The organism is Streptomyces flavofungini (assembly GCF_014650815.1).
Lineage (GTDB): Bacteria > Actinomycetota > Actinomycetes > Streptomycetales > Streptomycetaceae > Streptomyces > Streptomyces flavofungini.
Genome location: NZ_BMVR01000004.1, coordinates 631,040 through 688,710, shown reverse-complemented (window position 1 = coordinate 688,710; position 57,671 = coordinate 631,040). Strand labels below are relative to the sequence as shown.

The window sequence follows — 57,671 nt, the reverse complement described above, 5'->3', positions numbered from 1 at the left end:
ATGGGCCATGCCGCCCTCGCCGCCCGCGAGCGCGAAGGTGAGCATGGGGCCCATGAACGCCCAGCGCAGGCCGGGGCCTTCGGTGATGGAGTCGTCGATCTCCTGGACGGTGGCCTCGCCGTTGGCGACCATGTGCAGCGCCTCGCGCCACAGGGCTTCCTGGAGGCGGTTGGCGATGAAGCCGGGCACCTCGCTCTTCATGGTGATGACGGACTTGCCCGCGACCTCGTAGAAGCGCGACGCCCAGGCCACGGCTTCGTCGGTGGTCCGCTCGCCGCCGACGACCTCGACGAGCGGGATCAGGTACGGCGGGTTGAAGGGGTGCCCGACGACGAGGCGGCCGGGGTCGGCGGCCGTGGTCTGCATGTCGGTCATGGGATAGCCGGAGGTCGACGAGGCGATGACGGCCCCGGCCGGCGCGGCGGCATCGAGCCGCGCGAGCAGATCGCGCTTCAGCTCCAGCTTCTCGGGCGCGCTCTCCTGCACGAACTGCGCGTCGGCGACGGCCTCTTCGAGCGTCGCGGCAACGGTCAGCCGGTCCCGGGACGCGCCCTCGGCGAGCCCGAGCCGGGTGAGCGCGGGCCAGGCGGCATCGACGAGCCGCCGCAGCCGCTGCTCGGCGTCGGGCGCGGGATCCCAGGCGGTGACGTCATAGCCACGGGCCAGGAAGTGGGCTACCCAGCCGCCGCCGATGACTCCGGCACCGACGCAGGCGACACGGCGGACTTCTTCAGGGGTGGTCACGGTCATGGTGCGGTCCTCCGTGGAGATCAGGTGCGGGGCTTGAGGCCGAGCTTCGTGCGGGCCTCGTCCGGGGTGGCGACGCGCGACCCGAGGTTCTCGGTGATCTGGACGGCGCGCTCGACGAGCTCCGCGTTGGTGGCCTTGTTGCCCTTGCCCAGGTACAAGTTGTCCTCAAGACCCACGCGGACCTGGCCACCGAGCAGGATGGACTGCGCGACCCACGGCATCTGCATGCGGCCGAGCGCGAAGCTGGCCCACTGGGCGCCTTCGGGGAGCATGTTGACCATGGACTGGAGGACGCCCGGGTCGGCGGGGGCGCCCCACGGGATGCCCATGCAGAGCTGGAAGACGGTGGGGTTGTCGAGGAGGCCCTCCGCGAGGAGCTGCTTGGCGAACCACAGCTGCCCGGTGTCGAAGATCTCCAACTCGGGCCGTACGCCCAGCTCCTGGATGCGCTTGGCGCCCTGGCGGAGCATGTCGGGCGTGGAGATGTAGAGGTTGTCGCCGAAGTTGAGGGAGCCGCAGTCGAGGGTGCAGATGTCGGGCAGCAGGTCCTCGACGTGCGGGAGGCGGTCGAGGCCGCCGACGAGGTCGGTGCCGGGCAGTTCGCCGAGCTCCGTCAGCGGCTGGTCCGGGTCGATCACCAGGTCCCCGCCCATGCCCGCCGTCAAGTTGATGACGACGTCGGTGCCGGTCTCCTTCACGCGCTCGACGACCTCGCGGTAGAGCCGGGGGTCGCGGGACGGGGCGCCGGTCCCGGGGTCGCGGACGTGGATGTGCACGACGGCGGCCCCGGCCTCGGCGGCCCGGACGGCGTCCCGGGCTATCTGCTCGGGTGTGACGGGCACGTGCGGGCTCTTGCGGACGGTGTCGCCGGCGCCGGTGAGGGCACAGGTGATGATGACGTTGTCGTTCACGGGCATGCCGGACTCCCTTTCGGAGGCGGGGGGGGTGCGGTCGTGCGGAGTGCGTACGGGGACGCGTACCGGAGGTATCGGGCTTACGGGGCCGGGGCTCAGCGCGCGGCGAGCGCGACGTCCACGTGGGCGAGCAGGGCCGCGTGCATGTCGTCGGGCCGGGTGCCGGGGCCGTCCGGGGCACCGGCGAGGACCTGGGTGGCGAGGCCGTCGATCAGGGCGGTCAGGTGCAGCGCGGCCGCCTCGGGGTCGACGGGCCGGAACGCGCCCTGGGCGACGCCGCGCCGGACGACGTCGGCGACGGTGGCACGCCACTGCCGGTAGTACTCGGTGTGCAGGCGGCCGACGGCGGTGGAGCGGGCCGCCTCGGCCCACAGGTCGAGCCAGACGCTCCACTGGTCGCGCTGCTGGGCGGTGCGCGGGGTCTGGAGCTCGATGAGCTGGCGCAGTTCGTCGGCGGCGTCGGCCGCGTCGGCGATGCGTGCGGCCCTGCGGGCGGTGTCCTCGTCCATGCACCAGCGCGCGGCCGCCTCCAGGAGGTCGTCACGGCCCGGGAAGTGGTAGTGGATGGCGGCCGTGCTGGTCTCGCAGGCCTTGGCGATGTCCTGGACGCGGACGGCGTGGAAGCCGTGGTCGGCGATGAGGCGGACGGTCTCGCGGATGATCTGCAACGGGCGGCCCTCCGGCGGCGTCGCGGCCCGGCGTCCGCGCGGGGCCGCGGGCCGGACGGCCGCCGGGTCCGCGCCGCCGCGGGTGCCGAGCAGCCAGGCCGCGTCGACGTCGGTGGTGTCGGCGATCCGGGCCAGCTCGGCCGCCGTGAAGCGCCGGGTGCCGCCCAGGGAGCGCGACAGCTTCGACGGATCCATGACGATCCGCCGCGCGAACTCGCGCTGGGTCACGCCCGCCGCGGCGATGACCGCACGGACACGGGTGGGGACGTCGGGGTCTTGCTCCATGCCGGTCACCGTACCCGCGCATTGAGTTCAGCACAACGCAAGCTTCAAGGTCCCTCCGGATGCACTCACAGTTTCACGCCATTGCGATGCTGACTGATGCATCAGTCACCTCGGCTCACCTCAACTCACCTCAGCTCCGACGCAGCCCTCGCCGCACCACCACCGGCACCGACGCCGCCCCCAGCACCGCCACCAGCGCGCACACGCCCGCCCAGCCCCAGGTCGCGTACGCCAGCGCCCCGAGCGACGAGCCCGCCGCGCCGCCGATGAAGGCGCACGTCATATAGGCCGTGTTGAGGCGGCTGCGCGCCTCGCTGCTCAGGGCGAAGATCCGCACCTGGTTGGCGACCATCCCGGACTGCATGGCCACGTCCAGGAGCAGCGTGCCGAGGGCCAGGGCCACGAGCCCGGGCGCGCCGCCGAGCCCACCGAGGGCGAGGGCTCCCGCCGGGGCGACGACCGCGAACGAGCACCGGCGGCGCGGGCTCCCTCGGCTCCCTGGCCGGGCGGCGGCCACCGCAGGAGGTGCGGGCTCGGCCCCGGCGTGGCCGAGCAGCGCATCGACCTGATCGACGCGGAGATCACCCGCCTGACGGAGCTGCGGCAGCGGCTCGCGCTGCGCGTCGCGGCGATCCGCGCGGTGGCCGGGATCGACGACCGGCTCGACGCGTCGTCCCGTACGGGTGTTTGACGCGGGGGCCGATTTCGGCGAGGCGTATCACGCGATGGTGTGACTGGAGGGGGCGCACGGCTTCGGGTGGCGCGGCACGGGTAGTGCTCGGCTGCCCGTACGCCGTCCGCGAGGAGAGACACCCGTATGCCGCAGTCGTCACGCCCCTTCGAACTGCCGAGTTTCTACATGGTGCATCCGGCACGCCTCAACCCCCATACGGAGGAGGCGCGTTCGCACACCCGGGAGTGGGCGCGGACCATGGGGATGCTGGAGGGCTCCGGGGTCTGGGACACGGCCGACCTGGAGGCGCACGACTACGCCCTGCTGTGCGCGTACACGCACCCGGACTGCGACAGCGCGGCCCTGTCCCTGGTCACCGACTGGTACGTGTGGGTGTTCTTCTTCGACGACCACTTCCTGGAGCTCTTCAAGCGCACCCAGGACCGGGTGGGCGGCAAGGCCTACCTGGACCGGCTGCCCGCGTTCATGCCGATGGACCTCGCGACGCCGATGCCCGAGCCCACCAACCCGGTGGAGGCGGGCCTCGCCGACCTGTGGAGGCGCACGGTGCCCAGCATGTCCCTGGAGTGGCGGGCCCGCTTCGCCGAGAGCACCCGCAACCTCCTCAACGAGTCGCTGTGGGAGCTGTCCAACATCAACGCGCACCGCGTCGCGAACCCCGTCGAGTACATCGAGATGCGCCGCAAGGTGGGCGGCGCCCCCTGGTCGGCGGGGCTCGTGGAGTACGCGACGGGCGCGGAGGTCCCGGCGGCGGTGGCGCGGTCCCGGCCGCTACGGGTCCTGCGGGACACGTTCGCCGACGCCGTGCACCTGCGCAACGACCTGTTCTCCTACCAGCGGGAGGTCGAGGAGGAGGGCGAGCTGAGCAACGGCGTCCTGGTCCTGGAGACCTTCCTCGGCTGCTCCACGCAGGAGGCCGCGGACGCCGTCAACGATCTCCTCACGGCCCGGATGCAGCAGTTCGAGGACACGACGTTCACGGAACTCGGCCCGCTGTGCGCCGAGATGGCACTCCCGCCCGGGCAGTGCGCGGACGTCCTCGCGTACGTCAAGGGGCTCCAGGACTGGCAGTCAGGCGGCCACGAGTGGCACATGCGCTCCAGCCGGTACATGAACGAGGGCGCCACCGATCGCCCGTCGCCGCTCGCGGGCCCCACCGGCATGGGCACGTCGGCCAGCGGCATCAAGGCCCTCATGGCCGCGACCGGCGCCCAGCGCGTGCGCCGCTTCACGCACGTCCCGTACCAGCGGGTCGGCCCCTCCCGGATCCCCGACTTCGACCTGCCGTACACGACCACCCTCAGCCCCCACCTCGACCACTCGCGGCGCGAGACCGTCGACTGGGCCGCCCGCATGGGCATGCTCCAGCCGCAGCCGGGCGTGCCCGCCTCGCACATCTGGGACGCCCACAAGCTCGCCGGGTACGACTTCCCGCTGTGCGCCGCGGGCCTGCACCCGGACGCCACCCCGGAGCAGCTCGACATCGGCTCGTGCTGGCTGACCTGGGGGACGTACGGGGACGACTACTACCCCGTGGTGTTCGGCAGGCCCCGTGACCTGCTCGGCGCCAAGGTGTGCACCGACCGGCTGCTGCTCTTCATGCCCCTGGACTGCTCCCCCACTCCCCCGCCCGCCAACGCCCTGGAGCGCGGCCTCGCCGACCTGTGGGCCCGCACGGCGGGCCCCATGAACGCGGAGGGGCGCGCCGCGCTGCACAAGACCCTGGTGGACATGACGGACAGCTGGCTGTGGGAGCTGGGCAACCAGGCGCAGCACCGCATCCCGGAGCCCGTCGACTACATGGAGATGCGCCGCCACACCTTCGGCGCCCACTTCACGATGAGCCTCAGCCGCTTCGGGCACGGCAAGCGGGTGCCCGAGGAGATCTACGCGACCGCGCCGTTGCAGAACCTGGAGAACGCCGCCGCCGACTACTCGATGCTCATGAACGACGTCTTCTCTTACCAGAAGGAGATCGAGTACGAGGGCGAGGTGCACAACGCGATCCTCGTCGTGCAGAACTTCTTCGACTGCGACTATCCGGCGGCGCTCGGCATCGTCGACGACCTCATGAGGTCCCGCATGAGCCAGTTCCAGCACGTCGTCGCACATGAACTGCCCGTCTTGTACGACGAGTTCGACCTCGGCCAGGAGGCACGGGACACCCTCGACGACTATGTCGAGGAACTGAAGCACTGGATGGCCGGGATCTACATCTGGCACCGCGACTGCCGCCGCTACCGCCAGCAGGACCTCTCGCACGGGCCGCTGCCCGCACCGTCCGGGCTCGGCATGGACGTGGTGCGGCCCGGCTGGCTGCGGGAGCTGGCCGCGCCCTGACCTCGCGGTGACCCGGCCGTCGGCCGGCCGCGCCCCGGACGGGGGCGGGTAAGGTCGGCGGTCGGGCCGATCACCGGGGTCGGCCCGGGGCCGGCGCGGTCCGGCCCCGGGAACGTGGGGAGGGCGCGCGCCGTGCGGGAGCCGAACCACGTCCACCCGGCCGCCCCCGGCGCCCCCGCCCGCTGGCTCACCGTCGCCCCCGAGCGGACCGTGCTCGGCGTCATCCACAACGTCACCTCGGCGACCCGGCTGCTCGACCTGCTCACCGTCTTCGACGGCGACCGGCGGGTGCAGACCGTGTTCACCCGCACCGGCTCCTCCCCGTTCGCGGACGGCATCGCGGAATTCGCCGCCGCCCGCGAACTCCCGTTCCTCCCCTGGGACGAGGCGGTCAAGTCGGAGTTCGACCTGGCGGTCAGCACCAGCCGCGGCGGCGACCTGCACAGCATCTCCGCACCGCTCATAGGTGCCCCGCACGGCGCCGGATACAATAAAAGGCTCAGCAGCCGGGAGCCGGGAGCCGGGAGCCGGGAGCCGGGAGCCTTCGGCCTGACGGCTGAATGGCTGGTGCACGACGGTGAGTTGATACCGTCCGCCGTCGTCCTCTCCCACGAGGAACAGCTCGCCCGCCTCCGAGACGGTTGCCCCGAGGCCCTGCCCGCGGCGCACGTCGTCGGTGATCCCTGCATGGACCGGCTGCGCGCCTCCCTCCCCTTCCGTGCGGAGTACCGCGCCGCGCTCGGCGTCCGCCCCGACCAGCGCCTGCTCGTCCTCAGCTCGACCTGGGGCCGCCACTCCCTCCTCGGCGCCGCGGGCGACCTCGTCCTCCGCGCCCTCGCCGAACTGCCCTCCGACTCCTATCGCGTCCTTGCCGCCGTGCACCCCAACGCCTGGTACGGGCACGGGGGTTGGCAGGTGCGCTCCTGGCTGCGACCCCACCTGGACGCCGGGCTGCTGCTTCCGCCGCCCGCAGGCGACACCTGGCGGGCGGCGCTGTGCGCGGCGGACGCGTTCATCGGCGACCACGGCTCGGTCACGCTGTACGCGGCGGGGCTCGGCCTGCCCGGACTGCTCGGGGCGTTCGACACGGAGGCCGTGGCGGCGGGCTCCCCCATGGCGGCGCTCGGCGCGGCGCTGCCCCGCGTCTCGCCCACGCGGCCGCTCGCGGCGCAGTTGGAGCTCGCCGCGCGGGATCAGCCGACGGACCCCCGGCTCGGCGCGGCCACCTCGCAGATCACCTCCCACCCGGGCGAAGCCTCGGCCCGCCTGCGCCGCCTCTGCTATCGCGTCCTGGCCCTGGACGAGCCCGCCGCGCCGATCGCGCCGTGGCCCGTCGGCGTACCGCAGGATCTGCCGCCGACGCCGCGCTCACCGGTGGAGCGTCCGCTGTTCGTCGAGGTTCGGGTGACGTCGGGCGGCGGGGCCGGTGAGCCCGACGGGGGCGTTGGGGGCGTGGGAGCCACCGGGCCGAACCGGCCGACTGATCCGACCGCGCCGACCGAGCTCCTGATCCGGCGCCACCCCGCCCCCGCCCGCGCCGCCGCCACGCCGTGCCCGGCGCTCACCGACGCCCACGTCGCCGTCACCGCAGGCGAGCCTGAGGCGCGTTGGGCCCTCGCGGCGGACGTGGTCACGGCCCGTGCCCCGGCGGCCGGACCCCATGTGGCCGCGCTGACGGCCGAGTTGTTCACCGCCCACCCGGGCTGCGCGCTGGTCGCCGTACCGCAGGAGGACGGCGGCTGTCACCTCCACACCCGCAGTGGAACGTTCTATCTAGCCAGTTGGGATTCACCCCGCGCCTGGACCGCCCCCTCGCTCACCGCGTCCGTGATGTACGCCTGCCTGCTCCAGCACGGGGACGACTGGGAGGGCGACGTACTGGTGCGGCTGACTCCGGACGGCGCACCGGCGCGGCTGCGGGTGCGGCGCCTCGGCGCGGACCCCGTGCCGTACAGCAACTGACGCTCACGCGTCGGGCCGCTCCCCCAGCCGCTCCCGCGCCCCCGCCGCCCCCACACTCCCCAACTCCCGGTAGGTCGCCAGCGCCGCCCGCCAGTCCTCCCGTGCCCGCGCCTCATCACCGTGCGCCGCCCACGCGTCGCCCCGGGTGAGGCGGGCGTCGGCCTCCTCCTTGGGGGCGCCGCGCTCCTGGAGGAGGGCGATCGCCTCGTCCAGCGGGGTGACGGCCTCGTCGGCGCGGTCGGCGGCGAGACGGGCCTGGGCGTAACGGGTCAGGGCGCGGGCCTCGTTGTAGCGGTCGGGCGTGGGCAGGGCGGCGAAGAGTCGGCGGGCGCCGAGCAGGGACGCGGCAGCCTCCTCGTGGAGGTGCGCGGCGCTCGCCGCGCGGCCCATGTGGTAGTCGAGCAGCGCCCGGCCGCGTGGGTGCGCGAGATCGCCGAGCGCGCGCAGCGCCTGCCGGAAGCAGTCCAGGGCGTCCTGCGGGCGGCCCTGTTCCATGGCCACCTGGCCGAGGCCCTCCAGCGCGGAGGACTCGGTGCGGGCATGCCCGGCCGCGCGGGCCTGGGACAGGGCGAGCCCGTAGTGGTGACCGGCCCGCTCGACGCTGTCCGGGCCGCTCTGGTCGAAGAGGGCGAACGCCAGCTCGTAGTGGCAGCGGGCCAGCACGAGGGCGGCGTTGTCGGGCGCTTCGGCATCTCCGGCGGCTTCGGCGCCCTCGGCGGTGTCCGCACCTGCGGCGGCCGGGCCCGGCCGCGCGCCCGCCGCACCCGCCACATTCGCCGCGCCCGCCACGCCCGCCGCCCGCGCCGCCACCATCCGCTCAGCCGCCCGCACCCCCCGCTCAGCCACCTCCACCCACAACGTGTGGTGCTTCCGCCGGAAGAAGAAGCCGCGCAGCGCCTCCGCCAGGTCGCACACGAGGAGGTCATGGCCACGCGTGAACTCCAGGCCGGTGAGGGCGGCGGCGTTCTCGCGGTCCGGTTCGAGGGCGTCCAAGGCCTCGCTGTCGCTGCCGAACACGCCGTCCAGAAGAGCGGGTCGGCCGAAGATCTCGGCGCGGCGCCAGCGCGTGGACACCAGGTGCTCGGCCGCCGCGGCCCGCCGCAGGTACCAGTCGGTGATGCGCGCGGCCACCGCCCCGGTCTCGGCGGCGTCCGTGCGGGCGAGGGCGGCCGCGTACTCGTGGAGCAGGCCGTTCATGCGGCAGCGGCCGGGGGCGGGGCGGTCGAGGAGGTTGCTGTTGAGGAGGGTGCGCCGCACCCGCGCGCCGGCGTCGGGGCCGCCCGCGAGCTCGTCGACGAGGGCGTCGGCGAACTCGGGCGTCGGGTTCAGGCCGAGCCCGCGGAACACGGTGGCCGTCGCGGGATCGAGGGCCGCGTAGGAGTCCGCGAAGACGGACCGCAGGGAGTACGTGTGCGGGTCGTCGGGCACGGTCAGCGCCTCCTGGAAGGTGGGCAGGGCCAGGAGCCTGCGGACGAACTCCTCGACACCGCCCTCCAACGGGTCGGCGGCGCGCGCCCCGGCGAGCCGGGCGGCGGCGGGCAGGCCCGCGAAGGCCGGGATGACGGTCCGCAGTAACTCCTGCCCCCGGTCGGTGAGTTCGGCGGTCATGGCACGGCCCGCCGTGTCCAGGAACAGCTCCCGGCAGGACTCGTCGTCGAGCCCGGCGAGGCGGACGTACTCGGGGTCGGACCCCGGCAGGACGGAGCGCAGACCGTTCAGGAGCAGGCGGCTGGTGAGAACGACCATGCTCCCGGGGTGTCCCGGCAGGAGCGAGGGGACCTGACCGGCCGTCACCACGTCGTCGAGCAGCACCAGACAGGGTTCGTGCGCGGTGAGGTGGCGGTAGTACGCGGCCAGCGGAGCCATGTCGGCGGGCATCTCGGCGCGCGGGGTGCCGAGCGCCGACACGAACGACTCCAGGACGGAGCGGGTGTCCGCCGGTTCGAGCGCGCCGCGCGGGCTCATGTCGGCGTACAGGACACCGCCGGGGAAGCCGTCGCGCCGCAGCGCCGACCAGTGCAGGACGGCGCCGCTCTTGCCGATGCCCGGCGGCCCCGTCACCACGACGACCTCGGCGGCGGCACGCTCGCCCCGGGCGTCGGCGACGCGGTCGAGGACGGCGCGCACCGGCAGCCGGTCCACGAGCCGGCCGGGCGCGGCGGGCGCCATGAACGGCACGCGCGGGGCCCGTACTTCACCGCTCACGCACTGCCGGACCGTGACGTGCTGCGCCTGGATGACGTCGCGGAAGTTCCCGCCCGAGATGTTGTTGGCCACCGAATCCACCCGGGCAGTCTTCCAGGGCCGCCCGCCGGACGGAACGCCACCTCGCGCCCCGCCGACGCCGCCGGGCCGGTGCGCCTCAGTGGTGCCCGTCGCCGCTGTGGAGCTGCCGGTACTCCTCCGCCGTGGCCTTCGGCACCTGCGCGCCCGGGCCGTACATCGCCCGGGACAGGCGGGCCCGCAGCCGCTCGGAGCGGGGCACCTTGCGGATCACGCCGTTGGCGTCGACCAGGGGCCCCACTTCGTACGGCTGCGGCTGCTCGTGCGCGGTGAGGCGGTACCGCTCGGCCTGGCTGAGGGGCTTGTGGACCTCGACGTACTCGCCGTGCGGGAGGCGTTTGATGATGCCGCTCTCCCGCCCGTGCAGGGCGTTGTCGCGGTCGCGGCGCTGCAGCCCCAGACAGATCCGGTGGGTGACGACGAAGGCGAGCGGCGGCGCGACGAAGAAGGCGACGCGCACGAACCAGGTGATGGCGTTGATGGAGAGGTGGAAGTGCGTGGCCCACAGGTCGTTGCCGCCGCCGACCATCAGGACGCCGTACAGCGTCAGCCAGGCCACGCCGAGGCCCGTGCGGACGGGGGCGTTGCGCGGCCGGTCGGCGATGTGGTGCTCGCGTTTGTCCTTGGTGACCCAGGACTCGATGAACGGGTACACCCCGATCGCCGCCATGATCAGCGGGAACAGCGCGAAGGGGATGAAGACGCCCAACTGCAGGGTGTGGCCCCAGGCGTTGATCTCCCAGCTGGGCATCACCCGGATCAGCCCCTCGGAGAAGCCGAGGTACCAGTCGGGCTGGGCGCCGGTGCCGACGAGATCGGGCCGGTAGGGCCCGAGAGCCCATACGGGGTTGATCGTCGCGATCGCGCCCATCAGGGCGAGGACGCCGAAGACGAGGAAGAAGAAGCCGCCTGCCTTGGCGACGTAGATGGGCAGGAAGGGTGCGCCCACCACGTTCTTCTCGGTGCGTCCCGGCCCGGCGAACTGGGTGTGCTTGTGGTAGAAGACCAGGATCAGATGGGCGACGACCAGGCCCAGCATGATGCCCGGCAGCAGCAGGACGTGCACGGCGAAGAGTCTCGGGATGATGTCCTGGCCCGGGAACTCCCCTCCGAAGAGGAAGAAGGAGAGGTACGTGCCCACGACCGGCACCGACAGGATGGCGCCCTGCGCGAAGCGGATGCCGGTGCCGGACAGCAGGTCGTCGGGGAGCGAGTAGCCGGTCAGGCCGGTGATGAGGCCGAGCATCAACAGGGTCCAGCCGAACACCCAGTTGATCTCGCGCGGCTTGCGGAACGCGCCGGTGAAGAACACCCGCATCATGTGCACGAGCATCCCGGCGACGAACACGAGCGCCGCCCAGTGGTGGATCTGCCGGATGAGCAGCCCGCCGCGCACCTCCATGCTGATGTCGACGGTCGACTCGTAGGCGCGCGTCATCAGCACGCCCTTGAGCGGTTCGTAACTGCCGTTGTACTCGACCTCGATGCCGCTCGGCTCGAAGAACAGGGTGAGCCAGACGCCGGTGAGGATGAGGATCAGGAAGCTGTAGAGGCAGATCTCGCCGAACATGAAGGACCAGTGGTCCGGGAACACCTTGCGCATCTGGGTCTTGGCGAGGGTGTGCACGCCGAGGCGGCCGTCCGCCCAGTCGGCGACACGTTCCCCCTTGCCGGGGCCGGTGTCACGCTTGCCGGGGCCGGTGTTGCGGGCGCGTTCGCTCATGCGGCTCCCCCCTCGGGCGGCTACCAGGGTAGGTGCGCCGCCCGTCGGTCAACAGGCCTCCGCCCCAGGGGATTTCACCGCCCCGGCGGCCTCACCACTCCGCGAACGACCCGTCCGGGTGCCGCCACACGGGGTTCCGCCAGGCGTGCCCGCCCCGGTCGGCCGCCCGCACCGCCGCCTCGTCGACCTCGACGCCGAGGCCGGGCAGGGACGTGCGGCGGGCGTGGCCGTCGGCGAAGCGGAACGGCTCGGTGTTCACGACGTACGAGAGGAGGTCGGCGCGCTTGTTGTAGTGGATGCCGCGGCTCTGCTCCTGGATGAGGAAGTTCGGGGTGGTGAAGGCGAGTTGGAGGCTGGCGGCGAGCGCGATCGGGCCGAGCGGGCAGTGCGGGGCCAGGAGGGCGCCGTACGTCTCCGCGAGTGCGGCGATGCGCTGCACCTCGGTGATGCCGCCCGCGTGCGACAGGTCGGGCTGGGCGACGGCGATGCCCGCGGTGAGGGCGGGCAGGAACTCGGCGCGGCTGTAGAGGCGTTCGCCGGTGGCGATGGGGACGGGGCTGGCCGCGACCAGGGCGGGCAGCAGGTGGCTCTGGTCGGGCAGGAGCGGCTCCTCGGCGAACAGGGGGTGCAGCGGGGCGAGTTCGGTGAGGACGCGGCGGGCGCTCGCGGGAGTGAAGCGGCCGTGGAAGTCGACGGCCACGTCCCGGTCCGGGCCGAGGGCCTCGCGGGCGATGGCGACGCGGTCGACGACGACGGCGGTCTCGGCGTGCGTGGTGAGCGGCGAGGTCGCTCCGGCCGCGTTCATCTTCACGGCGGTGAAGCCCGCCTCGACCTGCTCGGCGATGTGCTCGGCGAGCACGGCGGGCTCGTCGCCGCCCACCCAGGCGTACACCCGCGCCCGGTCCCGCACCGGACCGCCGAGCAGGGCGTGCACGGGTGCGCCGTACGTCTTGCCCGCGATGTCCCACAGCGCCTGGTCGAGGCCCGCGACGGCGCTGGAGAGGACGGGCCCGCCGCGGTAGAAGCCGCCCTTGGTGAGCACCTGCCAGTGGTCCTGGATCCGCAGCGGGTCCTGTCCGACCAGGTACTCGGCGAGTACGTCCACGGCGGCGCGCACGACGTCGGCGCGGCCCTCGACGACGGGTTCGCCCCAGCCGACCACGCCCTCGTCGGTCTCGACGCGGCAGAACAGCCAGCGGGGCGGGGCGAGGAAGGTCTCGACGCGGTCGATCTTCATGGGGTGTCGGTCTCTCCTCGCTCGGGGGCGTGCCCGCTTGGGGCGGGTCCGTCGGCTTCGGGTCCGTCAGGTTCGGGTCCGTTCAGGTGCGCGGCGGGTCGGGGGGCTCGGCGGCCGGGTCCGCTCAGGCGGACTCCTTGACCACGCTCCAACCGCCGTCCACGGTCAGGCTGGTCCCGGTGATGTACGACGCCTCGTCCGCGGCGAGGAACGCGATGGCCGCCGCCACCTCCTCCGGCGCCCCGAACCGCCCGGCCGCCGTCCCCGCCACGCTGCGCGCCCGGTCCGCCGCGCCCACGTCCCCCCACGCGGGCGTCAGGACCGGCCCCGGCAGGACCGCGTTGACCCGCACCTCGGGTCCGTACTCGACGGCGAGCTGCCCGCACAGGGAGACCAGGGCGCCCTTGCTCGCCGCGTAGGCGGGGCGGCCCGGGATGCCGGTGTGGGCGTGCACGGAGGAGGTGAGGACGACGGCGCCGCGGTGGGCGCGCAGGTCGGGCAGGACGGCCTTGAAGCCGAGGAACGTGCCGGTGAGGTTGACCGCGAGCTGGTGTTCCCAGGAGGCCCGGGTCATGGCGTGGGCGGGGGCGATCTCGCAGGCGTAGGCGCTGCTGGAGAGGACGCCGACGGGCCCGAAGCCGTGCGCGGCCGCGAGGACCCGGTCCCAGTCGGCGGCCTCGGCGACGTCCGCGCGGACGAACACCGCGCTGCCGCCCTTGGCCCGGATGCCCTCCGCGACCTGCTCACCGTGGTCGGCGTCCACATCGGACACGACGACGGCCGCGCCCTCGGCGGCGAGGCGGACGGCGGTGGCGGCACCGATGCCGGAGGCGCCGCCGGTGACGACGGCGACCCTGCCGGTGAAGCGGGAGCCGGACGGGGCGGCGGCGCCTGGAGTGCGGCGGGAACTCCCGGACTCGGAGGCGTCGGAGGCGGGTGCGCTTGGGTTCACGTGCGGCGTCCCCTCGTGCGGGTGGGCGGCGCGGCTGCTCCCCGGCGCCCGCGCCGCGCGGCGGTGCCGCGTGGACGGCCCGCCGGGGAGCGGTGACCGCTGATGGCATGCGCCGTCCACTCTATGCGCGGTCCCAGGTGCGGGGCCCTCCGGACTCCGCCGCCACGCTGCCCTCGACGGCCGCCGGGGATGTCGCGACCGCCCCGCCCACGCCTGCGGCCGCACCCGCGCCCGCCCCTCGGGGAGACGGGGAGGTGGCGCGGGTGTCAGGTCCCGGTGGGCCGGGGTGCGGGCAGGATCTGCCGCAGCCGGGGCGAGGGGTGCCGTTCGCGCTGCCACTCGCGCGGGTAGCCGACGGAGACCTCGATGTGCGGAACGCCCTCGTGCCAGATGGTGCGCGGGATGTGCAGATGGCCGTAGACGACGGCCGCCGCGCGGTAGCGCACGGGCCAGTCGGCGGTCGCCTCCGTGCCGCACCACAGGGCGAACTCGGGGTAGTGCAGGATGCGGGTGGGCTCGCGGACGACCGGCCAGTGGTTGATGAGGACGGTCGGCAGCTCGGGGTCGAGGGCGTCGAGCCGGTCCTTGGTGAGCGCGACGCGGGCGCGGCACCAGTCCTCGCGGGTCGGGTACGGGTCCGGGTGCAGGAGCACCTCGTCCGTGCAGACCACGCCGGTCTCGTACGCGTACGCGAGGGCGTCCTTCTTGTTGTGCTTGCCCGCGGGCCGGAACGTGTAGTCGTACAGGAGGAACAGCGGGGCGATGACCGCGGGGCCGCCCTCGCCGTCCCAGACCGGGAACGGGTCCTCGGGGGTGTGCACGCCAAGTCCCCGGCACAGCTCCACGAGGTGGCGGTAGCGGGCCTCGCCGCGCAGTTGGTTCGGGTCGTCGCGGGGCGTCCACAGCTCGTGGTTGCCGGGCGACCAGATCACCGTGTCGAAGCGCTCGGTGAGGGTGCGCAGGGCCCACTCGATGTCGCTCATCATCTCGCCGATGTCACCGGCGACTATCAGCCAGTCACCCTCGTGTTCCGGCCAGAGCTCGTCGACGAACTTCCGGTTCTCGGCATAGGCAATGTGCAGGTCACTGATGCCGAACAGCCTCGGCGCCCGTCGGGATGCGGCAGATGTCGTCACCACGTGAGGCTAACCGACGCGCGCGGGCGTCCGGCAGCCGCGCCCCGGGTGCTCCGGGCGACCTCGGTGCGCCGTGGGCCACCACGGTCTAAGGTGCCCCGGAGGCGGATCTGGTCACGGACGGGGGCTTGAGTGGACGCCGGCACAGTGGGGCTGCGGATCGCGTCGTCGGTGATGGTGCCGCTGGTGAAACGGTTACTGCTGCCGCCCAAGAGCCTGCCGGGAGCCGAGTTCGACGAACGCCCGGTACGCATCGGGCGGCTCCTCTCGTTCACCGGCGACAAGCGCGCCCTCAGCGAGGCCGACCTCTACCAGCTCGCCCGGGAGCTGGTGCGCCGCGCGATGCGCGCCGCGGGCCCGCACGACCCGCCCATCGCGCCCGACGAGCAGAACGCCGTCGGCTACGCCCTCGGCCACACCCTGCGCGCCCTCGGCGAACTCGACATGGACGACGTGCAGGCCTTCGACCTCGGTCCGGAGAAGCTCGCCGCCGCCCTGGTCCGCGCCAGCGCCCCGGAGACCCGCGCGCTGCTCAGCGCCGACGCCGCCCGCCTGCACGACCGGCTGCTCGTGACGGCCTGTCTGCACCTGGTCCACCAGTTCAGCAAGCGCCCCGGCTTCGAGGCCCGCACCCAGGTCGAGCTGCGCCGCAGCATCAGCGAGCAGAAGGACCAACTGCGGCTGCTCCTGGAGCGCTTGCCCGCGACGCTCGCCGAGGACACCGACTTCGAGCAGCGCTACGCCGACTATGTGGTCGGCCAGCACAGCAGCCTCACCATCCACGGCGTCGACCTGCACGACCCGCAGAGCCAGGCCTGGCCGCTGGAGACCGCCTACCTGAGCCTGGAGGCCGCGCCCGCCCGTGACCCCGCCGAACCGGTCCCCGGGGCGGGCAACGGCGACCCCGACGGCCGGGGCGCCGACCCCGACCCGGACTCCGAGCGCACGGCGGGCCCCGTCGAGGCCGCCCTCGCCGCACACGACCGGGTGCTGCTGCGCGGCGTCGCCGGGACCGGCAAGACCACGCTGGTGCAGTGGCTCGCCATCACCACCGCCCAGCAGGACCGGGTGCCGGGCCATCTGCCGCAGCTCCTCGGCCGGGTGCCGTTCGTGCTCCCGCTGCGCACGCTGGCCCGCGAGGACACCGAACTGCCCATGCCGGACGGCTTCCTGAGGTGGATCGACTGCCCGCTGACGGGCAGCGAGCCCAAGGGCTGGGTGGTGCGGGTCCTGCAGGCCGGGCGTGGCATGCTCCTGATCGACGGGGTCGACGAGATCCCGGAGGCGGAGCGGCCCCGCGCGCGCTCCTGGCTCGCCAAGCTGCGCTCCGCCTTCCCGGGCAATCTGTGGCTGGTCACGACGCGGCCCTCGGCGCTGCCCCGGGACTGGCTCGGCCGCGAGGGGTTCCGCGAGTTCACGCTCACCCCGATGCGGCCGGGCGACGTACGGCGGTTCGTGCGCCGCTGGCACGAGGCGGCCGGGGCGGGCGAGGAACTCGCCGGGAAGCTGCTGCCGTTGCTGCGGGCCTCGCCGGAGCTGAGCCGCCTGTCCAGCAACCCGCTGCTGTGCGCCTTGATGTGCGCGCTGCACCGCGAGCGCCGCGGCTTCCTGCCGCCGGGCCGGATCGCGCTGTACGACGCCGCCCTCTCGATGCTCCTGGAGCGCCGCGACCGCGAGCGCGACCTGTACGGCCGCCAGCCGCCGCCGCTGGACCAGATGTCCGCGACGGAGCCCCTGAAGCGGCTCGCGTACTGGCTGATCCGCAACGAGCGCACCATCCTGCGGCGGCAGGACGCCGTCGACCTGGTGGAGCGGCTGCGCCCGTCCGTGCCCCAGCTCGCCGCCGTCGGCACCTCCGACGACGTGCTGCGGCTGCTCCTCGTCCGCACCGGGCTGCTGCGCGAACCGGCCGAGGGCGCCGTGGACTTCATCCACCGCACCTTCCAGGACTTTCTCGGCGCCAAGGCCGCCCTGGAGGAGCACGACATCGGGGCGATGGTCGCGCACGCGCACCTCGACCAGTGGGAGGACGTCCTGCAGATGGCCGTCGCCCAGGCCCGTCCCGACGAGCGCGCCGACATCCTCACCCGGCTCACCGGCCGCGCCGACCGGGAGGAGGACGACACGGTGCGGGCCCGGCTGCGGCTGCTCGCCCTCGCCTCCCTCGGCCAGGCGACCCGCCTCGACCCGGAGGTCCGCCGGACCGTCGAGGAGCGGGCCGCGCAACTCCTGCCGCCCCGCAGCATGCGCGAGGCCAGGGCCCTCGCGGAGACCGGGGCACTGCTGCTCGGCCTGCTGCCCGGCGCCGACAGCCTCACCGGCGACGCCGAGGTCACCACGGTCCACGCGATCTGCCGCATCGGCGGCGACGCGGCGCTCGCCCGGCTGCGCGAGTTCGTGACCACGCGGCAGCCCGCGGTGCGCTCCCAGCTCCTCGCCCACTGGGACCGGTTCGACACCGACGCGTACGCCGAGGAGATCATCAGGCCGCTGCTCGCGGCCGGGGCGGGCGAGGCCGTCACGGTGCGCTCGGCGGCCGAGCTGAAGTCGCTCAGCGCGATGTCCGGGTACGAACGCGTGGTGCTGCAGGGCGACTTCCCCGAGCAGGACATCGTGGGCGCGCTCGACACGGAGGGGCTGCGCGAGCTGCGGCTGCGCGGCAACATGCGGCTCACGTCGCTCGGGTTCCTGTCGACGTTCCCCGCCCTGGAGGCCCTGGCCCTGCACGGCTGCCGGGCGATCAGCGACACCGCGCCGCTGACCCGGCTGCCCCTGCTGCGCCGCCTCACCCTCGCCGACCTGCCCCAACTGGAGCCCCTGGCCCGGCTTTCGGCCTGCCCGCGCCTCGACTCGCTGCTCCTGGGCGCGGCGGTGCCCTGGCGGGGGCTGCGGGACCTGCCCCGGCCCGGGGCGCTGCGGCTGTTGGCGCTGCCGCCGGACGCCGTCGAGCTGGCCGCCATCACCGCCCTGACGGAGCTGCGCGAGCTGCGGCTGCACAACGCGAGCGACCGGCTGCGGCCCGACGACTGGGACGCGCTGCTCGCCGAGTTGCCCGCGCTGCGCACCCTGCGCCTGTCGCACGAACAGCTCAGCATGATGCTGTTCCCGCCGGGCGCCCGCATCCCGCAGCTCACCGCCCTCGAGGTCCGCTCACGGCCCGGCGCGGCGGTGTCGCTGCGCCGGATCGCCCGCCGCCTGCCCGGCCTCGAGGAGGTCCAGCTCTCCCTCTTCGACACGGTCGACCTGGTCCATCTGGCGGGGCTGCCGTCGCTGCGGCGGGTACGGCTCGACTATCCGGGCGAGGTGCACCATGCGGAGGAGCTGCCGGGGCGGGTGGAGCTTGTGGTGCGGCCGCGGCATTGAGGGGGCTCGGGGGCGGGGACGCGGGTGCGGGGCGGGGACGCGGTGCGGGGCAGGGACGCGGTGCGGGGCAGGGACGCGGTGCGGGGCAGTGCGGCTGCCGACCGATCGGCGCACCCGGGACAGCTGGCCGCCCACCGCACCCTGAACACCCGCCCGCACACCGCTCACTGATCGCTCCCCCAGCGCGCACCCGCATCGCCTCGCCGCGCACGACCCCCGGCACGCCCCCGCGCGCGACTCTCCTCCGCGCCCCGTCTCACGCCCGTTCCCGATCGGTTCCCGACCACTTCGCGACCGATACCCGAGCAACACCTGGGCAGTATCCGACCGGAAACAGCCCGCCTCCGGACCACCCTCCGACCGGCGTTCGACCACCGCCGGGCCCGCCTCACCACGGGCCCTCGATCGCATACCGCACCGTGTCACGGATCCGCCGTAATATGCCCGATCGGCTCGCCCGTAAGCCCTGGCCAGGGGATAGTGGGAGGTGTAACTTCTTTCACCCTCAAAGCAGTTGACTCCGGCATGAAGCGGCGAGGAGCGGCGCACGACCCGCGGGACCGGCGGGACGAGAAACAAGCGGGCGGCCAAGGACGGGAGCGGAAACCGGCGAGATGCACACATCCGAAACGCCTCGGCTGTACGCACGCGATCCGCTCCTCCACTCCCTCCTCCCACGCCTCACAGGTCTCGCCTATGCCGAACGCGCCCGCGTGCCCTGGGAGCACGACAAGGACCTCCCGCTCGTCCTTCTCACCGGACGCCACGGCATGGGCCGTACCGCGGTCCTCACCGCCCTGGAGCGGCACTACTCCGGGCGGCTGCCGCTCGCCCTCGTCGACACCGCCTCCTCCGCGCTCGTCGTCGAGCTCCTGGAGGAGCTGGTGTGCTCCCTCGCGCCGGGCCTCGGCAGGCGCTTCCCGCTGCTGCTGCCGGGCCTGATCTCCGTGTTCGGCGGCCACGGCGGCACCGCGGACGGCCGGACCCGGGCGACCACCCGCATCGCCCGCCTCCTGATCGCCTGCCACCTGGAGTCCGGCACCGAGGCGAACGTCGCCCAGCGGTGGGCCGTCCGGCTGCGGGCACGCCTGGACGACGCACCCGGCGCGGGACCCGGCGCCGGGTCCCGGCCCAGCGCGCACGCCGTCACGCACGCGGCGCTCGCCGAGTACTTCGAGCGGTACACACGTTCGCGCGCCGCGGCGCCGCTGCGCCAGTGGTACCAGGAGCGGTACGCGGAGTCCGAGGGCACCGCCGCGGGCACGGCAGCCGACGGCCAGGACGGGCTCGTACGCCTCGCCGACTGGTTCCGCCGCGGCGGCGACTACCGAGGGGCCGCCGAACAGACCCTCGTGCACGCCTTCCTGGAGGACATCGCCGCCGCCCGCAGCAAGTGGCAGCGCCTGAACCGCGACCCGCGCCCCTTGACCCTGCTCGACAACACCCACTCCCCCGCGGGCGCGCGCCTGGTCGACCTCATCCTCGAATACCGCGCACGGCCCGCCCACCACGACACGCTGGTCGTCGTCGCCACCCGGCTCGGCGACGCGCCGGCGGAGGCCACCGAGGCCGCGCACCGCGAACTGCCGGACCTGGTGGCTTCCACGCGCTGGCGGCGCACCGGCCACGCCCCGTCGGCGGGACTGCTCGTCGTACCGCTGACACCGCTCAGCCGGGACGACATCCTGCTGATGCTGGACGCCGCGTCCGCGCCGCTGCACCCGTACCTGGCGTCCGCGCTGCACACCCTCACCGGCGGGCATCCGCTGGCGAGCGGCGTGCTGTGCGACGCCGTCCTGGAGCACACCCGCGCCACGGCGTCCCGCGGCGCCACCCCGCGCCCGCCGGACGGACCGCTCGGCCCGCGCAACCTGCTCGAACTCACCACCGCCGACGGCCTGCCGGTGACGCAGGCGATCCTGGAGCGGCTGCTGCCCTCGCCGCAGCAGCGGGCCCGCCTGGTGCCGCTGTCGCTGGCCCGCGACAGTACGGCCGCGCAGGCCCTGGCTGCCCATCTGCGCCTGGAGGGCCCCGAGCAACTGCCCGCGAACGCGGCGGCCGACTATCTGGAGGCCGAGCACTGGCAGGACGACACCCCGCAGGACCGCCCGCTGGCCGCCGACCCGCTGCTGCACACGCTCCTGGTGCACGAGGCGCGCCGCACCTCCCACGGCGCCGACTCGCGCCGCGGCTGGCAGGAGATCCACGGCTTCCTGCGCCGCCACCACACGACGCGCGGCGAGGACAGCGAGGCCGACGCCCTGCGCCACACGCTGGCGGCCGGGGACGCCAAGACGGTGGTGGCCGCGCTGTCGGAGGAGTTCCAGTCGGAGCAGGACCGGCAGAGCGCGCTGCGCTGGCTGAACTGCCTGCGGTACGCGGCCACGGCACCGGCGCCGCCGTCGGCGGACTGGGACGACGAGCGGGCCGCGATGGCCGCGGGCGCGTACGACGACCGCTATCACGACATAGACGAGATCGACCGCTGCATCAACAGGCTGCTGCACGGCCTGTGGTACCTCTCCGACGCGCTGGCCGAGCCGGAGGCCGACCTCTGCGACGACATCGGAGCCGAGCTGGCCTTCCTGTCGCTGCGGCACCAGACGTGGCGGGCGGTGCTGAGCCAGTCCGCCCGCACCTGGCCGGCCGCCGCCCGTGACAAGCGCCCCCTCCCGCTGCCCGAACTGTGAGGAAGCATGTTCCTGAGCCGCCGCAACGGGTTCGGTCCCCTCGACAAGGCCATCGCCGTCCTGGTGCCGTTGGTCCTGATCGCCGTGGGTGTGGTCGTGTACCTGGCGACCCGCCCCGAGGACTGCGCGGAGGGCCTCTCGAAGCGTGACGGCCAGTGCGTGGGCGTCACGGACTCGGCGTTCGACGCGAACGCCGACCTCAAGGGGCTGATCCGGGCCGTCGCGGACGAGAACGCCCGCGTGGAGAAGGCCTGGAAGTCGCCGAAGAAGGGCCAGACTCGGATACCGTACGGCCGGATCGCGCTGATGATGCCGTTCACCTCGGACGATTCGAGCGCCATGACCGCGCCGATGATCCGCCGCGCCCTCGCCGGGGCCCACACCGCCCAGTTGCGCGCCAACAGCGGCGGCGGACCGCACTATCAGCTCCTGATGGCGCCCGACGGCAAGGACCTCGACAAGTGGCAGCCGGTGGTCGACGACCTGGAGGACCTGACCGACGACCGGGAGTCGCCGCTCGTCGGTGTGATGGGCCTGCCGAGCAGCACCCCGGAGACCCGGGACGCCATGCGGGCGCTGAGCGACCGCCGCATCGCCACCGTCGGACCGGTCATCACCTCCGCCGACATGAACGCCCCCTATTTCTTCAAGACCTCACCGAACAACGACCTCCTCGCGGACGCGCTCGGTCAGTACTTGAAGAAGAACCGGGGCGAGGGAAAAGGCTTCCTCGTCTTCGACAGCCGTCCCGACGACGTGTACTCGCGCAATCTGCAGCGGCTGATCGAGAAGAAATTCGGCACGACGTACGGGCTGCGCAAGCGCTCGGCGTCGTTCCTGGGCTCGACGGGTCCGGACGCCGGTATCCCGCAGCGATTCCAGTCCGCCGCGCAGAAGATCTGTGTGACCGATTCCGACACGGTGTTCTTCGCGGGCCGCGACCAGGATCTCCCGGCACTCGTGAAACGCCTGTCTCAGGAGCCTTCTTGTGACCGCAGCAGCCCCGTGCGCATCCTGAAAGTGGGAATCGGTCTCGATCCGACGCTCACCACCCCCGAACTCACGCAGATGCTGCGCGACACCAAGACCACGATGGTGGCCGCCGCATCCGTGACGAGCGAGTGGTGGCAGAAGAAGAGCACCGCACCCGACGGACTCGGCGGCTTCCTTTCGGTCTTCAACAAACTGAAGAAGCCGTACGACCTCGGCGGCAAGTCCCTCGACGACGGTTACGCGATCATGTACCACGACGCGTTCATGCTCCTGGCCAACGCCTTCGACCGCTCGTACTCGGAGGCGAACGAGCCCACCGGTGACTCCACCCGGACACCCGACCCGGTGCGCACGCCGACCAAGGACGACGTCTACAACACGCTCATCGACGCGAGCATCGTCGACACCGGCGACTCCACGCGCTGCATCGGCTGCCTCCAGGGCGCCGCGGGCACATACGGCTTCGAGAAGTCGTCCGACACCGACGACACCGATCAGTGGCCGGTGTGCAAGCCCGTGCCGGTGATCGAGTACCCGGCCGTGCAGGGCCGCAAGGCGCAGGACACCTTCCGGACGTTCGAGAAGACGTTCAAGCACCCGTGCCCCAAGGAAGTGACGCGCAGCGTTTCCTGACGGACCGCGCGGCTTTTCCCGGCATGCCCCGCACTGATTCTTTCGGCCGCCGCCGTGCGCTGGCACGTGACAAGAACACGTGCCCGGCACATTTGGCCGGATCCCATGGCGCGGTAGATGTTTACTCAACTTCCTGGTTGTCTAGACCCATTGACACTCCAGGAAGCGCTCTCCTACTGTCGCGGACGTCGATCGGACAACGCAAAACGTCGCCAAAAGCGCGTGGAGGGGTTCGTGAACAGCACTGAAGGTGCCCGCGACATCACCATGGCAGCGCCCCGGAACGGCGAAGGCCTTCCGGACGTGAGTCTCGATCAAGCACACTCGCCACAGAAAGTCATGGCGCACGAAGATCTCCTACGACGATTCGTCGCCGGCGAGGAGATCAAACCGGTCCACATGCGGATCGGCATCATGGGCGCCTGCAATATGCGTTGCAACTTCTGCAACTTCCATTCGCCGAACGAGGAACAGTTCTACGACCTGTTCTCGTTCAAGGACTCGATCACCACCGACAAGGCGATCACCCTCCTCAAGGAGTTCGCCGAGAACGACGGCCGCGCCGTGACCTTCTGCGGCAGCGGCGAGTGCACCATCCACCCGGGCTACGCCGACATCTGCTACGCCGGGCACGACAAGGGCCTGCACATCGGCCTCATCACCAACGGCTCCCGGCTCGGCCGCCCCAAGGTCGCCGACTGCATCACCGCGACGCACACCTGGGTGCGGGTCGGCATGAACGCCGGCACCGAGGCGACGTTCAACGACATCACGCGCGACCGCGAGCAGACATTCTCCAAGTTCATCGGGACCATCGGCAAGCTGCGCGACAACGCCGCCGCACCGGACTTCCGCATCGGCTTCAACTACGTGATCACGCTGCAGAACTACCGCGAGATCGTCGAGGCCGCCCGCATCGCCCACGAGTCCGGCGCGCACTACGTGCGCTTCGAGCCCGAGTTCTACAGCGCGATGGGGCACGAGACCATCGAGTCCGTGATGGCGGAGATCTCCGGCTCGCTCGTCGAAGCCGCCGCGATGTCCACGGACGCCTTCGAGGTGTCGGTGCCGAAGCTGGACCGCGGCCCGATGGACCAGGTCGAGGAGGTCGAGGGCGACTTCGAGCGCTGCCACTACAGCCGCTTCGTGACGGCCGTCGGCGCCGACGGGCACCTCTACCCGTGCCCGCAGGTCCACCTCAACAGCCGCTACCGCATCGGCGACGTGGTCGACCTCGGCTACCCCCAGGTCCTCGACGGCGGCCCGCGCGCCGAGTGGGAAGCCACCAACCCGAACCGCACCGACCTGTGCAAGTCCTGTTTCTACCGCCCGCAGAACGAGCTCCTGGAGCTCCTGAAACGCGGCCAGATCAAACTCGACGAGGCGCTGGACGCGTACCAGGTGGAGGTCCCGCACACCCTCCACGCGGACTTCGTCTGACCCCTGCTCGGCCATCGACGTCCGGACGCCTTCCATCGCCCCGGACCACCGGCGGCCCAACACCGTCCACCGCCCCGGGCCTCTGACACCGATGACTACTGGTGCCCCAGACCTGTGACACCCGTGGCCCCCGACCTCTCACACCCGTGACCTCTGGTGCCCCGTGCCTCTGACATCCGTGACCTCTGGTGCCCCGTGCCTCTGATACCCGTGGCTTCTGGTGCCCCAGGCCTCTGACACCCGTGACCTCTGGTGCCCCAGGCCTCCGACACCCGTGGGCCCCGGCGCCCCTGACCTCCGACACCACCGGCCTCCGACACCACCAGCCGCTGACACCACCCGCCTCCGACGCCCGCAGCCCCCGGACCCTGCGCCCTCCGAACCTCCGACGGCCACCCCCACCAACCACTCACCCCCACCAACCCACTACCCCTCCCCTCCGCAGCCTTCGCCAACGCGCCCGCGTGGCCCCGCCCTCGCCGACCTTCCCTTCACCTCCCCACCCACCCCAGCGAACCACCAAGCCCGTCCGGCATTTGAGGACGAGCGCGCAGCGCGACAGCGGCGGGGGCCCAGGGGGCGGCAGCCCCCTGGTTTCGGGAAAGGGCGGGCCTGGGGCGCCCCGCGAGGGCCCCACCCGCACCCCCTCCCCACCCGACCCACAGGGAGCGTTCGACACCCGCATGCAGACCACCCACCTGCGCCGCCTCCTCGGAGCCGAACCGACGCTGCGCCGCCCCCCGTCCCTCACCGACGCCACCACCCACACCACCTGGTCCCGCCAGGTCAGAGCACTCGTGGCCCGCCTGGCCAGAATCGACCACGCCCCCCTCGACATCACGGCCGTCGACACCACCCAAGAGCACGGCCTGCGCCGCGAACGCCTGACCCTCAACTCCCCCGTACGAGGCGCCTTCCAGGCCACCCTGCTGGCCCCGACGGCCACCACCGAAGCCTCGCCCGGCCCCGCCGTCCTGGTGTTCGGCGGCAAGAACGCCCGCCTGGAACACCTCACCGGCGAACGCCCACCGGACTTCCCGGACCGCAACATCGCCGAGCACCTGGCACGCGCCGGTTTCGTCACGCTGACCTTCGAGCACGGCATCGGCGGCCTCGACGAGGAGCGCCGCGCCGGACGCGAGGAGGGCGCCCTCCTCGCGCACGCGTTCGCGCTCACCGGCCGCTCCCTGCTCGGCGCACTGGTCGGCGACACCCTGGGCGCCCTGGACGTCCTCACCGGACACCCGTTGGTCGACCCCGGCCGCGTCGGCCTGTTCGGGCACAGCCTGGGCGCGGCGGTCGCCCTGCACACCGCGCTGCTCACGCCGCGCCCGCTGCCGGTGTGCGCGGCCAGCCACCTCGGCAGCTATCCGGCGCTGTACGAACGCCTGCTGACCGGATACGAGGGCGCGGCCCTGCCGGGCATCCTGGAGTACGCCGACCTGGGCGACCTCTACGCCGCCCTCGCCCCGGCCCCCCTGCAGCTCCAGTACGGCACGGCCGACTCCTACCTGGAACCGGCCGACGCCCGCGCCGCCGCGGGTACCGTCCGGCGCGGCTACACGGCGGCGGACGCCGACGACCAACTCGACGTCCACGAGCTGCCCATGGGCCACGGCACCCACGTCCAGCACGCGATCGACTTCTTCACCCGCACCCTGTCCGGGCCCGCCGCCCCCGGCGACATCCCCGCCCAGCGCATCCACTTCGGCGTCGCCGAGCGCCGCGCGGTCCTCGACCGGGTCGACACCGCGCTCGCCTCCGGCCACCTCACGCAGGGCCCCGGCCTCGCCCGCTTCGAGGAGCTGTCCCGCACGTGGACGGGGCGCGAGGGCGTCGCGGTCGCGTCGGGCGCGGGCGCCCTGGAGATCGCCCTGCGCATCGTCGGCGTGGCAGGCCGCACGGTGCTCGTGCCGGTCAACACGTTCTTCGCGACGGCGGCGGCCGCGGTGCGCGCGGGCGCGCGCGTACGGTTCGTCGACATCGAGCTGGACGGCCTCGGCCTGGACCCGGACGCGCTGCGCGCCGCGCTCGACCGCCATCCGGACACGGCGGCCGTGCTGCCGGTGCACATCGGCGGCATCGTCTCGCCCGCCCTCGACGACGTCCTCGCGCTGTGCGAGCGCCGGGGGGTGGCGGTCGTCGAGGACGCCGCGCACGCGCTCGGCTCGACGCTCGGCGGCCGGTACGCGGGCGCCTTCGGGCGGTTCGGCGCGTTCTCCTTCTTCCCCACGAAGGTCGCGGTGAGCGGCGAGGGCGGCCTGGTGACCTGCGCGAGTGCCGAGGACGCGGAGCAGGTGCGGCGCTGGCGCGACCACGGCAAGAGCGCGCAGGGCTCCACGCTGCACGACCGGCCGGGCGGCAACTGGCGCCTGAGCGAACTGCACGCCGCCGTGGGCACGGTCGACCTGGAGCGGTTCGACGACACCCTGGCCGCGCGCCGCGACCTCGCCTTCGGCTACGACGAGTTGCTGGCCGACGTCCCCGGCGTCCGCGCCCACGCCGTGCCCGCGGCGGCGCACAGCAACTACTACAAGTACCTCGCTTATCTGGACGCGCCCGTGGACCGGGCTCTGTTGAAGAAGCGGCTGCGCGAACGGCATGGCGTGTCGCTCGCGGGTGAGGTGTACGACCATCTGCTGTGCGACCAGCCGTATTTCGCGGCGGGGGACGACGCGGAGGCCTCGGCTCGCGGGGCGGGCGCGGCGAGGGCCTCGGGGGCGACGGTGGCTGGCCCTGGGTCGTGGGTCGCCGACTCGGCGGCCGCAGCGGCTGGCTCGGGGACGGTGGGCTCGGGGGCAGGGACAGTGGGCTCGGCGGCAGAAGCCTCTGGGCCGGGGGAAGCCTCCGGGGCGGCGGTCGACGGTCCCTTCGAGCAGGCCCGCTGGTTCGCCCGCCACCACATCGCGCTTCCGCTCTATCCAACGCTCACTCGGGCCGAGCAGTTCCGGGTGGTCGAGGCCCTGCGCGGCGAGTTGTCGTGAGGGGGCCGGACGACGAGGCTCCGGTTGTCTCCGCGTACCGCAGAGGCGACTGGCAGCCGTCCCTCGACACGGCCCCGCTGCCCGGCGCGACACGCACGCGCCTCGCCCTCGTGCCGCACATCGTCGCCCACTCCGACCGCCGCTGGTGGGACACGGCCCGCGCCGGCCTGCCCCCACTGGCCGACCGCCGCGAACTCGTCCTGTCCGCCCTGGAGTTGTTCCGGCACGGCACGGTCACCGTCGGGGGCATCGGACCGCAGAGCGCGGCCGCGTTCCGGGCGGCGCTGTGGGAGAGCGCGGGACTGCCGGGACCGCTGGTCGAGCGTTGGGGGGCGATGCTGTACGAGGGGGCGGCGCGCCGCGAAGCCGTCGCGCCGGACGATGCGCTCGCCCTGGTGTCGCTGCCCGGAAACACCTTCACCTGCCTGGACTCCGTCCTGGAGCAGGCCGAGCGGTCCGCGGGCGTCTGGGTGCGCCCGAGCCGCCGCGAACCGCTGTCCGCGGCCCGCCTGCTCGCGGCGCTCCTCGCCGTCGGCTGGCCACCGCACCGCCTCGGCCTGTACCCCACCGAGCAGCACACCCTGCACGGCCTCCTGAAACTCACCGACCGGCACGTCGTGTACGGCGGCGCGGGCCTCGCCGCATCGGTGCGGGACTCTCCCGCGCTCACGCTGCACGGGCCCGGCCGGGGCTGCGCGCTCGTGCCGCCCGGCGCGGCCTCCGAGTCCATCGACGACACGGTGGCCTGGCTGCTGCCGCTGGTCGCGGCGGACTCGGGCCGGTTCTGCAGCAACGTACGCACGATCGTCTGCGTGGACCACGACCCAGAACCCCTGGCCAAGGCCCTCTCGACCGCACTCGACGCCCTCCACCCGGGCCCGGCTCCCGACCCGGCCGACCCCCACTGGCCGCTGACCGCCTTCCGCGAGCCCGGCGAGGCCGACCGCGCCGCCGCCTCCGTACGTGACGCCCTGCGCCCCGGCGACCGCCTGCTCACCCGCGAACCAACGGTGATCACGAGCACGGGCCCCGGTACGGGTGCGGGTGGCGACGTCTACGTTCGCCCTCAACTGGCCCTGCTCCAAGGCGACCTGAGCGACCTGAGCGACCTGAGCGCACCGTCCCACCCGCTCATCGGCCACGAGGTCCCCTTCCCCTTCACCGCCGTGCTCGGTACCACCGCCGAGGCCGCGCGGACCCTCGCCGACGAAGCCCTGTTCGTGTACCGACCGCCGGCGACACCAGGAGGAGTTCCATGACGACCGCGGCCCGCCAAGAACACGCCCCGCAGGTCACCTTCGACACGCTGCACGACACGTTGCGCGAGCGCGTACCAGAGCTGGCCGTGGACCTCGACGCGTGGACGCGGCGCATGATGCGCTGGCACTTCCACCCCGACACGGGCTCCCCGTTCTGGGTCGGGCGGCGGGACAGGCTCGGCTTCGACCCGCTCAAGGACGTCGACGGCTACGCCGCCCTTGAGCTGTTCGGACTCTTCGACAAGGGCGAGCTGCGCGCCGCGAGCGCCCTCGACCTGCGTCCGCGCGGGTATCGCGACCGGCCGTTCCGGGTGTTCGAGACGGGCGGCACCACCGGCGCGCCCTGCCGGATCGTGAACGTCACGCGCCTCGCGTACGACGTGGAGATCTACCGGACCGTCCTGGAGGCGCGCGGCATCGCGGGCGGCGACATCCTCGCGATGACGCCGAGCGGCCCGCACGCGTACGGGCACTTCGTGGAGGGGCTGGCGGACAGCTGGCGCGGCGCCGTCCACTCCATCGACTTCGACCCGCGCTGGGTCAAGGCGTCGCTGCGCGCGGGCGGCGAGGCGGACTCCTACACCTCGCACCTGGTGGAGCAGACCCTGACCCTGCTGACCGCCGAGCGGCCCATGCTCCTGTTCACCACCTCCCGGCTGCTCCTCGAACTCGCCATGCGGCTGCCGCGCCCCCTGCACACCTACGGCATCCGCGCGGTGTGCACCGGCGGCACGACGTGCAGCGCCGCCGAGGCCGCGTTCCTGCGCCAGGAGCACCTGGACGGCGTCCAGTGGATCGACACGTACGGCAACACCCTTGCGGGCCACGCCCTGCAGGCCGACGCGGTGCCGGGTGCGCCCGTGCTGCCCGGCGGCACCGGGCACTCGTACCATCTGCCGCCGCCCTTCGCGGTCCTCCAGGTCGTCGATCCCGCCGACCCCTGGCGCGAGGTGCCCGTGGGCGAGCGCGGACGCGTGCGCGTCACCACACTCCTGGAGGACCTGTTCCTGCCGAACCTCCTCGAACGGGACAGCGCGATCAGGACCGGGCCGCATCCGTGGTTCCCCTGGGAGGGCGTGGCGGCGGTGCAGGCCTTCCATGACGGCCTGGCAGCCCCCGGCGACGCGGTCGAGGGCGTCTATTGACCGACGCCCGCCTTGACCCCCGCTTGATCCCGGCTTGATCCCGGCCTTGATCCACCTCTTGACTCCCCCATTGATTCCCCTCCGTCCTCCCCTTGACATCAATCAACTATTGACATCGCGGCCACACATTGACAGTTCGTCCACCTCTTGACAGCCCCAACCACTGTTGACAGCTCAGTCATCTGTTGACGACGCAGTCGCCTCGCCTCCCTCGTGACGCTCCACCGACCTACGCACTGGCGACCTGACGACGATCCGCTGACGTAAGGACTCCTCGTGAATCTCTCGTCGAACGGCGTGCCCATACCCTTCTCCCCCGAGTTGTTCGGCCCGCTGCGCGCCACCGACCCCGACCGGATGCCGGACCCGGCCGCCCTGCGCGAGCGGCTGTACGCGGACGGCTATCTGTATCTGCCGGACTTCCTCGACCGGGAGCAGGTGCTGCGGCTGCGCGCCAGGTACTTCTCCCAGTTGCCGCCCGGCTATCTCGCGCCCGGCACCAGCGCGCGCGAGGGCGTGTTCTCCGGCCGGGTGCCGGACGGGCTCCCCGATCACGGTGTGGCGGGGCATCCCGCCCACGCGTTCGTCCGCTCGGAGACCTTCGACCGCTTCCTCGACGACCCCCGGCTCAGCAAGCTGGCGGCCGACCTGCTCGACGGCGACGCCCGGATGCTGCCGCGCCGCATCCTGCGCCACTTCCACCGCGGCGTACGGCGGGCGTCACGCGCCCATGTCGACTTCGACTACATGGACGAGGGCTCGCCCCGGGTCGTCACGACGTGGATCCCGGTCGGCGACTGCCCGCCGCAGTCGGGCGCGCTGGTCTACCTGGAGGGCTCGCACACGCTGCCGACCGAGGCGTACGAGCCGCTGCGGGACACCACGGACCGCCCGGACGACCGCCGCCAGATCTGCCACGACCTGGAGTTCACCGCGCGCAGCCTGGGCCGCCGCTGGCTGTGGACGGACTTCGCGGCGGGCGACGTCATGGTGCATGTGCCGCACATCATCCACGCCTCGCTCGACGCGACGACGGACGCGATGCGGCTGTCCATCGACACGCGTTTCATCCGTCAGTCGGACACGCCGGACCCACGGTGGCTGCGGGCCTGGTCGGCGGACGACGGCGCCTGAGCCCCGGCACGTCCCGCGAGCACGGCGTCGGCGGGGAGCGACAGCCGGACGGGGCCGCCTCCCGTCGCGTCGGAGCGTGCCGCGGCCACGAGGACCTCGTCGACCAGGTGCGCCTGCGCCAGCGGGCACACCGGTGGCCGCCCGGCCGCGACCGCGGCGACGAAGTCGGCGATGAGCGGCTGATGGGGGTTCGCGGCGGGCGGCAAGGTCAACTGCCGTTCCCTTGCGGTGCCGTGGTGGCGCAGCCGGCCCGAGTCCAGCGGGTCGAGGGTGAGTGTCCGCCCGCCCCCGCTCACCTCGAAGCGGTCCACTGGCGGCTCCCCGCTCCACTCCGCGCACACCCGCGCCCGCGTCCCCGAAGCCCACCGCAGCTCCACCTCGGCCAGCCGCTCGGCACCCTCCGGGAACCGTCGGTCGAGCCGGGCCCGCACCTCCTCGGGCCGCCCGAACAGCAGGTGCAGCAGATCGAGCCGGTGGCTCCCCGCGTCGGCGAGCACCCCTCCGCCGGACAGGGCGGGGTCCGTCCGCCACCGCATCGGATGACCGGGCCCGGGGTCGAACGCACACCGGAACCGCACCTCGGCCCGCTCCGGCGTCCACCCGCGCAGTTCCTCGCGGAGGCGGAGCACGGCAGGGGCGAGCCTGCGGTAGTACGCGACACCCGCGCACGGCCCGTCGTCGGCAACGAAGCTCGCGTATGAGCCGCCGCCGACACCGAACTCCGGATGCCGGCCGCCCTCGACACCGGCCCCTGAGCGCGCACCGCCACCGACACCGGCCCCCGCCCACAACCCTCCGGCCAACGGCTTCTCAACCAGTACCGGAAGACCGGCCCTCAACACCCGCCCGGCCAGCGGTACATGGTGGACAACTGGAGTGGCGACGTACACAGCGTCAATGCCCCGAATCAACATCTCCACGTCGGCGCCGCCGAACGGCACCCCGTGGCGGGCGGCGACGCGCGCGGCCCGCTGCCCGTCGCGACCCCAGAGGCGCACCGGCTCCTCCCCGAGGGCCCGGAGCGCGGGCAGCACCCGCCGCTCCACGACGTCGCCGTACCCGGCGATCCCCCACCTCACCTGGCCCGCCCCCGCGCGCGGTTCACGGCACGATCGCCACCTTCAGCGTCTCGGACGGCGGCCCGTCGTAGGGGGCGCGTTCCGCGTCCGGGTAGAGGGACTTGCTGGCGGACAACTGCTCCATGGCCTTGGGGAGTTCGTCGAGGGCGTACGTATGGGTGTGCAGGTCGGACAGGCGCAGCGACTCGTGGCCGTGGCGCAGGAGGCGCTCGGCGAGGGCGAGGGCGTCGGCGCGCGCGGTGTCGACGGGTTCGGCGGAGCTGTGCACGCGCAGGCCCTTGCGTTCCCAGGTGACGAGGTCGACGGTGACGTGCGTGTCCACGTGGTGCGTGCCGAGCATGACGACCAGGCCGTTCTGGCGCACGAGTCCGACGCAGGCATGGAGGGTGGTGGGCGTGCCGACGGCGTCGACGGCGACGTCGAACTCCTCCCCCTGCGCGGCGAAGCCCGCACCGATGGCGGCCAGCTGGACCGGGCTGCCGTCGACCCGATGCACCGCGTCGGCTCCGGCGTGCCGCGATCGTTCGAGGCGCCAGTCGTCGAGGTCGGCGACGGCTACGTGGGCCGCACCGCGCCGGACCGCCATGCGCAGCGCCATCTGGCCGACGGGTCCCTGGCCGATGATGGCGACGCGGTCGCCGAGTCGGATGCCACGGGTGGCGTGCACGGCGAGCGGCAGGAGCTGGAGGATGGAGCCCTGTTCGAAGGGGATGGCGTCGGGGAGCGCGCCGACGGCTATCTCGCGCGCGAGGGCGTACTCGGCGTACCCGCTCGTCAGCGGCGTGCGCACGAAGACGCGCTGCCCGGCCGCGACGCGTGTGACGCCGGGGCCGGTCGCCTCGACGACTCCGGCGATCTCGTGGCCGTAGCAGCCGGTCGCGCAGTGCTCCCTGAGGCCGTAGTAGTGGTAGTACGCGAGGTCGCTGCGGTTGCAGACGCTGCACGACCGCACCCGCACCAGGACCTGGCCGGGGCCGGGTTCGGGCACCGGGGCGTCGGTGACCAGCCTGATGTCCCGCCTGCCGACGAGTTCGTACCGCCGCACGGTGTACCTCCTTCGCCCGTGGCCCTGGCCGGGCCGTGCCGCCGTCGCGGGAACGGCAGTTCGGTGCCGCCCCGCTCCCGGGAATTCCACCGCGCGGACCGGCGTCCTACAAGGTGGCCTCAAATGAGCGACGGGGTGGCCTGGCCGGAATGGTCCACACCCGAACCCCACCCGGCCCGCCCGGCCCCGTACCCCAAAACACCTCTTCCATCTGCCGATTCACCTTCCGTTTCCTACGGGTTCGCGCTCCTTGACAGCTCCAATTGGTCTAAGCCAACATCCGATTGGCCTGTACCAAGCCGCCCGGCGACCGACCATCGCCCCGGCGCGCTCTCGTCCACCGGCCGGCCGCCCACCCGGTCAGCCGTCAGCCCACCGGAGGTCCCGGCATGGTTTCGAGCAGTCACCCGAAGCTGGAGCAGCTCGCCAACTCCGTCCTTCAGCCGGGCTTCGTGGGCACCACCGAGGCTCCCGACTGGCTGCGCCGCCGCATCGCCGACGGGCTCGGCGCCGTGGTGCTCTTCGGCCGCAACATCGTCGAGCCCGAGCAGGTCGCCGCGCTCACCACGTCGTTGCGCGCCGAGAACCCGGACCTGATCGTCGCCATCGACGAGGAGGCGGGCGACGTGACGCGCATGGAGGCGTGGACGGGCGCCTCCCGTCCCGGCAACCTCGCGCTCGGCGCCGTCGACGACGTCGACCTCACGGAGGGCGTCGCCCACGACATCGGCCGGGAACTTCACGCGGCCGGTGTCTCGTTGAACTATGCGCCGAGCGCGGACGTGAACTCCAACCCCCTCAACCCCGTCATCGGCGTCCGCTCCTTCGGCGCCCGCACCGACGTCGTGTCCCGCCACACCGCCGCCTGGATCCGCGGCCTGCAGGCGGCCGGGGTCGCCGCGTGCGCCAAGCACTTCCCCGGCCACGGCGACACCTCCGTGGACCCGCACTTCGGCCTGCCGCAGGTCCGGGGCACGGCTGCGGAGATCGCCCGCACGGCCCTGCCGCCGTTCATCGCCGCGACGGAGGCGGGCGTGCGGGCCATCATGACGGCCCACCTGGTGGTGCCCGCCTACGACCCCGGCCTGCCCGCGACGCTCAGCACCCGCATCCTGAACGATCTGCTCCGCGGCGAGCTCGGCTTCGACGGGATGGTGGTCACGGACGGCATCGAGATGGGCGCGGTCACCGACCGGTACGGCATCGACGGGGCGACGGTCCGGGCCCTCGCGGGCGGTGTGGACGCGGTGTGCGTGGGCGGCGACAGCGCCGAGCAGTCCACCGTCGAGCTGCTCGCCGGTGCGCTGGTCAAGGCCGTGCTCGACGGGCGTCTGCCCGAGGAGCGGCTCCTGGTGGCGAGCGGGCGGGTGCGGGAGTTCGCCGCCTGGTCGGGCGAGCGGTCACGGTCGGTGACGCGGGCGGGCGACAGCTCGGACATCGGCCTGGTCGCGGCCCGCCGCGCGGTGCGGGTGCACCGCCGCACCGACGGATCAGAATTCCCTCTTCCGCTTCCTTCGGCGCCGCATGTCGTGGAGCTGTCCCCGGTGATGAACCCGGCCGTCGACGGCGGCACCCCCTGGGGCGTCGCCGACCCGCTGCGCGACCTGCGCCCCGACACCACGTCCGTGCGCCTCACCCAGACCGAACTCGACGGCCACGACGGTACGGACGAGGTCCTGGACCGCGCGGCCCTGGCCCCCGCGGCCGGGCGCGCCCTGGTGGTCGTCGTGCGCGACGCGGCCCGCCACCGGTGGATGTCCGACACCCTGGCCCGCCTGCTGCGCGCCCGCCCCGACGCACTGGTCGTGGAGATGGGCGTGCCGACGGGCGCCACAGTCGGCGCCGTACACATGATCACGCACGGCGCGACCCGGGTGTCCGGCATCGCGGTCGCCGAGACGCTCCTGGGCCGGGCCTGACACCTGGCCTCCGGCCCGCTGCGGGACGAGGCCGACGGCAAGCCCACCCGGGCCGAGACCGTCGCGGCCCTCCCGCCCCCTGATCAAGCACGAGGGCCCGCGGCTCGCGGTGGACCACAAGGGCCTGCCGTGGTCCACCGCCTCCGGGCGGGGGCACGCACCCCCGGCTCCGCCTGGCAAGCGACCCGGAAACGCGGACATCCCCCGCGGGAGGCCGCTTCCAGCGCGGCCCGCATCGCCCGGTCACCCCTGGTCCGACCCGGGAAGCCTCTGGGCCGTGGGTCACGCGGTTGGCCACGCCACTGCCCAGAAACGAAGAAAGCCCCTCGTGAGGGGCTGTTCTCGCTGGTGTCCGAGGGGGGACTTGAACCCCCACGCCCGATAAAGGGCACTAGCACCTCAAGCTAGCGCGTCTGCCATTCCGCCACCCGGACTAGGTGTCTGTCGCCCCGGGGTGTTCCCCTCGGCGACGAAGACAACAATACCAAGGTTTCGGAGTGCCTTTCACCTGCGTATCCGTGACGTCCGCCGGGTGGCCGCGCGCCGCGTGGCACGGCCTCTGGGCGCACCTAAGGTTTCACCATGAGTGACGGTTTGATTACTGTTTCACCGGGTTCGGCAGGTGAGGGGCGGGTCCGGCGGCCCCGGGTGCTTTCGCCGCTGCGTGAGCATCTGCGGGACACGATGTGGTTCGCGCCCACCATCGGGCTCATCGGCTCGCTGCTGCTGTGGTGGGCGGCCTCGGAGGTGGACGCGGAGCTGGTGCGGCTGCTCCAGGACGACGAGGAGTACGACACCCTCAGGGACCTCAACCAGCTCGCCGAGGACACCAAGGTGGTCATCAGCACCATCGGCTCGGCGATGATGACCTTCATCGGTGTCGTCTTCAGCATCTCGCTGGTGGCGGTGCAGATGGCCAGCGGCCAGTTCAGCCCGCGGGTGGTGCGGCTCTACGTCCGCTCCCGGATCACGAAGATCACGCTGACGGTCTTCCTCGCGACGTTCCTGTTCTCCCTGATGACGCTGACGTCCTTCGACAGCGAGCAGGACCCGCGCCTGGTGACGAACGTGCCGCTGGTCGAGGGCCTGATCGCGCTCCTCATGGTGCTCCTGAGCCTGCTCCTGTTCATCGCGTACGTGAACGGCACGCTGCGCATGATGCGCATCGGCTTCGTGATCGACCGGATCGCACGCGAGGCGTTCCGCGTGGCCGTGAAGCACCCGACCGAGGAGGAACTCGCCGACGACCGCCTCGGGTCCGAAACCACCCGGATCACCCATGACGGCCGGGCCGGGCTGCTGCGGGACGTGAACATCGCCCGGGTGGTGCGGGCCGCGCGGCGCCAGGGCGTCGTCCTGCGGCTGCTGCCGCGCATCGGGGACTTCATGGTGCCGGGCACACCCGTGTTCGCGGTGCACGGCGGGCCCGCACCCGGCCGTCACGCACTGCGGTACGCGGTGTCGGTCGGGGTGGAGCGGACCTTCCACCAAGATCTCGGTTTCGGACTCCGTCAGCTGTCCGACATCGCACTGCGGGCGCTGTCCCCCGCAGTGAACGACCCCACGACCGCCGTGCAGGCCCTGGACCGCATCGTGCAGTTCCTGGCGTCGGTCGCCCGCTATCCGCTGGGCACGCTGCGTCATCGCGACCGGCGCGGGGCGGTGCGCCTGGTGCAGCCGGTGCCCGACTGGCCGGACCTGGTGGACCTCGGGCTCGCCGAGATCCGTGGCTGCGCCGCCGGCCATCCCCAGGTCACCCGGCGCATGCTGGCCGGGATCGACGACCTGCTCCTGCTCGCGCCCGAAGGGCGCAGGGCCCCGCTCCTCCGGCACCGGGCCCTCCTGGAGCAGGCCGTGGAGCGCCTGGTGCCGGAGGCCGCGGACCGCGACTTCGCGCTGCTGCCCGACCGACAGGGCATCGGCTAGCGGACGGTACGCCGGGGCAGCGGGGCAGCGGGGCAGCCGAGGCCGGGAGGACAGGGGCTTCTCCAGCCACGGCCGGGGTGACCGAGGCAGCTCCGGCCGCCGCCGGGGCAACCGGTCCCTCCGGCCGCAGCCGGGGCGCCCGGACCCCTCCAGCCGCGGCCGGGGCGACCGGAGCTGCTCCAGGCGCAGCCGGTGGCGACCAGGGCCTCTCCGGCCACAGCTGGGACAGCCGCAGCCAGAGCAGCCGGTCCAGGACCACCGATCCCAGGTCAGCGGGCCCGCCGTTGCGGGGGGAGGTACAGCACCACGCCCCCGTACCCCCCACCCTCGCCTCACGCCATCAGGTGGTAGCTGGGGAAGTTCCCCGGCGCCCGCTCCCCCGTCGTGCCCTGGGTGACGGCCCGCACCAGCAGTTCCCCACCGACGAACGCGCCGCGCCAGGACGCGCCGAAGCCGCCGAACAGCTCATCGCGGTCCCCGCGTGAACGGGGTTTGCCCCGGCCGGTCTTGAACGCCCGGATCTGCGGCGCCAGCCGGTCGTACGTCTCCGCGTCGTCGGTGGACAGCGTGGCGACCAGCGCGCCGTTGGACGCGTTCATGGCGGCGAGCAGCTCCGCCTCGGTGTCGACGAGCACGATCGTGTCGACCGGCCCGAACGGCTCCGCGTGGTGGAGCGGGGACGATGGCGGCGGCGCGAGGAGCGTGACCGGCTGGACGTACGCGGAGGTGTCCTGGCCGGGCAGGAAGCGGTCGGCGTCGAGGGCCCCGCGGTACAGCGGCACGGCGCCGCGGCCGACGGCCTCCGCGACCTGGTCGGTCAGCTCCTTTGCCTTGGCCGCGTTGATCAGCGGGCCGAAGTCCAGTTGCGGGAACGGGTCCTCGGGTCCGGCGACGGCGAGCGGGTGGCCGACGCGTACCGTCCGTACCGCGGGCAGATACGCGGCGAGGAAGGAGTCGAACAGCTCGCGCTGGACGACGAAGCGGGGGTAGGCCGTGCAGCGCTGCTTGCCGTAGTCGAAGAGTTTGGGGATCACCGCGCCGAGCGCGTCCCAGTCGCTGTAGTTCCAGATGCCCCAGGTGTTCAGTCCCTCCTGTTCGAGGATGTGTCGTTTGCCGAGGTCGGCGACGGCTGTGGCGACCGCCGTGCCCGTGTCCCGGCCGCCGACGAAGGAGACGCAGCCGATCTCGGGGGCGCGCACGAGTGCTTCGGACAGTTCGCCGCCGCTGCCGCTGACGAGGGTGACGGGAATCCCTTCGCGGGCAGCGAGCGCACAGGCCAGGGTGAGACAGGAGACGCCGCCGTCGGTCGGGGTCTTGGCGATGACCGCGTTGCCCGCCAGTGCCTGTACCAGCATTGCGTGAACGAGCACGCTCATCGGATAGTTCCAGCTCGCGATGTTCGAGACGGGCCCGTCCAGCGGGGACCTGCCCTCGACCATCGGTTCGATGCCGTCGACGTACCAGCGAACGCCGTCGATGGCCCGGTCCACGTCGGCCTGCGCGAGCCGCCAGGGCTTACCGATCTCCCAGACGAGCAACAGAGCCAGGAGTTCCCGGTGTTCGGTGAGGCTGTCGAGGGTGGCGGCGACGCGGGCGCGGCGCTCCGGCAGCGGGACGTGGCGCCAGGCCCGGTGCTGGTCGAGCGAGGCGCGTACGGCCCGGCGGGCGGCGTCGGCGTCGAGTCGGGGCGGGCCCGCGATGGGGCTCGCGTCGACGGGGCTGGTGGCGGGCAGGGGGCGGCCGTCGGGGCGCCAGCCGCCGTGCCACAGGTTCAGCACGCGGTCGTCCCGGAAGGCCTCGGGGGCGACGCCGAGGCAGCGCTCCCAGGCTTGGGTCCAGGCCGTTCCGGCCTTGAGGACACGGGGGACACTGGGGACGCGGGCGACGCGGGAGGCACTGGGGGTGTTGGGGTCAGAGGGGTTGTCGAGGGTGGGTGCCATTCGGTTCTCTCCGCTCACGGTGCACAGTCGGGGCGGGGGTGCATGGCTGCGCGTACGGGACGGCGGTGTCCGCGGTCCTCGTACGTCGCTCGGGACGGTAGTGGAGTCGCGGGCCGGTCACCTATGAGAGACGTCACTCCCGGCCGGGCCGGGGTGTCAGCGTGACGCCGCGGCGAGCCGTTCCAGCACCAACTGGGCCGTTTCGGTGGGGGTGTTGCCGACCTGAACCCCGGCGGCCTCCAGCGCGGACTTCTTCGCGGCGGCGGTGCCGGACGCCCCGGAGACGATGGCGCCCGCGTGCCCCATGGTCCGGCCCTCGGGCGCGGTGAATCCGGCGATGTAGGCGACGACGGGCTTGCTCACGGACTCCTTGATGCAGGCCGCCGCGCGCTCTTCCGCATCGCCGCCGATCTCGCCGATGAGGACGATCAGTTCGGTGTCGGGGTCGGCCTCGAACGCGCCGAGGCAGTCGATGTGGGTGGTGCCGACGACGGGGTCGCCGCCGATGCCCACGCACGTGGAGAAGCCGGTGTCGCGCAGTTCGTACATGAGCTGGTAGGTCAGGGTCCCGGACTTGGAGACCAGGCCGACGCGGCCCGGCTTGGTGATGTCGGCGGGGATGATGCCCGCGTTGCTCTGGCCCGGTGAGATCAGGCCGGGGCAGTTGGGGCCGATGACGCGGGTGCCGTGCCGCTCGGCGTACGCGTGGAAGACGACGGAGTCGTGGACGGGGATGCCTTCGGTGATGACGACGGCGAGGCCGATCCCGGCGTCCGCCGCCTCCATGACCGCGGCCTTGCTGAAGGCGGGCGGCACGAAGACGACGGTGACGTCCGCGCCGGTGACGTCCATGCCCTCGCGCACGGAGCCGAAGACGGGTACCGCGCGGTCGTCGAAGTCGACGCTGCGGCCCGCCTTTCGCGGATTGACGCCGCCGACCACGTCCGTGCCGGCCGCGAGCATGCGGCGGGTGTGCTTCATGCCCTCGGCCCCGGTCATGCCCTGGACGAGGACCTTGCTCTCCTTGGTCAGATAGATGGCCATGGCCGGCTCCTCAGGCTGCGTGGGCGAGTTCGGCGGCGCGGCGCGCGGCGCCGTCCATGGTGGTGGCCTGTTCCACCAGCGGGTGGGCGCGTTCGTCGAGGATGGCGCGCCCCCGCGCGGCGTTGTTGCCGTCGAGCCGGACGACGAGCGGCTTGGTCAGACGTACGGACTCAAGGGCCCGTACGATGCCGTCGGCGACCGCGTCGCAGGCGGTGATGCCGCCGAAGACGTTCACGAACACGGCCGTGACGGACGGGTCGGAGAGGATGACCGAGAGGCCGTCGGCCATGATCTGCGCGGAGGCACCCCCGCCGATGTCCAGGAAGTTGGCGGGCCGCGCCCCGCAGCCGGCGACGACGTCGAGGGTGGACATGACGAGGCCCGCGCCGTTGCCGATGACGCCGACCTCGCCGTCGAGCTTCACGTAGTTGAGTCCCTTGGCGGCTGCGGCCGCCTCCAGTTCGTCGGCCTCGTGCCGGTCCGCCGGTCCTTGGGCGCCCCAACGGGTCTGCCGGAAGCTCGCGTTGTCGTCGAGGGTCACTTTTCCGTCAAGTGCGAGGATCTGTCCCTGCGCGGTGCGCACGAGCGGGTTGACCTCGACGAGCAGCGCGTCCTCCCTGATCAGAACGCTCCACAGGGCGGTCAGGGTGTCGGCCGCTGACGCGGGCAGCCCGGCCGCGGCGGCGATCCCCGCGGCCTTCTTGTGGGGCACGCCTTCGAAGGGGTCGATCGCCATCCGGACGACGGCTTCGGGCCTGGTGGCGGCCACCTCCTCGATGTCCATGCCGCCCTCGGCGGAGGCGATCGCGAGGAAGCGTCCCTGGGAGCGGTCGAGTACGTACGAGACGTAGAACTCGCTGTCGATGTCCACTGGTTGGGCGAGCATCACCGAGTGGACCGTGTGGCCTTTGATGTCCATGCCCAGGATCTGCCGGGCGGTCAGCTCCGCCGCGGCCGGGTCACGGGCGAACTTCACGCCCCCCGCCTTGCCTCTGCCTCCCGTCTTGACCTGCGCCTTCACCACGACGCGGCCGCCGAGGCGCGCGGCGCTCGCGCGTGCTTCCTTGGCCGAGTCGGCGACTTCGGCGCGCGGCACCAAGATGCCGTATTCCTCGAAGAGTTCCCTTGCCTGGTGCTCGTACAGGTCCATTTCCGGCTCCTGTCTGGAAAGTGCCGCACGCCCCCTGGACACCACCCACCGGATGCGGGATAACAAGCTTCATACAGTATTCGTCGACTGTATGCAATGTACTGTGAGGGCGCCCCGAGCGCGGACGAGCGCACTCCAACTCCCCTACGAAGGGACAGGACTTCGCCATGCCCGACGACAGCAGCGACAACAACACCCTCATCTCCGGTGGGCATCTGGTCGCCAAAGCACTCAAGGCGGAGGGCGTGGAGGTCATCTACACCCTCTGCGGCGGACACATCATCGACATCTACGACGGCTGCGTCGACGAGGGGATCGACGTCGTCGACGTACGCCATGAGCAGGTCGCCGCACACGCGGCCGACGGATACGCGCGGATAACCGGCAAGCCCGGCTGCGCCGTGGTGACGGCGGGACCCGGCACCACCGACGCCGTCACAGGCGTCGCGAACGCCTTCCGCGCGGAGTCCCCGATGCTGCTGATCGGCGGCCAAGGGGCCCACACCCAGCACAAGATGGGCTCACTGCAGGACCTGCCGCACGTCGACATGATGACGCCCATCACCAAGTTCGCGGCGACCGTGCCGGACACCGCACGGGCGGCCGACATGGTGTCCATGGCGTTTCGCGAGTGCTACCACGGTGCTCCGGGTCCCTCCTTCCTGGAGATCCCCCGCGATGTGCTCGACGCCAAGGTCCCCGCCGACAAGGCCCGCGTCCCGCGCGCGGGCCACTATCGCGCCTCGACCCGCTCGGCCGGCGACCCCGAGGCGATCGAAAAGCTCGCCGACCTCCTCGTCCACGCCGAGAAGCCCGCCATCCTGCTGGGCAGCCAGGTGTGGACGACCCGCGGGACCGCGGCGGCCACCGAACTGGTCCGCGCCCTCAACGTGCCCGCCTACATGAACGGCGCGGGACGCGGCACCCTGCCTCCCGGAGACCCGCACCACTTCCAGCTGTCGCGCCGCTACGCCTTCTCCAACGCCGACCTCATCGTCATCGTCGGCACGCCCTTCGACTTCCGCATGGGCTACGGAAAGCGGCTCTCTTCGGAGGCGACAGTCGTGCAGATCGACCTCGACTACCGCACCGTGGGCAAGAACCGCGACATCGACCTCGGCATCGTGGGCGACGCGGGGCTTGTCCTGAAGTCGGTGACCGAGGCCGCGTCCGGGCGCGTCAACGGGGGTGCGTCCCGGCGCAAGGAATGGCTCGACGAGCTGCGGGCCGCCGAGCAGACAGCCATCGACAAGCGGCTGCCGAGCCTCAGGTCCGACGCCTCTCCCATCCATCCGTACCGCCTGGTGAGCGAGATCAATGACTTCCTCACCGAGGACTCGATCTACATCGGCGACGGCGGCGACATCGTCACCTTCTCCGGGCAGGTCGTCCAGCCCAAGGCCCCCGGCCACTGGATGGACCCCGGACCGCTCGGCACGCTCGGCGTCGGCATCCCCTTCGTACTCGCCGCCAAGCAGGCACGGCCCGACAAGGAGGTGGTCGCCCTCTTCGGAGACGGCGCCTTCAGCCTCACCGGCTGGGACTTCGAGACGCTGGTGCGCTACAACCTGCCGTTCGTCGGCATCGTCGGCAACAACTCCTCCATGAACCAGATCCGTTACGGCCAGAAGGCCAAGTACGGCACGGAGCGCGAGCGGGTCGGCAACACCCTCGGAGACGTTCACTACGACAAGTTCGCCCAGCTGCTCGGCGGTTACGGCGAGGAGGTCCGCGACCCCGCCGACATCGGCCCCGCGCTGCGCCGCGCCCGCGAGTCCGGCAAGCCCTCGCTGATCAACGTGTGGGTCGACCCGGACGCGTACGCCCCCGGAACCATGAACCAGACGATGTACAAGTGAGGTGACACGGACGTGACCAAGGCTCTCGAAGGAATCCGCGTCCTGGACATGACGCACGTCCAGTCCGGCCCCTCCGCCACCCAGCTGCTCGCCTGGCTCGGCGCGGACGTGGTGAAACTGGAGGCACCGACCGGCGACATCACGCGCAAGCAACTGCGCGACCTGCCGGACGTGGACTCGCTCTACTTCACGATGCTCAACTGCAACAAGCGGAGCATCACCCTCAACACCAAGACCGAGCGCGGCAAGGAAATCCTCACGGAGCTGATCCGCCGCGCGGACGTGATGGTCGAGAACTTCGGCCCGGGCGCCGTCGACCGCATGGGCTTCACCTGGGAGCGCATCCAGGAGATCAACCCGCGCGTCGTCTACGCCTCGATCAAGGGCTTCGGAGACGGCCCCTACACCAACTTCAAGGCCTACGAAGTCGTCGCCCAGGCCATGGGCGGCTCCATGTCGACCACCGGCTTCGAGGACGGCCCTCCGCTCGCCACCGGTGCGCAGATCGGCGACTCCGGGACCGGCATCCACGCCGTCGCGGGCATTCTCGCCGCCCTCTTCCAGCGGGAGAACACCGGCCGCGGACAGCGCGTGAACGTCGCCATGCAGCACGCCGTGCTGAACCTGTGCCGCGTCAAGCTGCGCGACCAGCAGCGCCTCGCGCACGGGCCGCTCGCCGAGTACCCGAACGACGACTTCGGGGACGAGGTGCCCCGCTCCGGGAACGCGTCCGGCGGCGGACAGCCCGGCTGGGCCGTCAAGTGCGCCCCGGGCGGGCCCAACGACTACGTGTACGTCATCGTGCAGCCCGTCGGCTGGAAGCCCATCACCGAGCTGATCGGGCGCCCCGAGCTCGCCGACGACCCGGAGTGGGCCACCCCCGAGGCGCGGCTGCCGCAGCTCACCAAGATGTTCCAGCTGATCGAGGAGTGGTCCTCGACGCTGCCCAAGTGGGAGGTCCTGGAGCGGCTCAACGCCCACAACATCCCGTGCGGCCCGATCCTGTCCACCAGGGAGATCATCGAGGACGCCTCGCTGGTCGCCAACGAGATGGTCGTCGAGGTCCCCCACCCCGAGCGCGGCGCGTTCACCACCGTCGGCTCGCCGCTGAAGCTCTCCGACTCCCCTGTGGACGTGGTCGGTTCGCCGCTGCTCGGCGAGCACAACGAAGAGGTGTTCATCGGCGAGCTCGGCCTCGGCGACGAGGACCTGCGCCTGCTCAAGTCGAACGGAGTGATCTGATTGCTGGCCGAAGACCGCAAGGAGCGAGTGCGCGCGCTCCTTGACTCCGTGCGCGAACAGAGGCGTACGTCGCTCACGGCGCCGGAGGGCAAGGTCCTCGCGGACGCGTACGGCATCGCCGTCCCCGGGGAGGAGCTGGCGCGGGACGTCGACGCGGCGGTGGCGTGCGCGGCGCGCTTCTCGGGGCCCGTCGTCATGAAGATCGTGTCGCCGGACATCCTGCACAAGACCGACGCGGGCGGCGTGGTCGTGGGCGTGGAGGGCGCCGCGGCCGTGCGGGACACCTTCCACCAGATCGTCGCCAACGCGCGTGCCTACGCGCCCGCGGCGCGCATCGACGGCGTGCAGGTGCAGGAGTTGCTGCCGTCGGGTCCCGGCGCCCAGGAGGTGATCGTCGGGGCGGTCACCGATCCGACGTTCGGGAAGGTCGTCGCGTTCGGTCTGGGCGGCGTCCTGGTGGAGGTCCTCAAGGACGTCACGTTCCGCCTCGCGCCCGTCGACGCCGACGAGGCCCGCTCGATGCTCGACTCGATCCGGGCGGCCGAGGTCCTGCGCGGCGTGCGGGGCGCGCCCGGCGTGGACCGGTGGGCGCTGGCCGAGCAGATACGCCGCGTGTCCGAGTTGGTCACCGACTTCCCCGAGATCGCGGAGGTCGACCTCAACCCGGTCATCGCGACCCCGCAGGGCGCGATCGCCGCTGACATCCGCGTCATCCTCGCCACGGACGCGCCCAAGGAGCGGCGCACGTACACGCGCGCGCAGATGCTGGCTTCGATGCGGCGTCTGATGCGGCCCCGCTCGGTCGCCGTGATCGGCGCCTCCAACGAGCCCGGCAAGATCGGCAATTCGGTGATGCGCAACCTCATCGACGGCGGCTTCTCCGGGGAGATCCATCCGGTGAACCCCCGGGCCGATGACATTCTGGGCCGCAAGGCGTACAAGAGTGTGACGGACGTCCCTGGTGAGGTGGATGTGGCGGTCTTCGCGATCCCCGCCAAGTTCGTCGCGTCCGCTCTTGAGGAGGTCGGACGCAAGGGCGTCCCGAACGCGGTCCTCATTCCCTCGGGGTTCGCCGAGACCGGTGAACAGGCCCTCCAGGACGAGATCGTGGCGATCGGCGAGCGGCACGGCGTGCGGCTGCTCGGGCCGAACATCTACGGCTACTACTCGACGTGGCACGACCTGTGCGCCACGTTCTGCACGCCGTACGACGTGAAGGGCGGGGTGGCGCTCACCTCGCAGTCCGGTGGCATCGGGATGGCGATCCTGGGCTTCGCCCGCACGACGAAGACGGGTGTCTCGGCGATCGTCGGGCTCGGCAACAAGGCGGACCTCGATGAGGACGACCTGCTGACGTGGTTCGGCGAGGATCCCCACACCCAGTGCATCGCCATGCACTTGGAAGACCTCAAGGACGGCCGGGCGTTCGTGGAGGCCGCGCGGGCCACCGTGCCGAAGAAGCCGGTGGTGGTCCTCAAGGCGGGCCGGACGGCCGCGGGAGCCAGAGCCGCCGGATCGCACACGGGGGCGCTCGCGGGCGACGACGCCGTCTACGACGACATCCTGCGGCAGGCCGGTGTCATCCGGGCCCCGGGGCTGAACGAAATGCTGGAGTACGCGCGGGCGCTGCCGGTTCTTCCGGCGCCCCAGGGTGACAACGTCGTCATCATCACCGGGGCGGGCGGGTCGGGCGTGCTGCTCTCCGACGCGGTGACGGACAACGGCCTGAAGCTGATGGACATCCCGCCCGACCTGGACGCGGCCTTCCGCGAGTTCATCCCGCCGTTCGGCGCCGCGGGCAACCCCGTCGACATCACCGGCGGCGAGCCCCCCTCGACGTACGAGGCGACGATCCGGCTCGGCCTGGAGGATCCGCGCATCCACGCGCTCGTACTGGGCTACTGGCACACCATCGTCACCCCTCCCATGGTCTTTGCCGAACTAACGGCCCGCGTGATCGCGGAGTTCCGTGAGCGGGGAATCGACAAGCCCGTCGTCGCGTCGCTCGCGGGCGACGTCGAGGTGGAGGAGGCCTGCCAGTACCTCTTCGAGCGGGGGGTCGTGGCCTACCCGTACACGACCGAGAAGCCGGTCGCCGCGCTCGGCGCGAAGTACCGCTGGGCGCGCGCCGCAGGACTCCTTGGGAGCGACGGATGACATGACCGGCGCACGGGGCGGCCGACGGTTCGCGTCGGCCGGCCCGGAGCCCGTACGCGCACGAAAGGGATTGGACAGGGGGCGCTGGCCAGGAACTTTTCGACGCAAGGGGTGCTGAGTGACATGACGACAACCGACATTGCCAGGCCTGTCCCCTACCGGGAGGTGACGGACAGCAACGGCCGGATGTACCGGGTCGGCGAGACCGACATCGACATCATGGGCCGCAAACGCAAGTGGATGGTCATCCTGCCGTGGGTGGGCATGATGGGCATCAGCTCGGCCGAGTACGCGTTCGCCTCCGCCGAGGACACGCTGCACACCGCGCACCACTGGAGTAGTCTGCACATCTTCTGGATGCTGGGCGTCTGGGTCTTCTTCCAGGCGGCGGTGGCCTTCCCGGCGGGCAAGCTCCGCGAGAGCGGGAAGCTACCGGCCCGGTGGGCGATGATGATCGGCGCGTGCGGCACCCTCTTGGGATACCTATCGCTTGCCTTGGCACCTCATGTGGTCGTCGCCTACATCGGGTTCGGCATGTTCAGCGGCATGGGCGCCGGCATGGTGTACGCGACCTGCGTGAACATGGTCGGCAAGTGGTATCCGGAACGCAAGGGCGGCAAGACCGGCTTCGTCAACGGCGGCTTCGCCTACGGCTCGGTGCCGTTCGTCTTCATCTTCACCGGCTTCATGGACCTGACCAACTTCCGTTGGGTGCTGGTGTCGGTGGGTCTCTTCCTGGCCACCATGGTCGCCGTGGCGGGCTACTTCTTCCAGGACCCGCCGAAGAACTGGTGGCCCGCCGACGTGGACCCACTGCGGCCGCCTGACGACCCACGGGCCCGGCGCGCCCTGCGGATGAACCCGCCCGCCGTGCGGCAGTACACGCCCAAGGAGGCCTGGCAGACCGGCCGGGTCGGGCTGATGTGGTTCTGTCTGCTGTGCACCTCGGGTGTGAACATCTTCGGCATCGCGTTCCAGGTGGACATCGGTGAGGACGCCGGTTTCGCGGGCGGAATCGTCGCCACGGCGATGTCCCTGAAGGCCATCGTCAACGGCACCGGGCGGGGTGTCATCGGCTGGCTGTCGGACCGCTACGGACGCAAGCGATGCCTGATCTTCGTCTGCATCGTCCTCGGCCTGTCGCAGTACGGCATCCTCTGGTCCGCCGAGATCAAGAACCTCCCGATGTTCCTGATCTTCTCCAGCATCTCCGGTTTCGGCGGCGGCGCCATCTTCCCGATGTTCGCGGCCATGACGGCGGACTACTTCGGAGAGAACAACAACGCCTCCAACTACGGCCTGGTCTACAGCTCGAAGCTGGTCTCCGGCCTTCTCGGCTCCGGCATGGGCGCCGTGGTGGTGAGCAACTGGGGCCACACCGGAGCGTTCACCCTCGCCGGATCCATATCCCTGTTCGCCGGCTTCGTCGCGCTCTTCCTGACGCAGCCGGGCAGGCCGAACCCCAAGGACATCAATCCCAACCCGCAACCCCTCGGTGAGGAGATGGCTTGATATGACGGCGGAGCCCTTCGCCGCAAGCGGCGCGTCCGGCCGCGCGGACGCGTCGTACAAGAAGTACCAGGAGGTCACGGACGCGCGCGGACGCGTCTACCGCATCGGCGAGAGCGACCGGGACATCCTCGGCCGCCCGCGCTGGACGATGGTCGTCCTCCCCTGGGTGGCCATGATCGCCATCAGTGTCTTCGAGTACGCCTACGGAGCCGCCGAGGACACCCTGTCCGCGGCGCACCACTGGTCGTCGTCGAACACCTTCTGGGTCCTTAGCGTGTGGATCTTCTTTCAGGCGGGCGTCTCCTTCCCCGCCGGGAAACTGCGTGAGAAGGGCGTCCTGAGCAGCCGCAAGGCCATGTTGACGGGATCCTTCCTGTCCCTGCTCGGGTTCGTCAGCCTCAGTCACGCACCCAACGTGGCGGCGGCGATGGTCGGCTTCGGCCTGCTCGGCGGGGTCGGCTCCGGGCTGATCTACTCGACGTGCGTGAACATGGTCGGCAAGTGGTACCCCGAGCGGCGCGGCGGCAAGACGGGCTTCGTCAACGGAGGGTTCGCCTACGGAGCGGTGCCTTTCATCTTCTTGTTCTCGTACGGCTTCGACACCTCCAACTACCGTACGGTGCTGGATCTCGTCGGCTTCTATGTGCTCGCCGTGACCCTGGTGGCGGGCCTGTTCTTCAAGGACCCGCCGAAGAACTGGTGGCCCGCCGAGGTCGATCCGCTGCGGCCCGGCGGTGACTCCCGCATCGCCGTGGCGCTCGCCAAGAACCCTCCGGCAGTACGACAGTTCACTCCTGGAGAGGCGTTACGCACCGGTGTCGTGCCGCTGATGTGGGTGTGCATGCTCTGCTGCGCCGGAGTGTCGATCTTCGGGATCTCCTTCCAGGTGCCGTTCGCCAAGGACATGGGCTTCGGCCCGCTTATCGCGGCGTCCTCGATGGGCGTCATGTCGGTGATCAATGGCACCGGGCGGGGCGTGGTGGGCTGGCTCTCCGACCGCCTCGGCCGTCGGCCGACCCTCACGTACGTCTGTCTGGCCCTGGCCGTCGCGCAGTTCGGCGTCCTGTGGGCGGGCGAAATGCACAACCAGCCGCTGTTCCTGGTCTTCGCGTTCCTGTCCGGCTTCGCCGGCGGCGCGTTCTATCCCCTGTTCGCCGCGCTCGTCCCCGACTACTTCGGAGAGAACAACAACGCGTCCAACTACGGCATGGTCTACAGCGCGAAGCTCGTCAGCGGCCTCTTCGGAGGCGGCCTGGGCGCGATGGTCGTGGACTCCTGGGGCTACGTCGGCGCCTACGTGATGGCCGGTGCGGTGTCGCTGCTCGCGGCGGCCCTGTCACTGCTGCTGCACCAGCCGCAGCTGCCACGCGAGCGTGCCGTCACGGTGTGACGTCCAGCCGGTGCACCAGGCCGGTTGTTCCAGGGGGAGGGGTGTTGCCCGCCGGACCGGCGGGCAACACCCCTCCCCCGTGGACGCTCAGTCGCCGCAGCGCTCCCGCAGGGAGTGCAGGTGCGCGCTGGACTTGCGGGCGAACGCGTAAGACTCGACCGGGTTGTCGTGCTCGGCCTGCCAGTGGTGGTAGCGGCGTCCGTTATGGGTGCGGGCGGTCACCTTGGACAGGAACCTCTTGTAGTCGATGTCTCCGTCGCCGACGTCCGACATGCGGTAGCCGTCCCGGGCTGAGTCGTCCCGGATGCCGTCCTTGACGTGGAACAGCGGGTAGCGGTGCGGTCGCTTGAGGACGTAGTCCAGCGGGTCGAAGGGCCGCGGTGTGCCGTCCACCTGCTTGCCGAAGCGGAACTGCGCGGAGTACGCCCAGTAGATGTCCAGCTCCAGGAACACATGGTCCGGGTCGGTCTCGGCCAGCAGCACGTCGTAGAGGCGCACGCTCGGCTTGTCCGTGGCGAAGGAGAACTCCTCGGCGTGGTTGTGCTGGTAGAACTTCATCCCCCGCGCGCGTGCCGCTTCGCCGTACGTGTTGAAGTCCTCGGCGGCCCGCTTCCACGCGTCGACGGTCGAGCCGTAGCGGAAGGGGCCCGACGCGGTCCCGATGTGTTTGAGGCCGAGCGCTTCGGCGTCGTCGAGGACCTTGGTGAGGTTCTGCGCGAACGTGTACGCGTTCGGGTTGCCGTTGTCGTAGTAGCCGACGTGGCTGCCGATCGGGTTCAGTCCGTGGTCGTGGGCGAGTTGCTTGAGCTGTGCGAGCGTGATGGGGCCCGCGGAGCCCTGGGTGTATCCGGCGAACTCGATCTCGTCGTAGCCGTAGCGCTCCAACTCGCTGAACACAGTGGCGAATCCGGCGGTGGAGACCCGGTCACGGAGGCTGTAGAGCTGGATGCCGAGGCGGCCCGGCGGCAGGACGGGGCGGCCGCGGCCCTTGCCGTGCGTCTGAGCTGCGGTGTCCGCCGCCGCGGCGGCGGGTGCCGTGGCGGCGACGGTGCCGACGAGTGCGGCCGCGGTGGTGCCCGCGGCGACACCGAGCATGCCGCGTCGGCTGAGTCTGTGGGCGAGCTCGGGGTCGTCCGGGGTGTGCTTGCGGCTCATGCGGTTCTCCCTGGCTGGGTTCGGGTTCAGGGGTCGGGGCCTGATCAGGGATCAGTTCGAATAGCGGATCAGGGTGAGGTCCGGGGCGGACCCTGATGGCGTGGTCCGCGCCCTCTGGTTCAGTGGAGACAGATCGCTCAGTGCAGGCCGGCGAGGCGGAGCAGGAGCGATTTCACATCGGTGGCCGCGACGCGGCCGGTGACGGCGTGGGGGGTGGAGCACAGAATGAGCGGTCCGGAATCGGAGTCTTCGCTCGTGGGGAGGCGGCCATGGCTGCCGCGAATAGGTGAGGGGTCCAGGGGCACGACCGCCATGCGGTAGCGCATGCCGAGCTTCTTGCGGGCCAGCGCGCCCGCGGCCTTGAGGCGGACGTAGGGGTCCTCGGGATCCATGAACAGCTCGACGGGGTCGTAGCCGGGTTTGCGGTGGATCTCGACGAGCTGCGCGAAGTCGGGCGCGCGGGCGTCGTCGAGCCAGTAGTAGTACGTGAACCAGGCGTCGGGTTCGGCGACCGCGACGAGCTCGCCGGAGCGCGGGTGGTCCAGATGGTGGGCCTTCTTGCCTTCGTCGTCGAGGAGTTGCTCGATGCCGGGCAGATCGGCGAGCGCGGCACGGGTGGCTTCCAGGTCCTCGGGCCGTCGGACGTAGACGTGCGCGATCTGGTGGTCGGCGACGGCGAAGGCACGGGACGCCATCGGGTCGAGGTATTCCATGCCGTCCTGCGTGTGCACGTCCAGGAGTCCGGCGCGGCGCAGGGCGCGGTTGATGTCGACGGGACGGCTGACACGGGTGATGCCGTACTCGGACAGCGCGACGACGGTGCGGCCTTCTGCTCGCGCCTGGTCCAGGAGCGGAGCCAGCGCCGTGTCCAGGTCGGCGGCCGCCTGATGGGAGCGCGGGTCGTCGGGACCGAAACGCTGCAGGTCGTAGTCGAGATGAGGGAGGTAGCACAGGGCCAGGTCGGGCCTGCGGGTGGTGAGGAGGTGACGGGTGGCATCGACGATCCAGCGACTGGAGACGATGTCGGCGCCCGGGCCCCAGAAGTGGAAGAGGGGGAACGTGCCGAGCTTCTCGGTGAGTTCATCGTGCAGGGCCGGGGGCCGGGTGTAGCAGTCGGGTTCCTTGCGGCCGTCGGCGTAGTAGACGGGGCGGGGCGTGATGGTGAAGTCAGTGTCGGCGCCCATCGCGTACCACCAGCAGATGTTGGCGACGGTGTAGCCGGGGTGCGCGCGGCGGGCGGCGTCCCACAGCTTGTCGCCGGCGACGAGGCCGTTGTGCTGGCGCCACAGCAGGACGTCACCGAGCTCGCGGAAGTACCAGCCGTTGCCGACGATGCCGTGCTCGGCGGGCATGGTGCCGGTGAGGAAGGTGGACTGGGCGGCGCAGGTGACGGCGGGCAGCACGGTACCCAGGGACGCGCGGGAGCCGGACCGGGCGAGGGCCGCGAGGTGCGGCATGTGATCGAGCAGCAGGGGGGTGAGGCCGACGACGTCGAGAACGAGCAGCGGGTTGGGCTGCTGTGTGTCGGGGGCGGGAGAGGTCATGGCAGTTCCTTCAGGCCGAGCTCGGTCAACAGGTCGCGGGCGAGGGTGAGTTCGGCGGCGATGCCGTCGGCGAGCTGGGGGCGGGCGCGGGGGCGCAGTTCGGGCGGGAGGGCCTGCCAGGTGTAGGTCTCGACTTCGAGGTGGCGGGTGCGGGGGTGCGGTCCGCCGACGAGCCGGGTGAGGGTGTCCTTCAGGACGGGGAGCGTGGAAGTGAGGGGCGCGGCGGGAGGCGCGTGCAGGGGGACATGGAAGTGGGCGCGCCAGGGCGCCGCGTCGGGCAGGGCATCGCGGGTGAGGGCCTCGCCGAGGTCGTCGGTGCCGCGCAGGGCGGTGGCGACGAGGGTCCCGCCGGCGGCGGCCCCGCCGGGCTCCTGGGGCAGGGTGCGGGTCTGGTGCAGGAATCGGGGCTCGTCGAAGGCGGCGAGGGCCTCGCGGACGTCCGGCAGGTGGGGGTGTTCGGCGTGCAGGGCGGCGGAGAGCTGGGATTTGACGACGGGGATGCCCGCGACGGCGAGGGCGTCGAGCGCGGTCCCCGGGTCCTCGAAGGAGGTGGCGAGATGACAGGTGTCGACACAGATGCCGATGCGGTCGTGGCCGATCGCGGTGAGGGGGGCAATGGCGTCGCCGGTGGTCTCCACGGTGCAGCCCGGTTCGGGTTCGAGGCCGACGCGGATGGATTTGCCGGTCAGTTCGGCGAGGGCGTCCAGGCGTTGGCCGAGCGTGACCAGGGCGGTGCGGGCCTCGGCGGCGCGGGGGGCATCGAAGGTGGTGCGCCAGGCGAGTGGAAGGGTGGAGATGGTGCCCTCGGTGACGTCGTCCGGCAGCAGTTGGGCGAGGACGCGGGCCAGGGCGGTGGTGTGGGTGAGGCGTTCGGGGTCGGCCCAGTCCGGCTTGTAGACGCGGTACTTGACCTCTTCCGCGCCGAAGCCCTCATAGGGGAAGCCGTTGAGGGTGACGACTTCGAGGCCGCGCCGGTCCAGTTCGGCGCGCAGCCCGCGGAGTGCGGCCGGGTCGGTGACCAGGGCGTGGGCGGCGTCCTTGGCGAGCCACAGGCCGATGCCGATGCGGTCGCGGCCGAGTCGCTTGCGGACGGGCTCGCAGTGGTCGCGGAGCTGGCCGAGGACGCCGTCGAGGGTCTCGGCGGGGTGGACGTTCGTGCAGTACGCGAGGTGGACGGTGGACCCGTCGGGGTGGCGGAAGCGCATGGGTCACGCACCGCCGCGCAGAATCGAGTTGCCCTCGTGGGTGGCCTCGGTGTCCGTGACGTCGAGGGCGAGGCGTCCGCTGAGCCCGTAGAAGGCGACGGGGTTGCGCCACAGGACCCGGTCGACGTCGTCGTCGGAGAACCCCGCCGCCAGCAGGGCGTCGCCGACCTTGCGGGTCTTGAGCGGGTCGCTCTTGCCCCAGTCGGCGGCCGAGTTGACCAGCACCTGCTCGGGGCCGTACTGCTGCAGGATCGCGACCATCCGGTCCTCGTCCATCTTCGTGTCCGGATACACGGAGAAGCCGAGCCAGCAGCCCGCGTCCTTGGCTTCCTTGACGGTGGTCTCGTTGAGGTGGTCGATCAGGACCCGCTCCAGGAGCAACGCGGACTCCCGGACGACATCAAGGGTGCGGCGCAGGCCCGCCAGCTTGTCGCGGTGCGGGGTGTGCACGAGGGCGGGCAGTTCGTGGTCGGCGGCGAGCTGCAGCTGAGTGGCCAGCGCGGTGTCCTCGGCCGGAGTCATGGAGTCGTAGCCGATCTCTCCGACGGCGACGACGTTGTCCTTGACGAGATAGCGCGGCAGCAGGTCGAGGACCGGCGTGCACCGGGGGTCGTTCGCCTCCTTGGGGTTGAGCGCGATCGTGCAGTGGTGGGCGATGCCGTACTGGGCGGCGCGGAAGGGTTCCCAGCCGAGGAGGGAGTCGAAGTAGTCGACGAAGGAGGCGGGCGAGGTGCGGGGCTGGCCGAGCCAGAACGCGGGCTCGACGACGGCGCGGACCCCGGCGGCATACATCGCCTCGTAGTCGTCGGTGGTGCGGGACGTCATGTGGATGTGGGGGTCGAAGATGCGCATCAGGACTCCTGCTCCTCGCCGGTGGACGTCGAAGGGGCCGCGAAGGGGGCGGGGGCCGCCGGGTGGTCGGGGCCGGTGGGCGCCGGGTGGTCGGGGCTCGGGGCCCGGTGGTCGGGGCCGGTGGTTGCCGGGGTGTCGCCGTCGGTTGGCGTCGGCAGGTCGGTCAGGGCCAGGACGCGGTACAGATCTCCGGGGACGGTGCGGCCGGCGGCGGCGCGTTCGGCGGCGTAGTCGCCGAGCATGCGGGCCAGTTCGGAGTCGGCCCGGGCGCGCTGCGCGAGATCGGCGACGGCATCCACGGGTACGCCGGTGAACAGGCACTTGAGGACGGCGTGACGCCAGTCGTGCGGAGCCAGGTGAGTGGCGGCGTACGGGCCGAGCGCGGCGGCGACGAGCCGGGTGTCGTTGGTGCGCAGCGCGTCCTCGACCAGGGGCAGCGCGTCGGCCCCCGGCACCAGGTGCGGGAGGGCGAGCAGGACGGCGCGGCGTTCGGTGGCGGTGCCCTGTTCGTAGAGCCGGGTGAGGGTGGCGGTGTCGGCGCGGGCGGCGTACAGGAGCACCAGCCGGGCAGCGTCGGCGTGATCGGGCCCGCAGCGGCGGCCCGCCTCGGCGAAGCACAGTTCCCAGCTTGGGACGGCGCCGGGCGCGAAGGGCTGGGCGGCGCTGCTCGGCTGAGCGGTGGCGACTTCGGTGGAGGTGGTCTGGGCCGAGGTGGCCCTGGTGGAGGCGGCTCTGGTGGAGGCGTGCGCGGCGGCCGCGGTCGTGGCCCGGTCGAGCCAGGTGCGGGCGGGATCGCCGAGGGCGGCGTCGAGGCGGGAGCGGAGGTCGGCGACCGAGGGGAGGTGGGGCGCGAGGGTCCGTGGGCTGTGGCTCACGAGGTTCCTCCTTGGGGTGCGGCCTCCTGGGCGGCAGGACCGGTGGCGGCGAGTTGGTCGGCCCGGCGCAGGAACTCAAGGGAACGGGAGGCGAGTTCGGGGCCCGCGTGGGAGTGGCGGGGCAGTTCGACGACGGTCAGGCCCTGGTAGCCGGTGGCGGCGAGGGCGCGCAGGACGGGCGGGAAGTCGATCTCGCCGTCACCGAACGGGAGGTGTTCGTGGACGCCGCGGCGCATGTCCTCGATCTGGACGTGCCGGAGCCAGGGGGCGGCGGCGCGGACGCAGTCGGCGGGTGACTCGGGTTCGAGGCACTGGCAGTGGCCGATGTCGAGGGTCAGGCCGAGGGCTGCGGGGTCGCCGAGCAGATGACGGAGGTGGTGGAAGTCGGCGAGCGTGGCGAGCAGGTGGCCGGGTTCGGGCTCGATGGCGAGCGGTACTCCGGCGCCGGATGCGGCGGCGAGGACGGGGGTGAGCGCGTCGGCCAGGCGCCGCCAGGCGATGGCGTCGTCGGTGCCGTCGGGTGTGATGCCGCTGAAGCAGTGGACGGCATGGGCGTTCAGGTCCGCGGCGACCTGGACGGCGCGGATGAGCAGGCGGACGCGGTCGGCGCGGCGCTGGGGGGCGGGATCGAGCAGGGAGGGGCCGTGCTTGCGGCGTGGATCGAGGACATAGCGGGCGCCCGTCTCGACGGTGACGGTCAGACCGAGCCGGTTCAGGCGCCGGGCCACACGGCGGGTGCGGGCCGCCAGGTCAGGGGCGAGGGGGTCGAGGTGCATGTGATCGAGGGTCAGTCCGACGCCGGAGTAGCCGAGGTCGGCGAGGAGGCCGAGGGCGTCGTCGAGCCGGAGGTCGGTGAGCCCGTTGGTGCCGTAGCCGAACCGGGGTCGCACGGGAGCACCCGTTGTCCCCCGCCCGAGCGTGCCGTCGCCCCCGCTCACGTGACACTCACCTTGCGGGCGAACCGGCGGGCCATCGGCGCCAGGGCCGCCGTGAACAGAGCGCTGCCGAGAGCGCCGGAGCGGGCGGCGAGGGCGGCCTGGAGCGGGATCAGGGCGCGGATGCCGCCGCCGACGGCGCGCTGGGTGAGAGGAGGTGAGGGGTTCAGGGCCGCGTGGAGGTAAGGGCGGGCGGCCGTGGTGGCGTAGGCCGTGCCGAGGGCGAGGGTGGTGCTCGACCGGAGGGCAGCGGTGCCCGGTAGGCCGGAGGTGGTGCCCGGCAGACCGGCGGCGGCTGCGGTCCGTCGGTCTGCCGGGGGGTGCGAGGTGTACGCCACGGCGTGTCCGAGGGCCAGCGTCGTGGCGAGGGCGCCCAGCGGGGCCCCGGTCGAGCCGCCTTGGGTCTCGTGCCGGGACACCGTGGTCACGGCGAGAGTGTGGGCGGCGAGGGTTGCTGCGGCGGGGAGGGCTGCGCGGGCCGCTGCCGTGGGGGTGGGGCGGGGACTGCGGGGACGGTGCGTGCTTGGGCGGGGCGTGCTTGGGCTGGGAGTGCTTGGGGGGTGAGGGCCAGAGCGGTGGGGGCGCGTGCGGTGGGGTTGGGGCGAGGGTGGGGTTCGTCTTGTCCCGGCGGTTACCGGTGTGGTGGGGCTGGGCGGGGGGCCTCCGGCGTTCGCCGTGGTCTTGGCGTCGGTGAAGGGGGCCGTACTGGCCAAGGTGGCGAGGGCGGTGAAGGCCTTGGGGGTGCTTGCAGGCTTGGCGGCTCGGGTGGCCCCGAAGGCTCGGGAGGCCTGGGACGCCTTGGTCGGCTTAGACGCCGTAGTGGCCCCGATGGCCGCGGCGACCTTGGCGACCAGTGACCGCCCGGAGCTGGCTGGCTGCGTCGCCGAAGTCCCTGCGGGAAGCGTCGCGGGGGCCTGAGTGGAAGGCGCCGCCGTCGGCCTGGCAGGGCGAGTCGCGGCGGACCGGGTGGGGCAGATCGCCGTGGCCTCGGTGGAGCGGGCTGCCTCCGGTGAGGTCTTCGCCGCGGACCGCACGGCACCGGCGTCCGTGGCTGTGGCCGCGCGTGCGGCCGCGTCCGCTCGAGCCCCCGCGCTCGCCCCCGTTGCCGTGGCCGTGGCACCAAGGAGCAGGTCCAGTCCTCGGGCCGCCGCCATGGCCACGGGTCCTGCGGGTGTGCGTTTGAGGCCCAGGTCGTAGGCCCAGACCGTACCGGCGAGGGCGGTGGCGGTGGCCAGGGCGGGTCGGCCCGCGCGGGAGGCCAGGGCCAGGCCGCCCGCGGTGAGCGCGACCGCGGCGGTGAAGGCGGCGGTGGGGGTGACACGGCCCGAGGGGATGGGGCGGTGGGGGCGGTCGACGGCGTCCTCGTCGCGGTCGGCCCAGTCGTTCAGGGCCATACCGGCTTCGTACAGGCAGAGGGAGGAACCGATGGCGAGGAAGGTGCCCCGGCCGGGGCGCAGGCCGGTGGCCGCGGCGCCCGCGAGGGCGTCGCCGGGGACGGTGAACAGGGCGGGCAGGCGGAGGAGTTCGGCCCAGGCGCGGAGGTTCATGAGGCGTCCTCGGGGGGTGCCGTGAGGGGAGACGGCGGCGCGGGGCGTAGCTGCGGGGCGGCCGCGGGCACCGGTTCGGGCTCAGCGACGGGCACCGACGCGGGCACCCATGCGGACACCGATCCGCAGTCAGCTACGAGCGCCGATGCGGACGCTGGCGTGAGCACCGATGCGAGCACAGGTGTGAGCACCGATGCAGGCACAGGCGCCGATACGGGTACAGCCACGGGAGCCGATGCGGGCACGGGTGCCGGTGCGGGCGCGGGCACCGCTGGGGGCGTGGGTGCGCGTACCGGTGCGGGCGCGGGGGGAGGCAGTCGGCGTGGCGCCGCGCGTCGGGCGTTCACGCCGACTCCCGGAGGCGGTCGGCGAAGGCGAGGAGGGCGAGGTGCTGGTCCGGCAGGGCGGAGGAGGCGCCGGGGTCCGGGTCCTTGAAATAGAAGGCGAGTTCGGGGCGGGGTCCGGCGAGGCCGACTTCGTGGGCGCGGGCGAGGAGGCGGGCCAGGTCCAGGATCAGTGGCGCGGCGAGGGCCGAGTCACAGCCCTGCCAGGTGGTCTGGAGGGTCATGCGGGTGCCGAGGAAGCCGTCGAAGGCGATGTGGTCCCAGGCGGTCTTCCAGTCGCCGAGGGCGGGGACGTCGTCGATGTGGACCTCGCCTTCGGGGACGGTGCCGAGGGTGTCGGCGAGGACGCGTTCCTTGCCCGCGTTC

The 57,671-nt window shown here is 72.3% G+C and carries 40 protein-coding genes and 1 tRNA gene (2 of these 41 running past the window's edge); 18 read left to right on the top strand and 23 right to left on the bottom strand.

The features are described 5' to 3' along the window. The 4 genes from IE274_RS13265 to IE274_RS13250 all read right to left on the bottom strand — a co-directional run. On the bottom strand, window positions 1-750 hold the 5' portion of the coding sequence (locus IE274_RS13265) for a 3-hydroxyacyl-CoA dehydrogenase NAD-binding domain-containing protein (RefSeq protein WP_190115857.1). 228 nt of this gene lie to the left of the window's left edge; the window shows 750 of its 978 coding nt (coding positions 1-750); its start codon is at window positions 748-750; the stop codon falls past the left edge of the window. 20 nt (window positions 751-770) lie between these two features. Further along, window positions 771-1,667 (bottom strand): beta-keto acid cleavage family enzyme, encoded by an 897-nt coding sequence (locus tag IE274_RS13260; protein WP_190115856.1) that lies wholly within the window; start codon window positions 1,665-1,667, stop codon window positions 771-773. A 92-nt stretch (window positions 1,668-1,759) separates the two neighbouring features. Beyond that, entirely contained in the window at window positions 1,760-2,617 is an 858-nt protein-coding gene (locus tag IE274_RS13255; protein ID WP_190115855.1) for a TetR/AcrR family transcriptional regulator, read from the bottom strand. Between the two features lie 130 nt (window positions 2,618-2,747). Further along, window positions 2,748-3,134: an MFS transporter gene (locus IE274_RS13250; protein WP_372447006.1), complete on the bottom strand. Its 387-nt coding sequence runs from the start codon at window positions 3,132-3,134 to the stop codon at window positions 2,748-2,750. A 27-nt stretch (window positions 3,135-3,161) separates the two neighbouring features. On the opposite strand from IE274_RS13250, the gene IE274_RS13245 reads away from it, so the two are divergent. The 3 genes from IE274_RS13245 to IE274_RS13235 all read left to right on the top strand — a co-directional run bounded on the left by IE274_RS13245 (window position 3,162) and on the right by IE274_RS13235 (window position 7,613). Further along, window positions 3,162-3,308 carry a hypothetical protein gene (locus IE274_RS13245; RefSeq protein ID WP_190115854.1) on the top strand — a complete coding sequence of 49 codons (147 nt, stop codon included), beginning with the start codon at window positions 3,162-3,164 and terminating at the stop codon, window positions 3,306-3,308. Between the two features lie 126 nt (window positions 3,309-3,434). Continuing rightward, window positions 3,435-5,651: a terpene synthase family protein gene (locus tag IE274_RS13240; protein WP_190115853.1), complete on the top strand. Its 2,217-nt coding sequence runs from the start codon at window positions 3,435-3,437 to the stop codon at window positions 5,649-5,651. A gap of 132 nt (window positions 5,652-5,783) precedes the next feature. Further along, window positions 5,784-7,613 carry a hypothetical protein gene (locus IE274_RS13235; protein ID WP_190115852.1) on the top strand — a complete coding sequence of 610 codons (1,830 nt, stop codon included), beginning with the start codon at window positions 5,784-5,786 and terminating at the stop codon, window positions 7,611-7,613. A 3-nt stretch (window positions 7,614-7,616) separates the two neighbouring features. On the opposite strand, the gene IE274_RS13230 is transcribed toward IE274_RS13235, so the two are convergent. The 5 genes from IE274_RS13230 to IE274_RS13210 all read right to left on the bottom strand — a co-directional run bounded on the left by IE274_RS13230 (window position 7,617) and on the right by IE274_RS13210 (window position 14,944). Beyond that, window positions 7,617-9,890 (bottom strand): tetratricopeptide repeat protein, encoded by a 2,274-nt coding sequence (locus tag IE274_RS13230; RefSeq protein ID WP_190115851.1) that lies wholly within the window; start codon window positions 9,888-9,890, stop codon window positions 7,617-7,619. A gap of 85 nt (window positions 9,891-9,975) precedes the next feature. After that, window positions 9,976-11,619, bottom strand: a complete 1,644-nt coding sequence (gene qcrB / locus IE274_RS13225) for a cytochrome bc1 complex cytochrome b subunit (RefSeq protein ID WP_190115850.1) — start codon at window positions 11,617-11,619, stop codon at window positions 9,976-9,978. 91 nt (window positions 11,620-11,710) lie between these two features. Then, entirely contained in the window at window positions 11,711-12,856 is a 1,146-nt protein-coding gene (gene dgoD / locus IE274_RS13220; RefSeq protein WP_190115849.1) for a galactonate dehydratase, read from the bottom strand. A 124-nt stretch (window positions 12,857-12,980) separates the two neighbouring features. After that, window positions 12,981-13,808, bottom strand: coding sequence for an SDR family NAD(P)-dependent oxidoreductase (locus IE274_RS13215; protein WP_190115848.1), 828 nt, complete (start codon window positions 13,806-13,808; stop codon window positions 12,981-12,983). Window positions 13,809-14,074: 266 nt separating this feature from the next. Beyond that, window positions 14,075-14,944, bottom strand: a complete 870-nt coding sequence (locus tag IE274_RS13210; RefSeq protein ID WP_190115847.1) for a metallophosphoesterase family protein — start codon at window positions 14,942-14,944, stop codon at window positions 14,075-14,077. Window positions 14,945-15,076: 132 nt separating this feature from the next. On the opposite strand from IE274_RS13210, the gene IE274_RS13205 reads away from it, so the two are divergent. The 8 genes from IE274_RS13205 to IE274_RS13170 all read left to right on the top strand — a co-directional run bounded on the left by IE274_RS13205 (window position 15,077) and on the right by IE274_RS13170 (window position 30,585). Then, window positions 15,077-18,307, top strand: coding sequence for an NACHT domain-containing protein (locus tag IE274_RS13205; protein WP_190115846.1), 3,231 nt, complete (start codon window positions 15,077-15,079; stop codon window positions 18,305-18,307). 614 nt (window positions 18,308-18,921) lie between these two features. Continuing rightward, complete coding sequence (locus IE274_RS13200; RefSeq protein WP_190115845.1) at window positions 18,922-20,997, top strand: ATP-binding protein; 2,076 nt, start codon at window positions 18,922-18,924, stop codon at window positions 20,995-20,997. A 6-nt stretch (window positions 20,998-21,003) separates the two neighbouring features. Continuing rightward, window positions 21,004-22,623 (top strand): ABC transporter substrate-binding protein, encoded by a 1,620-nt coding sequence (locus IE274_RS13195; protein ID WP_190115844.1) that lies wholly within the window; start codon window positions 21,004-21,006, stop codon window positions 22,621-22,623. A gap of 339 nt (window positions 22,624-22,962) precedes the next feature. Then, the gene (locus tag IE274_RS13190) at window positions 22,963-24,063 is read left to right on the top strand and encodes a radical SAM protein (RefSeq protein WP_190115843.1); all 1,101 of its coding nucleotides are present in this window, start codon (window positions 22,963-22,965) and stop codon (window positions 24,061-24,063) included. Window positions 24,064-24,746: 683 nt separating this feature from the next. Next, a complete protein-coding gene (locus tag IE274_RS13185) occupies window positions 24,747-27,047 on the top strand; it encodes a DegT/DnrJ/EryC1/StrS family aminotransferase (RefSeq protein WP_190115842.1) in 2,301 nt (766 codons plus the stop codon). Next, window positions 27,044-28,306 carry a hypothetical protein gene (locus tag IE274_RS13180; RefSeq protein ID WP_190115841.1) on the top strand — a complete coding sequence of 421 codons (1,263 nt, stop codon included), beginning with the start codon at window positions 27,044-27,046 and terminating at the stop codon, window positions 28,304-28,306. The genes IE274_RS13185 and IE274_RS13180 overlap by 4 nt, the downstream gene beginning before the upstream one ends. Next, on the top strand, window positions 28,303-29,451 hold the full coding sequence (locus tag IE274_RS13175; RefSeq protein WP_190115840.1) for a phenylacetate--CoA ligase family protein: 1,149 nt from the start codon (window positions 28,303-28,305) through the stop codon (window positions 29,449-29,451). Before IE274_RS13180 ends, IE274_RS13175 begins: the two co-directional genes overlap by 4 nt. 276 nt (window positions 29,452-29,727) lie before the next feature. Continuing rightward, window positions 29,728-30,585: a phytanoyl-CoA dioxygenase family protein gene (locus tag IE274_RS13170; protein WP_190115839.1), complete on the top strand. Its 858-nt coding sequence runs from the start codon at window positions 29,728-29,730 to the stop codon at window positions 30,583-30,585. Here IE274_RS13170 and IE274_RS13165 read toward each other — a convergent pair. Both IE274_RS13165 and IE274_RS13160 read right to left on the bottom strand, forming a co-directional pair. Then, entirely contained in the window at window positions 30,525-31,664 is a 1,140-nt protein-coding gene (locus IE274_RS13165) for a Gfo/Idh/MocA family protein (protein WP_190115838.1), read from the bottom strand. The two genes, IE274_RS13170 and IE274_RS13165, sit on opposite strands and share 61 nt — an antisense overlap. A 22-nt stretch (window positions 31,665-31,686) precedes the next feature. Continuing rightward, entirely contained in the window at window positions 31,687-32,709 is a 1,023-nt protein-coding gene (locus IE274_RS13160; protein WP_190115837.1) for a zinc-dependent alcohol dehydrogenase, read from the bottom strand. 389 nt (window positions 32,710-33,098) lie between these two features. Here IE274_RS13160 and IE274_RS13155 point away from each other — a divergent pair, with 389 nt between their 5' ends. Continuing rightward, a complete protein-coding gene (locus IE274_RS13155; RefSeq protein WP_190115836.1) occupies window positions 33,099-34,628 on the top strand; it encodes a glycoside hydrolase family 3 protein in 1,530 nt (509 codons plus the stop codon). 346 nt (window positions 34,629-34,974) lie between these two features. Here IE274_RS13155 and IE274_RS13150 read toward each other — a convergent pair. Further along, window positions 34,975-35,062, bottom strand: a tRNA-Leu gene (locus IE274_RS13150). Between the two features lie 148 nt (window positions 35,063-35,210). Here IE274_RS13150 and IE274_RS13145 point away from each other — a divergent pair. Then, on the top strand, window positions 35,211-36,554 hold the full coding sequence (locus IE274_RS13145) for a DUF2254 domain-containing protein (protein WP_190115835.1): 1,344 nt from the start codon (window positions 35,211-35,213) through the stop codon (window positions 36,552-36,554). A 332-nt stretch (window positions 36,555-36,886) separates the two neighbouring features. Here IE274_RS13145 and IE274_RS13140 read toward each other — a convergent pair whose 3' ends face one another. The 3 genes from IE274_RS13140 to sucC form a co-directional block, all read right to left on the bottom strand. Beyond that, complete coding sequence (locus IE274_RS13140) at window positions 36,887-38,494, bottom strand: aldehyde dehydrogenase family protein (protein WP_190115834.1); 1,608 nt, start codon at window positions 38,492-38,494, stop codon at window positions 36,887-36,889. Between the two features lie 156 nt (window positions 38,495-38,650). Then, entirely contained in the window at window positions 38,651-39,538 is an 888-nt protein-coding gene (gene sucD / locus IE274_RS13135) for a succinate--CoA ligase subunit alpha (protein WP_190115833.1), read from the bottom strand. A 10-nt stretch (window positions 39,539-39,548) separates the two neighbouring features. Continuing rightward, a complete protein-coding gene (sucC, locus tag IE274_RS13130; protein ID WP_190115832.1) occupies window positions 39,549-40,688 on the bottom strand; it encodes an ADP-forming succinate--CoA ligase subunit beta in 1,140 nt (379 codons plus the stop codon). A gap of 167 nt (window positions 40,689-40,855) precedes the next feature. On the opposite strand from sucC, the gene IE274_RS13125 reads away from it, so the two are divergent. The 5 genes from IE274_RS13125 to IE274_RS13105 all read left to right on the top strand — a co-directional run bounded on the left by IE274_RS13125 (window position 40,856) and on the right by IE274_RS13105 (window position 48,848). After that, a complete protein-coding gene (locus IE274_RS13125; protein WP_190115831.1) occupies window positions 40,856-42,547 on the top strand; it encodes a thiamine pyrophosphate-binding protein in 1,692 nt (563 codons plus the stop codon). A 12-nt stretch (window positions 42,548-42,559) separates the two neighbouring features. Next, on the top strand, window positions 42,560-43,789 hold the full coding sequence (gene frc, locus IE274_RS13120; protein ID WP_190115830.1) for a formyl-CoA transferase: 1,230 nt from the start codon (window positions 42,560-42,562) through the stop codon (window positions 43,787-43,789). 3 nt (window positions 43,790-43,792) lie between these two features. Beyond that, entirely contained in the window at window positions 43,793-45,946 is a 2,154-nt protein-coding gene (locus IE274_RS13115; protein ID WP_190115938.1) for an acetate--CoA ligase family protein, read from the top strand. A 123-nt stretch (window positions 45,947-46,069) separates the two neighbouring features. Further along, a complete protein-coding gene (locus tag IE274_RS13110) occupies window positions 46,070-47,458 on the top strand; it encodes an OFA family MFS transporter (protein ID WP_190115829.1) in 1,389 nt (462 codons plus the stop codon). A gap of 1 nt (window position 47,459) precedes the next feature. Continuing rightward, entirely contained in the window at window positions 47,460-48,848 is a 1,389-nt protein-coding gene (locus IE274_RS13105; protein WP_190115828.1) for an OFA family MFS transporter, read from the top strand. Between the two features lie 87 nt (window positions 48,849-48,935). Here IE274_RS13105 and IE274_RS13100 read toward each other — a convergent pair whose 3' ends face one another. The 8 genes from IE274_RS13100 to IE274_RS13065 form a co-directional block, all read right to left on the bottom strand. After that, a complete protein-coding gene (locus IE274_RS13100; protein WP_190115827.1) occupies window positions 48,936-50,003 on the bottom strand; it encodes a sugar phosphate isomerase/epimerase family protein in 1,068 nt (355 codons plus the stop codon). A gap of 137 nt (window positions 50,004-50,140) precedes the next feature. Beyond that, window positions 50,141-51,547, bottom strand: a complete 1,407-nt coding sequence (locus IE274_RS13095; protein WP_190115826.1) for an alkaline phosphatase family protein — start codon at window positions 51,545-51,547, stop codon at window positions 50,141-50,143. Beyond that, window positions 51,544-52,752, bottom strand: a complete 1,209-nt coding sequence (gene eboE / locus IE274_RS13090; protein ID WP_190115825.1) for a metabolite traffic protein EboE — start codon at window positions 52,750-52,752, stop codon at window positions 51,544-51,546. Before eboE ends, IE274_RS13095 begins: the two co-directional genes overlap by 4 nt. A 3-nt stretch (window positions 52,753-52,755) precedes the next feature. Next, window positions 52,756-53,604 carry a TatD family hydrolase gene (locus IE274_RS13085; RefSeq protein WP_190115824.1) on the bottom strand — a complete coding sequence of 283 codons (849 nt, stop codon included), beginning with the start codon at window positions 53,602-53,604 and terminating at the stop codon, window positions 52,756-52,758. After that, window positions 53,604-54,479, bottom strand: coding sequence for an EboA domain-containing protein (locus IE274_RS13080; RefSeq protein ID WP_190115823.1), 876 nt, complete (start codon window positions 54,477-54,479; stop codon window positions 53,604-53,606). Before IE274_RS13080 ends, IE274_RS13085 begins: the two co-directional genes overlap by 1 nt. Further along, window positions 54,476-55,369: a sugar phosphate isomerase/epimerase family protein gene (locus IE274_RS13075; RefSeq protein ID WP_372447065.1), complete on the bottom strand. Its 894-nt coding sequence runs from the start codon at window positions 55,367-55,369 to the stop codon at window positions 54,476-54,478. The genes IE274_RS13080 and IE274_RS13075 overlap by 4 nt, the downstream gene beginning before the upstream one ends. A gap of 44 nt (window positions 55,370-55,413) precedes the next feature. Continuing rightward, complete coding sequence (locus IE274_RS40370; RefSeq protein WP_190115821.1) at window positions 55,414-56,961, bottom strand: UbiA family prenyltransferase; 1,548 nt, start codon at window positions 56,959-56,961, stop codon at window positions 55,414-55,416. A gap of 343 nt (window positions 56,962-57,304) precedes the next feature. After that, window positions 57,305-57,671: the final stretch of an inositol-3-phosphate synthase gene (locus tag IE274_RS13065; RefSeq protein ID WP_229909499.1), read on the bottom strand. It continues 980 nt past the right edge of the window; only the last 367 of its 1,347 coding nucleotides appear in the window; the start codon falls outside the window, past its right edge — the gene reads right to left on this strand; it ends in the stop codon at window positions 57,305-57,307.

What these genes read in the sequence shown, in the direction of transcription:
- IE274_RS13260 (WP_190115856.1), bottom strand. Translation starts at nt 1,667, where the DNA reads ATGCCCGTGAACGACAACGTCATCATCACCTGTGCCCTCACCGGCGCC.
- IE274_RS13255 (WP_190115855.1), bottom strand. Translation starts at nt 2,617, where the DNA reads ATGGAGCAAGACCCCGACGTCCCCACCCGTGTCCGTGCGGTCATCGCC.
- IE274_RS13240 (WP_190115853.1), top strand. Translation starts at nt 3,435, where the DNA reads ATGCCGCAGTCGTCACGCCCCTTCGAACTGCCGAGTTTCTACATGGTG.
- qcrB (WP_190115850.1), bottom strand. Translation starts at nt 11,619, where the DNA reads ATGAGCGAACGCGCCCGCAACACCGGCCCCGGCAAGCGTGACACCGGC.
- dgoD (WP_190115849.1), bottom strand. Translation starts at nt 12,856, where the DNA reads ATGAAGATCGACCGCGTCGAGACCTTCCTCGCCCCGCCCCGCTGGCTG.
- IE274_RS13200 (WP_190115845.1), top strand. Translation starts at nt 18,922, where the DNA reads ATGCACACATCCGAAACGCCTCGGCTGTACGCACGCGATCCGCTCCTC.
- IE274_RS13195 (WP_190115844.1), top strand. Translation starts at nt 21,004, where the DNA reads ATGTTCCTGAGCCGCCGCAACGGGTTCGGTCCCCTCGACAAGGCCATC.
- IE274_RS13190 (WP_190115843.1), top strand. Translation starts at nt 22,963, where the DNA reads ATGGCGCACGAAGATCTCCTACGACGATTCGTCGCCGGCGAGGAGATC.
- IE274_RS13185 (WP_190115842.1), top strand. Translation starts at nt 24,747, where the DNA reads ATGCAGACCACCCACCTGCGCCGCCTCCTCGGAGCCGAACCGACGCTG.
- IE274_RS13175 (WP_190115840.1), top strand. Translation starts at nt 28,303, where the DNA reads ATGACGACCGCGGCCCGCCAAGAACACGCCCCGCAGGTCACCTTCGAC.
- IE274_RS13155 (WP_190115836.1), top strand. Translation starts at nt 33,099, where the DNA reads ATGGTTTCGAGCAGTCACCCGAAGCTGGAGCAGCTCGCCAACTCCGTC.
- IE274_RS13145 (WP_190115835.1), top strand. Translation starts at nt 35,211, where the DNA reads ATGAGTGACGGTTTGATTACTGTTTCACCGGGTTCGGCAGGTGAGGGG.
- IE274_RS13140 (WP_190115834.1), bottom strand. Translation starts at nt 38,494, where the DNA reads ATGGCACCCACCCTCGACAACCCCTCTGACCCCAACACCCCCAGTGCC.
- sucD (WP_190115833.1), bottom strand. Translation starts at nt 39,538, where the DNA reads ATGGCCATCTATCTGACCAAGGAGAGCAAGGTCCTCGTCCAGGGCATG.
- sucC (WP_190115832.1), bottom strand. Translation starts at nt 40,688, where the DNA reads ATGGACCTGTACGAGCACCAGGCAAGGGAACTCTTCGAGGAATACGGC.
- IE274_RS13125 (WP_190115831.1), top strand. Translation starts at nt 40,856, where the DNA reads ATGCCCGACGACAGCAGCGACAACAACACCCTCATCTCCGGTGGGCAT.
- IE274_RS13110 (WP_190115829.1), top strand. Translation starts at nt 46,070, where the DNA reads ATGACGACAACCGACATTGCCAGGCCTGTCCCCTACCGGGAGGTGACG.
- IE274_RS13105 (WP_190115828.1), top strand. Translation starts at nt 47,460, where the DNA reads ATGACGGCGGAGCCCTTCGCCGCAAGCGGCGCGTCCGGCCGCGCGGAC.
- IE274_RS13100 (WP_190115827.1), bottom strand. Translation starts at nt 50,003, where the DNA reads ATGAGCCGCAAGCACACCCCGGACGACCCCGAGCTCGCCCACAGACTC.
- IE274_RS13095 (WP_190115826.1), bottom strand. Translation starts at nt 51,547, where the DNA reads ATGACCTCTCCCGCCCCCGACACACAGCAGCCCAACCCGCTGCTCGTT.
- eboE (WP_190115825.1), bottom strand. Translation starts at nt 52,752, where the DNA reads ATGCGCTTCCGCCACCCCGACGGGTCCACCGTCCACCTCGCGTACTGC.
- IE274_RS13085 (WP_190115824.1), bottom strand. Translation starts at nt 53,604, where the DNA reads ATGCGCATCTTCGACCCCCACATCCACATGACGTCCCGCACCACCGAC.
- IE274_RS40370 (WP_190115821.1), bottom strand. Translation starts at nt 56,961, where the DNA reads ATGAACCTCCGCGCCTGGGCCGAACTCCTCCGCCTGCCCGCCCTGTTC.